This window comes from Acetivibrio cellulolyticus CD2 (assembly GCF_000179595.2).
Lineage (GTDB): Bacteria > Bacillota > Clostridia > Acetivibrionales > Acetivibrionaceae > Acetivibrio > Acetivibrio cellulolyticus.
Map to the genome: position 1 here is coordinate 58,650 of NZ_JH556659.1, position 40,706 is coordinate 99,355.

A 40,706-nucleotide genomic window follows, 5' to 3' on the forward strand; every position below is an offset into this window, starting at 1 on the left:
TAGTAATATATTCGTACTTTCAGGCCTTAATAGTCACGAATAGGCAGCTATCCCTAAACACATGACTATTCTGCAGCCGAAGTTTTGTTGTTATTCTTGGATTTTTTTGTATTACTCACAGAAGGGACATCTTCTGGTTGATTAACTGCCATCATTTTGCACTTGCCTTCGAACAAACTGCCTTCTTCAGTGACGAGGCTATAGACCGCAATATCTCCATACAGTTTACCGGAAGAATGTACTTTCAGAATTCCTTTGGATTCAATGTTTCCTTCTACTTTACCGGAAATAAATACATTATTTGCATAAATGTTTCCTAAGATTGCTGCATCTTTGCCCACATAAACATCTCCGTTAATCTTAAGATCTCCAAACACTTTGCCATCAACTCTTATCGTTCCTTCTGTTTCAATATTACCTTCAATCTTGGAATTGATACCTATAATTGTATCAAAAGAGTCAGAATTGCTGGAATTGCCTTTGCTGAACATACTTATCCTCCTTGTTACTATTAGAAAAATTTTGGATACTATTTCTTATCAAGGTAATCTATAGGATTTACCTGATTACCATTAACCCGGACTTCAAAATGAAGATGCGGACCTGTACTTCTGCCGGTGCTGCCAACTTTTGCAATTACATCACCCTTTTTTACATTCTGTCCTTCTTTGACAAGAAGTTTGGAAGCATGCCCATACAAGGTAGTAATACCATTGCTGTGGTTTATTATTACACATTTTCCGTAATTGCCGTTTACATCGGCAAATGTCACTTTTCCCTTTGCAGCAGCTTTTATACTATCACCATATGAGGCAGCTATGTCTATTCCTTCATGGTTTTTTTCGGAGAAATTAAATGGGTCTGATCTAGTTCCAAAGTAAGAACTAATCCTTCCACTTGCCGGCCAAAGAGTTGGGATAGAGTCTATGTAGGTTTGCAGCTTTGCTTCAGTATCGGATAATTCATTGACAATGCTGTTATCTGAGTTGTTGATTTCTTGAAGGTTTTCCAAAATGCTTTTTAGCTGGGTAGCATCTGTTATAAAAGAACGGCTGTCAGAGCCTCTGCTTGCTGTGATACTATCCATATTCCCATCAACATAACTTTCGGTCATCTGCTTATACTTATTACTGAATTCCGATATGTTTTTTGTGTACTGATCCTGTTTTTCAAGCATGGCCGAAATCTGTTCTGCTTTTTCAGAAAGCAGTTTGGCTTGCTGTTGGTTAGTATTATATGCTTGTGTAAGTTCAGTTTTTAATCTGTTATTACTGTTTACTAAAAAGCCAAAATATAATCCGAAGCAAATTACAGTAGTAAGTGTTAGCGTAGATAAAATATAGAACTTATAGCGTATTGAAGAAACTTTAATAGTTTTTACTTCATTTGTTGAATGAGGGACCAGTATAATTGATAAATACTTACTATGTTTTGTTTTTCTTGACATTCTCATATTTACCGCCTTTTCCATTTTTAACATTCGAAATAATTATATCATTGACTCAAAAAAAATGAAAGTGTACTTAAAATCTAGTTAAATTTTTGTTAATCTTAGCCGATTATTAATACGACTTATTATATATTATTGACAAATTTTGTACTCAAATATCCTTAGCATATTTGCATATATTAACATGTAAATTATTTTCTGAACCGTTATAAGAAGGATTTTACTGTGATTGAGAGAATATATTCATAGGCTGAATACTAATGTTAAGTGAGGATGAAACCAATGAAAAACTTAGGGAATAAGTTGTTGTTGGCACTTGGCAGTATAATTGTAGTTTCGGTTATTTCGTTCGGAATATCTTTCTGGGGCTATAACTTTGTTATTTCAAAAGTTAATAGTATAAATAACCACAATGATCTTGGTAATAACCTTAGTAAGATCAGAAATCTTCTTGTGGAAGAACAGCAGCTCATTTCAGACAGCATTATGAATCAGGATGCTTCTCAAAAGGATAAATTCACTAAAATTAATAGCGAAATAGATAAGAATATAGAGGGTTTGAAGGCGTTGAATTCTGATGGTAAAAGCAGATTAGGTGAAAAGGATTCAAAACAGCTCGGTGTTTTGCTCGGTGTAAATGAAGCATATAGAAAGCTCTATAATGATACTATTTTACCGCACATCGAAAAAGATAACAAAGGAGAGCTCAAAAGTCTTCTAAGCGGTGCGTCTCAGAAATTCAATGAAATTATTAATAATGAAACTACACTAAGAAATAATCTTATTAATGGTTTGGAGTCAGAGATAAGTATAATGAACGCTAACATTGATGAGGCTGCAAATTTATCTGATAGTGGGAAATTACAGGCAAATGAATTGATGAAGAAGATTGCTGATTATGAATCGAGTGTAAAGAATTTACAAAGGATAGATCTGGGGATAGTTAATCAGGAAAGTGTTGATTTGCTTAATAGAAGGATTGAGAGTTTGAAAGCTGACATTGGCAGTATAAGAAATAAATCTGCTTTAATGGGAAAGAGTTCACAGCAGATGATTAAGGAAATAGATGATCTTAAAACAGTTAAATTGCAATCTGACATTGAGTCGTTAACAGTTATTAATCGCCTCATTTCATACACTTTACAGAAACGTAGCATTTATAACGAATCAGCTGCTCTTTTACAAGAGGATGTAAGCCAATACGAAAGTTATTCAACAGAAGTTAATTCTATTATAAGTACAGTATCTGCCAAAGTAAATGGAGAAGATAAGAAGCTGGCCAGCAATATTAAAACTCTAAATCAGGAAGTAGATAGCAGTCTGGGAGCGCTTACAGCAGAAATTAAAAGGATAAACGGAAATGAACTTAAAACGGATTATAAAAAATCGCTGGAGCTAAAGGAAAGTTATAACAGTGTGATACAGGGATTGGAGGAGTCCTTTAAGAACTATCTTCAAGGAGATGTAAATGCTTCAAATAAAATAAAGAATTGGATTATAGTTGTTTTGTTTGCAATAACGTTAATATCTGTGGGGCTTGGAATGCTGTTTGTTTTCCTGTTTTCCAACAATGTTCTCAATCCTATTAGGAACATGATAAATTTGCTTGGAAAAGCTGAGAACGGTGAATTGTCAGTAAGAGCAGATGTAGGAAGAAGAGATGAAATAGGACAGCTTGGAGAAAAAATGAACAAGTTTTTGGACAGCCGTCAAAGGCTCTATAATGAGATGTCCAGTACCACAGAAGATTTAAACTCACTTAACTCTGTTTTTTCGGATGTATTTAATAAGAGCAAAGATAACGCAGGTAAGCTTTCTTCGGGATTTAAGAGTGTATTTGAACATATGAAGAATGGAATGTCCGGTACAAATGCAAAGTTACCTGAGATGAGTGGTATAGCTCAAGGGGCAATGGATATGTCGGAGGCTACTTCAAAAGTGGTTGATGAAGGTATAAAAGTGATAGAAGTTGCTTCCTCAAGTGAAAAGGCAGTTGAAGAGGCAGAAGCAGTTATTAAAAAGGTAACTGACACTGTTCAGAATATTGCAGGTTCCATTTCACTGCTTGAAGAGTCTTCGGGAAAGATTGGCGAAGTTACCAACACCATAACTGAGATAGCGTCAAGGACAAATCTACTTGCACTCAACGCTGCTATTGAGGCCGCAAGGTCGGGGCAGCAGGGAAAAGGGTTTGCAGTTTTGGCAGAAGAAATCAGGAAGCTGGCAGAACGAAGCAACAATGCTGCTGGAGAAATCAAGAAGCTTATTAAGGAAATACAAGGCAGAATTCAGGTATCTGTGGATTTTATGGGTAACGGCCTTCTGGGTGTTGAAGAAGGGGTAGAAAAAATCAACAACGTAAAAACAAATATTTCAGAAGTTATAGATTCTATAAGATATGTGGTAGATTCAATCAAAACAACGGCGGAAGATGCATGCAGGCAGAGCAATACAACTAATCAACTTGTAAAAGTTGTCGACGATATCACTAAATCTGCAAGTTACGCCTGTGCAACAGGAGGAAATCTTGATAAAAGCCTTGAAGATCAGCTAAAAGTTATTGCTGAGATGGAAGCTTTGTCTAAAAAGCTGGATACAGCATCATCCGGAATTAAAAATGTAATGAATCAATTTAAGGTTTAAATGCTTGTCACATAAAAGTTGTATACCGATAAAGGATCGAATTATTCCAGATTTGGAATTAAAGAGGTCCTTTGTGTTTGTTTACATTGAAATAATATTTAGTTATAGGTATAATAAAATATATTAATCTATAAATTACAGTTCGTTTTACCGAAACGATAATATGCATATATTGGAGTTTGGAAATAGTAATCGTTCATAATATTAAAAAAAGGAGTGTTGTTATATGGGAATAATGGATTTTATTAAGGGACAATTAATAGAGGTTATAGAATGGACTGATTCAAGCTCTGACACAATAGTATACAGGTTTCCTGTAGCTAATAAGGAAATAAAAATGGGAGCTATGTTGACAGTAAGGGAGTCGCAGGCTGCTTTGTTTGTAAACGAAGGAATTCTGGCAGATGTTTTTTATCCCGGTCTTTATGAGCTGGCTACTGAGAACTTGCCTGTTCTCACAAAATTGAAGTCATGGAAATATGGCTTTAATTCTCCTTTCAAAGCAGAGGTGTATTTTGTAAATACCAAGCAGTTTATAGATCAAAAATGGGGAACACAGAACCCGGTTCCAATTCCAGATCCTAAATTCGGACAGGTGGAAATCAGAGCAAGAGGTTTGTACTCATTTAGGGTAGCTGACCCTACTAAGTTTATGCGTGAATTATTTGGTACACGCGCAAGCTATAAAACAGAGGACATTACAAATACATTCAGAACATACCTTGTCCAGTATTTGAAGGACACAATAGCGGAAGCCAAGCTTTCGTTCTTTGATCTTCAAGCTCAGCTTGTTGAGTTCAGCAACAAGGTTAAGGAAAATGTGAAGGAGAAGTTTGAACAATTCGGACTAGAAATTGTGGACCTCACCATTGAAGACCTTTCATTGCCGGAAGAACTTAGAGAAGCATACATGCAGGGGTCGAAGATTGGTCTTATGGGCGGCATGGATACTTATACAAAAATACGTACACTTGATGCGATAAATTCAGCAGCTGAAAACCAGGGAAATGGTTCTTTTGCTGGAATGGGAGCAGGAATGGGGGCTGGTGCTGCAATTGGAAACATGATGGGCCAAATGTTCAACAGCAATCAGCAAAGCCAACAACCTGTTCAGAATCAGCAGACTTTTCCATGTCCAAAATGCAACTCTCCAGTTCAGCAAGGAGTTAAATTTTGCCCTAATTGCGGTCAGAATACAGCGCCTCAAAAAGCAGCTTGTGTAAAGTGCAATGCTGAAATTACTCCGGGTGCAAAGTTCTGCCCTGAATGCGGTGCATCACAGGATCTCTCGTGCAGCAAGTGTGGAACCAAGTTGTCATCAGGCAGCAAGTTCTGTCCTGATTGCGGTAACAAGGTTTAGATTGCGGGTAATTATTACTAGAGACAGTAGTTAAAAGCTATTGTCTCTTTTTGTGTAAAGATGTTGAAAAGTAAAAATGTTGGTAAAATAGAATGAAACTTTTCACGTTGTTTATAGATGGCATTTTTGAGGTATAATATAGAAGAAACTCATTATGTTTAATGGAGCGATATTATGAATTGTAAATGTGTTCCGGAAACAAGACAGAATAGGAAAAAATATATAGAAGCTTATTATAAGCCAAACATGGGAAAAGGGTTGCCTGATTTTAAAGTTCTTGGATGGGAAAGTAAGGAAGCTCAGGACATGAGGTTTGAGACCTTGAGGGCTAATGTTGACTTGAAAAACAAGAAGGTATTGGATGTCGGATGTGGATTGGGTAATCTGCTTGAATATTTAAATAGTAATGGAATTAACGTAGAATATACTGGTGTTGATATAATTGAAGATATGATTGAAAGTGTAAAGCAGAAGAACCTTATTGGTGAGTTTTATTGTATGGATATCTTTAAACAGCACCATTTTGAATCAAGGAGCTTTGATGTTATATATACTTCAGGGATATTTAATTTAAATATGGGCAACAATATGGAGTTCCTGATGAGGGCTTTAGGCTGTTTTATTAATCTGTCAAAAAGCATTATAGCTTTCAATCTGCTTGATAAGAACTCTCCGGGTAAAGAAGATATATATTATTATTATGATCCTGAAGAAGTTGCAGCGATGATGGAAAGACAATATCCTCAAATAAAGAACATTAAAATTGTCAGGGGATACCTTAATAATGATTTTACGATTATTTCCCGAAAGGTTGATTTTGCATAATAATGTAAATATAATTTAAAGACTGGAATTAATCAGAAGAAAAAATAATAAATTTTTGCCAAGCCTATTTAAAATATGTAAATGAATTAGTATAATAATAGTAACGATACAATTAGGTTTTTTGTAATATTATAAGAAAAAATAGAAAACAATACAAAATATAGAAAGATAACTGATTTTGATTCGTATTATATTAATTGAGGAATAGATACGGTAACAGTAAGCGTTTTATAAGGGGAAAAATGTATTGAAGTTAAGAGGAAAAGCTTATGAGTATTAGAAAGGTTACAATTGCAGGTACCAACAGCGGCTGTGGAAAAACCACTGTTACAATGGGTATTCTGGCCACTCTTTACGTAATGGGGCTTGACGTACAGCCTTTTAAAGTCGGTCCTGATTATGTTGATCCAATGATTCATACCTTTATTACAGGTAATGACTCAAGAAATCTTGACAGTTGGATGCTGGATATAGACACTGTAGTTCATCTTTTTGAAAAGAACGCCATAAATGCAGATATATCAATAGTTGAGGGTACAAATGGGCTTTATGACGGCTATGATGGAAATACAATCGTTGGAAGTACCGCTCACGTGGCTAAAATAATAAAGTCTCCGGTTATTCTTGTTGTAAATGCAGAAGGTGTATCTTTAAGTATTGTTCCTATGGTAAGAGGTTTTATTGATTATGACAGGAATCTTGAAATAATTGGCGTTATACTAAACAAAGTAAGTAGTGAAGAGCACTATGAAGCATTAAAAACTGCTATTGAAACAGGAACAGGTGTAAAGGTTTTTGGTTATCTGCCTAAAATGGATGAGGATGAATTGCCGTGCAAGCACGTTGGGCTTGTTCCAGAAGAAGATATGAATGATTTGAAAAAGAAAATCCGTGTGCTGGTAGAGCAGGTAATAAAGACTATAGATGTAGATCTGATTATAAAGATGTCAAACAGACCGAGAGTTTCTTATTTGAATGCTACAAAATTCTCGTTTGAACAGATAAAACCTCCACAGAAAATAAAAATTGCGGTGGCAAAGGATAAGGCTTTTAGCTTTTATTATAAAGACAATCTTGAGCTTTTAAAGATGATGGGAGCGGAGATACAATATTTCAGCCCATTAAAGGATATAACACTTCCTGAAGATATTGACGGTATATATTTGGGTGGAGGTTATCCTGATTTCTATGCAAAAGAGCTTCAAGGGAATAAATCGTTCATACAAAGTATCAAAAAGGGCATAATGGCAGGCATCCCAACATATGCTGAATTTGGAGGCCTTATGTATCTTTCGCAATACGTAGAGAAGCAAAATAATGAAAAGGCTAATATGGCAGGTATACTTCCTGGATACTGTCGGACAACACAAGAGCTTAGCAAATCCGGCTATGTTGATATAGAAGTTACAAAAAACAATGTGTTATCCAAAAAAGGTTATAGGATAAGGGGATATGAGTTTTGCCACTCTGAAATAAATATGTTATCGGATGATGTATCAAGATGTTTCAATGTTGTCAAGAGAAGGCCTGATATGGAGCCAATAATTTGGAAATGTGGATATAGTATTTATAATCTGATAGCTGTTTATCCGCATTTGCACCTATGGGGTAACACGGATTTTGCTAAAAAGTTTATTGAGAGTTGTAATAAATATAGAATGGCGAACTCCCTTGCAATTTGAAATTTTAAAAAGTATTTTGAGAAATAAATAAAATATGTTTAAATATTAGAAATTAATGTAATAATTAACAATAAGGCAAACTGATTCTTTTTCTTTGTCCCTAAGGGGACTATTTTTTTTGCTGAAATATGGTTTTTTCTTTGCCAGACTTATATAATATAAACAAAATAAGAGTTTCACATGAGAGGCGGTAATGTATTGGTACCGGTTAAGAAAAATGAAATACATAAAATAGAGATTGGCGGAATGACCCATGAAGGGCAAGGCGTAGGTAGAATCAGCAATTTTACAGTATTTGTTGATGGACCTATCAAGGGTGAAGAAGTTGAGATAAAGATTATAAAGGTAAATAAGAACTATGCTGTTGGCAAGCTATTAAAAGTTATTAAAGCTTCACCAGACAGAGTTGAGCCGGCATGTGAAGTGTATAACAGGTGCGGAGGGTGCAGTCTTCAACATATGAGTACACAAGCAGCTTTAAGGTTTAAAACTGAGTTGGTGACTGAGAACATAAGACGGATTGGGAAACTGCAGGATGTAATAGTTCATGATACCATAGGCATGCAGAAGCCTCTAAATTATAGGAATAAGGCGCAGTATCCTGTCGGAAAGCTAAATGACGAGCTTAAAGTGGGATTCTATGCAAAAAAGTCCCATGATATTATTGATTCTCCTATATGCATGATTCAACACAGTGTAAGTGATAGAGCGAAGCTTATAGTGAAGGAGTTTTTGAAAGAAAACAACATCAGTGTATATGATGAAACTACTGGAAAAGGACTTGTGAGGCATGTCATGACCAGGACTGGTTTTAATACCGGGGAGATAATGATAGTTCTTGTGCTAAATGGCAAAAGTTTGCCGGAACAGGACAAGCTGGTTAAGCTGCTTACGGGCGAATTACCTGAAATCAAAAGTATTATACTGAATATAAACACGATGAATACCAATATAATTCTAGGAACCAGGAATATAGTTATATTTGGGGAAGAGACAATCACCGACTATATAGGCAAGTTTAAGTTCAAAATATCTCCGTTATCTTTCTTCCAGGTGAATCCCGTGCAAACAGAGGTTCTCTACAACAAAGCCTTGGAGTATGCAGGCCTTACAGGTCAGGAAACTGTGTTTGATTTGTACTGCGGCATAGGAACTATATCTTTGTTTTTGTCTGAGAAGACCAAGAAGGTTTATGGCGTGGAAGTTGTGGAAGAGGCTGTAAGGGATGCAAAGGTAAATGCTGGAGTTAATGGTGTAGAGAATGTCGAGTTTTTTGTTGGTGAGGCCGAGAGGGTTATTCCCGAGATGTATAGTAAGGGGATAAAAGCTGATGTAGTGGTTGTTGATCCTCCACGTAAGGGTTGCGACCAGGTGCTGCTTGAGACTCTTGTCAGTATGGAGCCAAGGAGGATTGTGTATGTGTCATGTAATCCTGCTACTCTTGCACGGGATTTAGGTTTTTTGACGGAAAGAGGCTTTAAGGTGCTGGAGGTTCAGCCGGTTGATATGTTTCCATGGACGGCGCATGTGGAGACGGTGGTTCTTTTGTCCCAACAAAAACCGAGTGATAAGATAGCGGTTAATTTGGACTTGGATGCGTTGGATGTAACATCAACAGAAAGCAAAGCTACTTATGCTGAGATTAAGGATTATGTGCTGAAAGAGCATGGATTGAAAGTTTCAAATCTTTATATTTCACAGGTAAAAAGGAAATGTGGAATTGAGGTTGGGGAGAATTATAATCTGGCGAAGTCGGAAGATGCGAAGCAACCGAATTGTCCGGAAGAAAAGGAAAAGGCGATTGTGAAAGCGTTGAAGCATTTTGGGATGGTTGGATAATACAGAAAGTAGGATAGCTGTTTTATGCTCAAAGGGCAGATGGCACATAAGCATCCATCTGCTCTATAATTAGATAAACTCACTTTTGTATAAAAAAACACAGGATCATATCTTTGGAAAAAGTATTTTTATTTCAAATCCTTGCATCCATTCAGATTCGACGTCCAGTTCTAGTTTTAGATTTTTTGCAACTTCTTTTACCAAATATAATCCCATTCCGGTTGCTTTCTTTCGATTTTCTCCCGAATCACCAGTAAAGCCCTTTTCAAAAATGTATGGTAAATCACAGGATTTTACTCCAACACCGTTGTCTTTAATAGAAAGTACACTGTATTTTTCCAGCGTGTCAAATCTGATAGTTATTTCTGGTATTGTATCTTTTTTTGCATATTTAATTGAATTACTTATAGTCTGGCTTAACAAAAATCGTAAACTTCTTTTGTCAGAAAAAACATTCGTAGTCAGTAATTCCATATGGATTAAGAATCCCTTTTCTTCAAGTAAGGGCTGGTAATCCTCCAATATATCATTGATACATTCTGATAAGCAAATTTCTTCAAAGAAATAATCTTTTTTCTCGCATTTCAGCCTTGCGTAGAACAGCATCTGATCTATATATTCCTGGATACGATTACGAATATAATCCATTTTCATAGATATATTATTCGGGATCTTATCACTATGATTATCTAACAGAATTGTGAGTAGCGAAATGGGGGTCTTTGTTTCATGTGCCCAGGCTTCTACATACTCCTCATAATCCGAAATTCTTGTTAGTAATTGGTCATTTTCATATTCTTTTTCTCTCAACGTTTTTCCAAGCAATCGTATTACATTTTTATCGGAATCACTACATAATCCAATTAAGGTTTCTTCATTCAGTTCCGTTGGCGAACTGATATAATTCCTATATGCATCCTGATATTTAATTTCATGACGTGTCACTGTAAATAATAAGATTAGAAATAAGAGCACACTAGAAAGTATGATTATCATTGATAAGGCATATAGTGCTTGCACATCCGCAATCCATAGCAAAATGCAGAAAAAGGTATCTATAGCCAGAAGAAGCAGTAGCCATGATACATATTTCTTTATCATTATCCATCTATTTTTCATACAGTACCTCGCTGGTGATTTCATATCCCTTCCCTGAAATTGATACTATTTTCTGAGTCATATTTAAAGTAAGCATTGTTTTTCTTAGTCTTGTCAAATTAACCTGTAAGGCATTTTCATCAATAAATTCCGTAGTTCCCCACAGCGATATATTTAATTCATCCTTTGTTACAATTCCGTCTTCGTGCAATAGAAACACTTCAAGTAACTTTCCCTGGTTCTTCGGTAATACAGTAGATTGATTATTGATGTATAAAGTATAGGTCAGCCGATCCAGAAGAAAGCCTTCTCCCTCCAGCAAATTAGCACGTCCCTCATATCTTTTTAGTACATTTGAAATTCGTGCCAACAGTCGTTCTTTTCGACATGGTTTTGTCAAATATTCATCGGCACCAAGCTCCAGTGCATGAAGTTCATCTTTCATTTGATCTCTGGATGTTAATATCAACACAGGAATCGAACTTTTTCTTTTGATTTCTTGACAGATCTGAAATCCACTAATTCCAGGCAGATTCAAATCTAGCAAAACAAGGTCTGGGACTGATTGAAGAATATGTTCCGTAGTGTTATCAAATACATCTATTGCATCTACCTGATATGCAGATTTTTTTAATAATTCTGTCAATTCTTCTCTCATATACACTTCATCTTCTACGAGTACAATTTTCTTCAAATAACCCCTCCTTTTTTATTCTTCTCGTTCTAATGTCATCAAGGATAACAAATATTTATCGCTGGATTTCTTAACGACCATCATATACACAAATTCTACCACACAGAGAAGTAAAATCATAGCACAGGATATTCCCATCATACTTTTTAAATCTGCACTAGTGTAGGATGATGAGAGCAGTCCTGAGAATAATGCACGGATTCCAAACATACTACTGATAGCAGCAATCAAAACAGGAATTCCAAAGTACCAGTTAATCTGTTTCTTTGCAGAATAACAGATAGAATGATAGGATGATCCAATGCGAATCAGTGTTTGATAACGTCCTCTTGTACGCTGTTGCTGGGTTAGAAATTGAATTCCAATTACTGTATTGGCAATAATCAAAAAGACAATTGCTAGGTAAATTGTGATATAACTTGCAGCCACTACATAAAACAGTTGTCTGCCTATATTCTGTAGATAACTTTCATAATTGATTCCAGCCTCATTCAGTAGTACATTTGTATCTGATACAGCAGTTAAAAGGCTCTTTCCATCCGTTTGAGTCTTACTCAATACAGCATTCTGATAAATCGTGTAATCGCCCTGTGTCAGTTGTTCAAAAACATCATCAGAAACGATAAGGGCAAACGAAAGTGTAATGGAACGATCTACGACAAGATTTGTGCTTTGTATACTTCCTGTTAAATGAAAGTTTTCTTCGTTTATTTGAACCACTGGCTCCGTGTCTATTATTCTATTTAGAATAGCCATTCGTGATGTGGTTGTAAACCCCGAATCCATGTAAACAACGGCCTCATTTTCTTTGAGTTCCATTTCTGGTAATCCAGCTAACGATAATAGTTTATTATATCCTGATATAGAAATCAAATGTGGGTAATCTTCATAACCGAGATTATTCAATAATATGTCTTTGTCATCAGAATCGGGTAATTGATTTATGGAATTCATCACACTGTCCATGGAATATACATTTTGGTAATTATCATCCTCTGTTTTAATATGACCTACTTTCATTTCAAAAACAGTATCAAATAATCCATTCAAATCATTTTCATTCAATAGTGTCTGGATATCGGTTGAATTAACATCTGTATCAAATGTATAATCTATGGTATGCTGTTCTGTTCCACTATAATGTATTGCAATTGCCACACCGCATCCAAAACAACATAACGCTGCCAGAATCAAAAGTGAGCTGATTGCCATTGTATTTGATTTTTGTATCACTTCTTCCTGCAATTGACGGAATGTGAAGGTATGGAGCCTGTGATTGTTCTCGAATTTGGTTGCTATAATTTCCATAAAGGTTCGAAGCCCAAAGAAAATCAATAGCGTTCCAGCCAGACCACAGATAAATGTGATTGCCATAATTCCAATGCTGCTCCATGACATACCTCGAATCGCCAAAATATATGCTACACACAATAATACAATTCCAATCATTAAGGAGAATGCATAACAGACAGACGGAAGTTGTTTTTTATTTCCAGCGGGAACAGGTGTTAATAATGCTCCAATTTCCTGATGAGCTATTTTTCCGCTCAATATTAGAAAAGCAACTAATTTTATAAGTAAAAACCCAAACACTGTCCAAATAACTGCCTTGAACGACAGTGAAAATGTATGACCGACAATCCCCAGTCCAACGAGCTTTGCTGTTACCAAGCTGATTAATTCAGATGTTGCTATACCAATTGGAAGTCCAATCACCAGCGCTGTAATGCTGTTTCTGATATCCTCAGCAAAAAGCAAAAGAAACAATTTGTAACGTCTCATTCCCATCATTAGATACATTCCAAATTCATGTTTTCTGCTTTCCAGTTGATATTTACTTGCAAAATATACAAGGAAGAACAATATAAACAAGGTCACTCCATAGAATAATGGAATCATCGAAAGCAGTCTGTTTACAGCATCGCTTTCCATTGTTACAAGGAACCGCATAACATCCTGATTGGACAAAGAAAGGATTAAATAAAATGCTATAATTGCAATCAACAAGGATGAGAAAAACAAACTGTTTTCTTTTCGATTTCTTTTACTATTTCTAGATACTAAATCAAAGAACATTAGCGCTGCCACCTCCTAACTGTGCCATCAGCTGGAGAATTCGCTCATAAAATTCTTGTCTTGATTCAATTGGGGCATTCTTTCTCAGTTCATGAAAGATTGTTCCATCCTGAATAAAAAGGATTCTATTACAATAACTTGCAGCATTTGAATCATGCGTCACCATTAGAATAGTAGATTGTTCCTGTTCATTCAGTCCTGATAACTTATTCATCAGAAGTTTTGCATTTTTTGAATCTAATGCACCCGTTGGTTCATCTGCCAATATAATTTCAGGGTTTAAAATCAATGATCTTGCAGCAGCAACTCTTTGTTTTTGTCCACCGGACATTTGAGATGGGAATTTGTTTACTACATCGCGAATGTCAAGATAAGCCACTAATTGTTCCAGGCGTTTATTGCTTTCTTTTTCAGATATCTTATGCAAAGACAATGGAAGCATAATATTTTCTCGACCAGTTAGGTTGTCTAAAAGCTCAAAATTCTGAAATAAATATCCAATACGATTCCCTCTATAATCAGATAGTTCTTTTCCCTTTAAATTAGTAACATCAGTGCCTTGTAGCATTATTTTACCACTGGATGGTTTGGTTACAGTAGCAATACAATTAAGTAAGGTAGATTTTCCTGAGCCACTGCTTCCCATGATTCCAAGAAATTCACCATGCATAATTTGAAAAGAAATGCCATCTAATGCTTTTGTCTGATTGTCTGATTTACCATAATATTTTTTCAAGGAATCAATTTCCATAATATTCTGTTTCACTTTAAAAACCTCCGTCTTTTTGATACTTTAATATTAACATGGGAAATTAAATTTGAACACTTACAGTGAGTGTAAGGTTAATTATGAACAATATAATAGGATGAAGTGGCTATATAAATTATTTATAGGTATAATCACATTTTATTAAACATATCAGACTTGGCTACAAAAAGTGCAGCCAGAATTATGTGCTGGCTACAGAAAGTGATGCCAGATAGAAAAAATGGCTATAGAAAGTACAGCCATATAAAATCAGTAGTATTGAGTCATAATTTAAATTCCCAAACCTGGCTTCAAAAAGCACAGCCAGAATCGTTTATTGGCTTTAAATAGTATAGCCAAGATATATAATTGGCTACAAAAAGTGTAGCCATATGACATATATAAGGGGTTTCAGGGGATTTTAGCCCCTGACAAGTTGCGATAGGACGGAGACGTCGCTATTGCGTAACTTGCCGTACATTATCTTACATTCAAAATGTTCACCACGTTAAGAAAACTGTACTATCAGCAAAGCACAGATAAAACGGAAATCTTAATTTCGTAACTACATATTTGTTATTTATAGAAGCATGGTTACTGCCACTTATAATTACTTTAAGTGCAGATGAACTGTGCTTTTTGATTGCATAATGCGATGGAACAGATGCTTTTGACTATCTAGATTTTGCGAAATCAGAAGAAAAAAGCACCGAAATCTGGTTTGAAAAACAGAAAATACACCAGCCTGGTTTCTATCGGAAAACTTGAAATGCAGTTAATATATTGATAATAGAAAAAGTTCAATAGCTGGCTTTACTGATAAAGAATAAAAGAATAGAACGTATTTGGAAGTAATCCTTACACTTAAAACTTTATAAGAAAATTTGAATGATAATAAATACAGAAGGGAGAAGCCTATGAACAAAGAATTCGAGCGATGCTGCATACAAATAGCTAAGATGATGGAAAAGTATAGCTCCATGATTTTGCGGGATATTGAGAAAGAAATAAAATATCGACCAAACCTAATGGCGGTGAATGCAGATGGTAAAAAAGCAAGATTTACAACATATGTGAAATGTATTTCTGCTTATCAATGCAGGGCGGCATAGAAAAATTGTATCAAGTGAACTTCATAAGACGGAGCATTTCTTGGATTAACTGAAATGCTCAGCCTTATGAAGTTTAGAAAACATTATTGAATATAAGTTGGAACAATGATAATATAATGTTGGGACAATCGCAAAATAGTAAAAAATGAAATTCCCTTTGAGGAAATGTTAAAAGCCTTATGTGGGATTCACGAATAAGAAAGTGAGTGGAGGTATGCCGATGAAGAAACAGCTTAAATGTTACATTTACACCAGAGTATCTACTTCCATGCAAGTAGAAGGATACAGTTTGGATGCTCAGAAGGATAAATTAAAAAAATATGCAGATTATCAAGAGATGGTGATTGCTGGTGAATATTCCGATGAAGGCAAATCAGGTAAAAGCGTAGAAGGAAGACCAGAGTTTCAACAAATGCTTTGTAATATTGAAAATGGAAAAGATAACGTAGACTTTGTACTTGTATTCAAGCTATCTCGTTTTGGAAGAAATGCGGCGGATGTTTTAAGTTCTTTGCAGAGAATGCAGGATTTTGGTGTGAATTTGATCTGTGTGGAAGATGGAATTGACAGTCCTAAGGACGCCGGAAAATTGATGATTTCTGTATTGTCAGCGGTGGCTGAAATTGAACGTGAGAATATTCTTGTGCAGACAATGGAAGGACGTAGGCAGAAAGCAAGAGAAGGCAAGTGGAATGGTGGATTTGCTCCTTATGGGTATAAGCTAGTTGAAGGAGAGCTACAGATAGCAGAGGATGAAGCACCAATTATCCGTCTGATCTATGATAAATTTATTAATACCACAATGGGAATTGGAGCAATTGCTGTATTTCTTAATCAGAATGGGTATCGTAAAAAAATAAGACAGAACAACACCATGGAGACTTTTTCTTCTTCTTTTATCAAAGGAGTATTGGACAATCCAATCTATTGTGGAAAGCTTACTTTTGGCAGACGAAAGAATGAGAAAATAGCAGGAACACGGAATGAATATCATGTGGTAAAGCAGGATTCTTATTTGATCAGTGAAGGAATTCATGATGAAATTATTTCGGAAGAAGATTGGAATCTGGCACAGAAAAAACGTCAGGAAACTGGAGTGGGAAATAAAAAAGTGCATAGTCTTGAACATGAGCATATTTTATCTGGTATTGTAAAATGTCCTATTTGCGGAAGTGGGATGTATGGAAATGTCAATCGTAAGAAACGTAAAGATGGAACCTTATATAAGGACTACTTTTATTACGCATGCAAGCATAGAACCTTCATTGATGGTCATCACTGCACTTATAAAAAGCAGTGGAATGAAGACAAGGTAAACGATGCAGTAGCTGAGATTATTGGAAAACTTGTAAATAATCCAAAGTTTGAGAATGAGATTAGGACGAAAATTGGAAACAGTCTTGATACAAAAGATTTGGAGAAAGAACATACAAACTTAAAGGAGCAGCTGAAACAATTGCAAGGTGCCAAGAATAAACTGGCTTCGCAGATGGATCATTTATCCGTATCAGACAAACATTATGATAAAAAGTATCAGGATATGCAGGAACGTATGGATGGACTGTATGATGAAATGGATGCTATGGAGCTATCAATAGAGGAAGTTGAAAATCGCTTATTCAACATCAAGCAACAGAAAATTTCAGGCGATAACGTCTATCAATTCCTTCTGTATTTTGATAAACTTTATGATAAGATGACGGATGGGGAGAAAAAGGAGTTTGTAAAAAGCTTTGTAGAGGAAGTACATCTATATGAGAAAGAGCAGGAAGATGGCAGATTCTTAAAGCATATCAAGTTTAAATTCCCAGTATTTTTCAATGGAATGGAGACAGAGGAACTTGATTGGGACAATGAAAGTACCGTGGAGTGCGTGGTAGGACTGCAAAATTCGATTGTAGCCATTAAATAAAGTTTTGCTTTTAAAATAAAGTTCTAAAGGAATGTAATAGATTTTGATTGTGAGTTAGAGGTGGAAAATGACAAAACTAACCAATAATGAATATGGCAACTTCATAAAAGAAATAAAACAAAGGATATATAAAAGCCAGTACGAAGCGTTGAAAGCTGCAAACAAAGCTTTAATAACACTATATTGGGAAATTGGTGAAGAAATATATAATCAACAGCAGCAAAAGGGTTGGGGTAAATCTATTGTTGAAGTATTAGCAGAAGAATTACAAAAAGAGTTCCCTAATATTAAAGGCTTTTCTGCAAGAAACCTTTGGAGGATGAGGGAATTTTATGTGACTTATTGTGAGAATGAATTTCTGCCACCATTGGTGGCAGAAATAAGTTGGACTAAAAACACAGTAATACTGGAAAAATGTAAAGACGCTCTTGAGAGAGAATTCTATATAAAAATGACAAAACGATATGGTTGGACAAAAAACGTCCTCATTAACAATTTGGAAAATAAGGCATATGAAAAATATTTATTAAATCAAACTAATTTTGATGAAACAGTACCTGAAAAATACCGTTTGCAAGCAAAACTGGCTGTTAAAGACGAATATACATTTGATTTTTTGGAAATGGGATTCGAGCATTCCGAGCATGAGCTTGAAATGGGCCTTATCAATAATATCAGAGCATTCTTGTCTGAAATGGGAGGAAACTTCACATTTATTGGTAATCAGTATCATATTGACTTGGAGGGAGAAGACTTCTATATAGATTTGCTTCTGTTTCATAGAAAGCTTAAAAGTCTTATTGCAATAGAACTTAAAATAGGTGAGTTTAAACCTGAATATGCAGGAAAAATGCAATTCTATTTAACTGTTCTTGATGATAAAGTTAAGCTGCCCGATGAAAATCCTTCAATAGGGATAATTATTTGCAAAAGTAAAAAACGGACAATTGTTGAATATGCTTTGAAGAACTCAAACAAACCAATCGGAGTTTCAACTTATAGCTTAAGCAGTACACTTCCGGATGATATGAAAAATCTATTGCCTACACCAGAGGAGATTATAGATAGATTATCAGTTTTAGAGGATATGTAATTGAATTTTTGTTTTCTTATTAAGCAAACGACATATGTGGAGACTGAAAAAGTGCCTATTTTCACTTAACATATTCTTACTCCAATAAAGTTTAATAAGGGAATGTATTATTATGACCTGCTAAAATAGATTAAAAAGGCTATGAAGTATTTTCAAAAGGTATTGAATTAGACTCTTAAACGATTGTTATAATTTTAGCCACTTGAAGGGTAATAACTCAGCAGGTGTTTTTTAGTTTTTAAAAAGTAGGTGTTTTATGGAATTAATAAACCTTTTGTTGTAAAATGTAGTTGAGGTTTTGATGAAATACCAAAAGTATGAGTTAGGGGATAAGCATATGTTTGGTGCAATTGCTGGTGATATAATTGGTTCGGTTTTTGAATGGCATAATGTAAAGTCTATAGACTTTGAATTGCTCAGCAGACAGTCACCAAATCAAGAGGTCGCAGCAGCACGGGCAGTTGTAGGGGAGTATTTCCGCGCAGTTAAAGCAAAGGATTCGAAAGCAATCCTAAAAACATTAACTCAGCATTATAATACACCAAATGTGGTGTTGTTTGGGGATGAAACCCGCACGCTTTTGTCGGTTGATTATAACCCGGAAGATCCCATGAGACAAAGCTATGTGACCAATGGCAGAGGAAGCGTAAATGGTATCAAGAAAGAAAATGTCATAGTTTTTAAGGTAAATTTCAATGTTAAGTATCCAAAGGGCATAACTGGCCCATTCAATGAAGGGGAATATAAAAACTGGAGCTTCATTTTGATTCGGGATGGTAAAGATTCCACATGGCTCATTGATGATCAAGGATATTGATATAAAAGCCTTTAAAGGAATATTAATCATCTTACGGCGTTTTGCATCAGGTGATATTGTGATATTCTTATTATACGAGTGTTATAGATATGTTCCCACGAACAGTAAAACCGTTGATATATTTCCACATACCTCGAAAATGCTTGAAACCGGTTGACCTGTTCCCACGAACGTATAGTACAAAAATTTGACTTAAGACATCAATAATGGCAACTCGAGCCATGTAGAATGTGTGGTAGGACTGCAAAATTCGAAATTCGAAAAGGATTGATAGCAGAAGGTTTTGGTTTTGGAAGTAAATGTATATGTTCCTATGTACAGACGGAGAAAACACTGTATATGTGAAGAAATAAGTAGATCTAGAATTCATAACATAAAATTATGGGCTCAAATGCCTGACCCGCAGTCAAATTAAGACTCAAATTTTGATACAAGGTAAAGTCACTGATTTCAGTGGCTTTTGTTGTTGTTCGCCCAGCATGGGCGTAATCTAGTGGGTGAAAGTCCCTAGTGTAGCTTTGTAGTAGCAAACACATAGCTGAACACCAAGGGTGTCCATCGTGAGGTGGAATCTGAAGGAAGGTGTAGGCAAATCTCTGGTCTGACGAACAGAAATCACATATAAGGCATGATATGTTGGATAAGGCTGCAACACAAGCTAAAGTCCAATACTACTCGAAAACATATTATGTAGATGTGGCAGATGGATGGAGTGAAAGATTACGTTCTTAACTGGGGAGGTCTGTACGGTATGCTCTGCATAGCGAGCATTTTCGCTACTTAGTAAGCTTTGTTGAAATAAAGTTGAACGTACAGAAGTCAGTTCAAGCCGTAGTATCGTGGAAACTATTGAAAGATAGTGGAGAAAAGGGCTTGACGGTTATAGAAAGACAGACGTTACTTACTTGAATTATAAGGATAGCAGTTGCCCGCGAGGGGTTGCTCATTTGAAAATAGGTTGGAAACCGAAGATAAATAATGAGAACGCTTAGTAAGGATAGATAGGTAATGCAAGGCGTAGGCACATCTTATTTATAACCGAACCGCCGTGTACCGAACGGTACGCACGGTGGTGTGAGAGGACGGCGGTTAGTCACCGCCTCCTACTCGATTTTGGAGTATGCATAATTTTTTTGTGACGTACAGTGAAAATGAAATTCTGCAGCCATTGGTTGCAGAAAAAAGTTGGACTAAAAATGTGTTGATTAATAACTTTGGAATGAAAAACGAAATGACAGTTGCAAGATGTAAAAGATTATCCACTTTTTATATGAAATAAATGAATTTATGTTATTTACCACTCTTAACAGGGTATAATTTAAATAATGTGCTGCATTTTTTATGTTGATACCAGGTTTTAAATAATTTTTAGGTCTAAGTTGGGTGATATATACGATTTATGACGCATTGGACCGAAAGGAGATCTTATGGATAAAATTCTTAGGGAATTTGAAGGGTATTTTGATGAAGAGAATAAGGAAAAATCAGTGAGTTACGTATTAATGAAACTGCAGGCTCAAGAAATTGATGTTGTTGATCTATATACAAAAATTTTGACTCCACTTTTAAATAATATGAAATGTAAGCTGGAAGATAAAAGAATCTGTATATGGAAAGAACACGTGAAAACGGGAATAATACGGACAATTGTAGAGAACTGTTATCCATATGTTATTGCAAAGAGAAATGAATTAAATCTTCCTAAAAAAGGAATTGTGGCTGTCTTATGTCCTCCTGAAGAATATCATGACTTAGGCGCGCGGATGGTTGCTGATTTTTTCACAATTGCTGGCTATGAAGCTATATTTGTTGGAGGGAACACTCCTTATCAGGACTTTTATAATGCAATTCATACCATTAAACCAAAGCTTGTCGCTATCAGTGTAAGCAACTATTATCATGTAGTCTCAGCAAAAAAAATGATACAAGAAATAAAGTCAGCAATGAATCAACATGTAAAAATTGTTGTTGGAGGATCAGCGTTTCATGATGATGAAGCAAATAAAGTAAGGACAGTAGGAGCAGATTACTATGCAGTAGGCTACGGGGATATATTAAAGATTGCAGAAAGTGAGGAATATTCATGAGTCTTGGATTTAGAATTGCAACTAGATTTTTAAAATCAAATTTAGGCCAGACTATTTTAATTATATTGGGAATTGCAATTGGCGTATCTGTTCAAATTTTTATTGGGTCTCTCATTCAAGGCTTACAAAAGGGTCTTGTTGAAAAAACCATTGGAAGTTCCTCGCAGATAACTATTACATCAGACCAGAAAGATGTTCGAATTACTGAATATGGTGATTTGCTAGAACAATTATATTCGATGGATAACAGAATTCGTTCTATATCTGTTGCACAGGACAATCCTGCGTTTTTAGTAGTCGGAGATAATTCTCAATCCCTACTTGTACGAGGATTTGAAATAGATAAGGCAGATAAAATATACAAACTATATGATAGAATAGTAGAGGGAACCTATCCAAAGAATGAGAATGAAATTATCCTGGGTGTTGATTTGAAAGATGAATATTCAATAAAAGCAGGAGATGAAGTAGTAATTACTACTACAAATCAAAAATCTGTAAGTTGTAAAGTGGTTGGTTTTTTTGATCTAAAGGTAACTTCCTTGAATACTGGATGGGGAATAACTACGCTAAAAACCTCACAAGACCTATTTGAAACAGGTGACAGCATTTCTTCAATTGAAATGCAACTTCAAGATGATGCTGTATTTGCAGCAGATGAAATTGCTTCAGAAATAAATGGGGGTATACCAAAAGACAAATACAAGGTTGTTAATTGGAAGGAACAGAATGAATCCTTGTTAAGCGGTTTACAGGGACAGAGTATTTCCAGTTATATGATACAGGTATTCGTTATGATTTCGGTTCTTCTTGGAATAGCAAGTATTTTGGCAATTACAGTAATACAGAAATCTCGCCAGATTGGTATTTTAAAAGCGATGGGTATCCGTAATTCTTTAGCCAGTACCATATTTCTATTTGAAGGACTCATTCTTGGATTTTTTGGTGCTATTCTAGGAATTGTCTTAGGACTTGGGTTGTCCTTTGCATTTACTAAATTTGCTTTAAATCCTGATGGAACACCAGTCATAGATTTATATATTAGCTATTCTTTTATTGGGTTATCCGGATTGATTGCAATGCTGGCATCTGTTATTGCAGCTTTATTCCCTGCACTACGATCCTCTAGGCTGAATCCGATAGAAATTATTCGCAATAATTAGGAGGATATGATTATGAGTAATATATTGGAATTGAGGAATGTGAACAAGATATATGGTACAGATATCAAAACCCAAGTCCTTTATGATATTAACCTGACAATTAAAGAAGGCTCTTTTAATTCTATAATTGGACAGTCCGGGAGTGGTAAAAGTACGTTGTTGAATATTATAGGGACTCTGGATAAAGCAACATCTGGAGAGGTACTTATTAACGGAAAAAATATTGAAACGATGTCATCTAATCAACTAGCAGATTACCGTAACAAAACGATAGGCTTTGTATTTCAGTTTCATTATCTTTTGCCTGAATTCACTGCATTAGAAAATGTACTAATGCCATATCGTATCAGTAATAGCAAGATTACAAAGGAAATAGTAGAGAAAGCGAAAGAAAATTTACGTTTGGTTGGCTTGGAAAAAGTAATGAATAACATGTCAACCAAGATGTCTGGAGGACAGCAACAGAGAACCGCAATTGCAAGGGCCTTGATAAACAACCCCAAGATCATACTGGCAGATGAGCCGACAGGGAATTTGGATTCGGATTCTACCGAGAAAATCTATGATTTACTTCGTAGCATTAATGAGGAGTTTAAAACCACCTTTATCATAATTACCCATGATAGAAGGATTGCTGAAAAGGCTGACCGCATTGTGGAAATAAAGGACGGAAAAATAAATCTTGATATCCTAAAATAAATACATCATCCTGTTATTTGTAAATTTCTGGTCATCATAATTTTTATTTGTTGCATGCATTCAACCATGGAACGTGGGAAAACTGTAAAGCAGCTGATTTTGGATTATTTCTCGATAAAGCGAAAAAATCTGGAAAGATCAGATATGCAGGATTCTCTTTTCATGATGATCTTGATTTGTTTAAAGAGATCGTTGATACATATCCTTGGGATTTTTGCCAGATTCAATTGAATTATATGGATGAAAACTATCAGGCTGGCCTTGAGGGAATGAAGTATGCACATGAACGCGGACTCGGGGTCGTCATTATGGAACCCCTTAGAGGAGGAACGTTATCAAAGAGAGAAATTCCAAAAGAACTGGAAGACATATGGAATCAAGCTGAAATTAAAAGAACACCTGCTGAGTGGGCACTGAAGTATTTGTGGAACAAAAAAGAAATCTAGTAGGAAATTTGTTGATTTGCAACGTATCCGGGAGAGAAAATTATTATGAGAGGGTATGTCAGTAAAAAATTAGTAATTGAAATTTTATTCATACTTCCATTCGCAATTCTACCTGCTTTTTTAGAGTATTATGGAGGACTAGTGGCCTTAATTTTAATGCCTCTTAGCCTTTTATTAAGGGAAAATATTGAAGGTAATTATGAAATATACAATGATAAAAAGTTGCTGTTCAATTTTATCATTGTATATTCAATTTTACTTATGTACGTGTTTTTCACTGCATTTGGATTATACAAAAGTCTTGGATTTAATGATGAATATGTCAAGAATATCATCAAAATAATTTGTCTTACTTTATCCCTTATTTTATTGAAAATATCTAGGGTTAGTATCAAAAACTTTAAATGGAATGTTTGCCGGAGTCATATTTTAGGTACCTTGACTATAGCTCTCATGTATGCGTGCATTACAATATTTTTTGATGGATTTATATTCATAAATAGGTTTAACGGAGATATAGTTAATTATGGTTTTTTCATATTAAAAACGGTAATATTGGTAGCATTTTTCGAAGAATTTTTATGCAGAGGTATACTCATTTCTGCTCTAAAAGGATATCAAATAGCAGAATGGAAAGCAAATATAATGCAAGCTCTCCTTTTTGGAATCCTTCATTGTGTAAAAAATATCTAGACAAGGGAATTGGTGTTGCATTATTAATAACCTGTTATCAAACTGTAATAGGGTATTTCTTTGGGAAGTTATACCTGAAAACAAAGTCACTTACGCCAGGAATATTGATCCATCTTTTATGGGATATATTATAAGATTATCTAGAGCCCAGCCTGAATGTTATCCGCCGAAAAATGACAGTTTGTATACTTCAATCAAAGGAGAATTGAATGATTGGTAAAATGATTACTTGCAGAAGTGCGTTAATGTATAAAGGAATGTTAACGACTAAAAAACAATATTAATAAGCATTAAGCACTGTTTTCGGTAGGAAGTGTTTTATGGTTGAAAAAGATGATTGGCGATTACTGAATGATGTCTGGTATCTGAAGGGGCAATGTATCAATCCTACTAATGGTGAAGAGGTAATAAAGTACCTGCCACATCTTAAACATTGCATATTTTGCTATGATAAAGTAAACAAAAATAGAATCCGTTGGTTTGTTCCAGATGAAAAGAACATTTCCTGCTGTATTTGTGAAAAATGCTTTGCGGATTTTTGTGAAATGTTTAGTTGGCGATTGCTTGACGGGCTATGACATCGACTGGGATAAATAAATTTTAAAATTATGTAGTAGTAGAAAATGCAACCATGTTATACTGTATTTTTACTGGAGGGAATTGGACTTCTGAACTAAGATCGATAAGAATAATTAATGTTAACAAAAGAACAATATTACAAGATAGTCGAAGTTGGCAAAATAACTGGTTACGGATTAATGTTTGTTCGAAGAGCATTGGAATTAATGGACTGGGATATAGATAGAGCAATAGAATATTTAAAAGAGAACTGATTATACTTGGTTTAATAGTTGCAGGCTTGTTAAGACTCAGAAATATATCAAAGTCATGACTTAGAAACTTCTCAATTCATTTTCAACTTCGTTTTTTTTATACTTGCCATTAAGGAGATCTTCTATTTCTACTTTTTTAACATCAAGTAAATAAGCAACGAGTAAATGATATTTATCATAATAAAATGACTTGAATTCAGAACTTTCTTCTAGCATACCGCTTCTAAGCATATCTAACGTCATGTTATAATCAAATTCTTTTTGTGCTATATATTCAGAATATCCTTCATTTATCCACGAACGGACGGTTACAATAACATCAATCCTGTCCTCTCAAACCATGTTGAGAGTGTATGGTGGTGACGTCAAGGATTAAGAAGTAGAGTGGATGAAAAGAATTAAATATAGGTTTTCAAGTGTTGGAAATTTCTTGGCTAAATTTTATGATTAATTTTTATTCTTGACATATACAGTTGAACTATATAGTTGGACTATAGTAAGGAGGAGAAAAAAATGAATTTGGAAAAATATCTGCCGCTGACAGAGACAACATATTACATTCTACTTTCATTGCTTGAACCGGGACATGGCTATGCTGTGATGCAGAAGGCAGAGGAATTAAGTGCTGGACGTGTTCGAATCGCAGCAGGTACAATGTACGGTGCAATTGATAATCTTTTGAGGCAGAAGTTGATTACATCTGTTTCTTCCTCAGATCCACGACGGAAAATGTATCAGACTACCGTTGAAGGTGCTCATGTACTCGAGTTGGAGTCACAGAGATTAAAGCATATGATTGATATATATAATAGGATTCAAGGAGATGAACAATATGATTAAATTTAAGGTGTTTTACGATTTTGATGCAGAAGAAAAATATTTGGATAATATGGCTGTACAGGGACATATTTTGAAAAAGTACTCTATATTTGGTTTTTATCATTTTGAATCCGGCAAGCCGCAAAATCTAAAATATAAAATTGATTACCAAATATTTAAGAATAGTAAGGAATTTGATAACTATATCGCATTATTTGAAGATGCAGGCTGGAGACATATTTATGGTACAAAAAACAGTGGGAATCAATATTTTTTGCCAATGAGTGAGAAGGCTGGAACGGATATTTTTTCGGATAGAATTTCAGCTGCTGCACGATATAAAACTTTATACAACATTTGTATGGCGAATTTTGTATGTTTTATTTGTTTCTTATCTGTGGTATTAATTTCTGCCGGTGGAGATCTTTCTAAGCTGACGTTTTTGACCCCGGGCTTGTGGGAACGTACAGGAAAAGCCTTTTGGTCTGCATTCTTCTTTGAACTTCCTTTTGCTTTATTTCGTGTAGTACCACTTGTTCTATTTGCAGTAGTTGCTGTTTTTTATTGTTACTGGGGCCTAAAGGCGAAAAAGATTTATAAACTAAGTATAAATGAGGAGAACAAACAATGAATAAGAAACATCTTTCACTCATTTTTATAATAGGTGCGCTTTGTATGATATTTACAGGTTGTAGTAAACAAGTATTGCCTGCAAATACTGATTCTCTGGTATTTAACATCAGCAGTTTAGAGGTACCTGATAATATAAAAATTGTAGGACTTGGCGAAGCCAGTCATGGGGTTAGTGAGTATCAAAAAATGAAGATAGATGTATTTAAGTCGTTGGTTACAAATAATAGCTGTGATACTTTTATCATTGAAGGTGATTTTGGCGGTGCATTAAAAGTGGAACAATATATTCATGGTGGCAGTGGAACCGCAAAAGAAGCAGTAAACGAAATCGGTTTTGCTATTTACCGCACACAAGAGATGGTTGACTTGATAGACTGGATGCGTAAATATAATGAAACCGTTCCTGTCGGTGGAGACTTACATTTTTACGGAATGGATATGCAACGTTATGATAACAACAAAGAATATTTGTTTATGGTGTTAGATGACGGAGCACCAGAATTAAGCGAGCGATATAAGGCGGCATTTGCTTCGTTAACAGATGAAAATCGTTTAACACTTGACAGTTCTGCGTTGAAACAAAGTGAAAATAATGCGCTCGCTTTGTTAGAAGAAATGGATAAGCAAAAGGATCAGATTGTTACTCTAGTTGGGGAAGATGTTTATGATTTTGCGAGAGAATCTGCTAATTCCATATATCAATGTAGTAAGCTTGTGGGAAGCAATACAAACTACAACACATTGCGTGATAGCTTTATGGCTGAAAAAGTTAAATGGTTTGTGGAACATGGTGATGGCGATATGCTATTTATAAATGGGCATAATGGTCATATCGGAAAAGTTTCTGCATATGGGTATAAATGTCTTGGAGAACTTTTGACTGAAGAATATGGGGATGGTTATTTTTCTATAGGTACTGACGCTATAAATACTCGTTTTAATTCTCAGATGGATGATGGTTTCGCTGTAATGGAAGTGAAAAATTCCAATACCCTGACAAATATTACTGATGTTATAGAAAGTAATTATTTCTACCTTGATTTTGCAACAGTAAGCGAAGATGGGGAATGGCAGAGCTTTATTAACAATCAACAAAAAATGACTGCACTTAATGTAGGTATTTCAAAGTGGCAACAGAAAGTTTCCACATTTTTTACGCAGAAGATTATTCCTGCAAAAGCTTATAATGGGGTAATTATATTCCGTGACGTTACACCAAGTAACCTATTGCCTATATGAAGAAAGAAACCGTTTATGCAGTTATGAATATTCTATCAATCAATACTGGTATGGTTTAATGTGCTAATCTGGTGCAGTTTTTCAGAATAAAGCAACATTTAATAAATCGGCTTCACTCGCATATTTGAATGCAATTTATTATAATTAAAATAGAGTTTTGCTTTGATTTTTTGAATGAAAAAGTGGGGAAAATGGGGGAGTGAAGCAAGACTTTATTTGAAAGGAACAAGCACCTAAAGTCATGCAAATAAAGGGTTTTGGCTTGTTTGGCAAAGAAATTGGTCGTGTCATCCTTGTGGATATAAAAGATGACATTCAGAATTTGGAGGGGTCACAGTTCGATCCCTTTTGTTTTTGCTCTTTACAAAGCTAAAAATTTCAAATAAAATAGAAGCGAACAGATGTTTGAGAAAGAAGTAGACAACACCAAAACGGAGGAAATAACCTTATGGAGAAGAAAAAGAATAACAAAATCACCATTCGTTCAAGCGCAGCCGAGTACCTGACATATATTGCAGCAACAGGTGATGATCCACAAAGCATTGAAATGCGTTATGAAGACGAAAATATCTGGCTTACACAAAGGATGCTGGCAACGCTGTATGATGTGGAAATACCGACAATAAACTATCATATTAAGAAAACTTTTGATGATATGGAGCTGGTTCCGGAAGCAACTATTAGAAAATTTCTAATAGTTCAATCTGAAGGCAACAGGCAGGTTTCTCGTGAAGTGGAACATTATAATCTACAAATGATTATTGCCGTGGGTTTTAAAGTGAACAATGAACGTGCGGTACAATTCCGTAAATGGGCGAATCAGATTGTAAAGGATTACACAATTAAAGGATTTGCTATGGACGATGAACGCTTGAAAAATGGCGGATCTATTTTGACAGAGCAGTATTTTGAAGAGCAACTCCAGCGTATCCGTGAAATCCGTCTGAGTGAGCGGAAATTCTATCAAAAAATTACCGATATCTATGCGACCGCCATTGATTACGATATAAATGCAAGTGCCACAAAGCGCTTTTTCGCTACGGTACAAAACAAGCTACATTGGGCGATACATGGACAGACTGCCTCAGAAGTAATTTATAACCGTGCTGATGCCGAAAAGGAACATATGGGGTTGACCACATGGAAAGATGCACCACATGGAAAAATTCAGAAATTTGATGTATCGGTAGCTAAAAACTACCTGAGCGAATTTGAAATGGGGCAGTTGCAACGACTGGTTTCTGCCTATTTGGATATTGCAGAGGATATGGCTCTTCGACATATACCCATGACCATGCTGGATTGGGAAACTCGATTGAACCGTTTTATACAAGCAACTGACCGTAATGTTTTATTGGATGCAGGAAAGGTAACGGCGGAAATTGCTAAAGCTCATGCTGAGAGCGAGTTTGAGAAATACCGCATTATCCAGGACAGGCTGTTTCAATCTGACTTTGACAAATTAATTGATAGTAAAAGGAATGAAGAATAGCATTTGCACATGTTGAAAATACTCATTTTCTGAATACGCTTATTCGTGAATTTGATGACATTGGGACTGATTGGGAAGCTATACTGCATCAGATAATAGAAATTACAAAAAAACTTATAGAATTGGTCTCAAATGCAATTGACAAAGGTCAATACTTTTATTTGGATGGAATATAAGTATTGAACCTCTTGCACAAAACAAAAAATAGCACTACAAACTTAAGGGTATAAGAATTTAGTCTTTAAAACCAGTCTTCATATTTTTGCATTTCATCACAAGTTTCATAATCATTAATAAAATGTAAGATTGCAAACTTTTTGTCTGTAACATGGTTTAATCCTCTAATATAATTATAAATGTAACAAGGCTACAGCATTTTCTTCCTTCTAAAAACTTATTTGGTGATGTTATTAGAAATGCGATTACCTTTTACAATAGGCTAAGGGGTTTCTTCCTTCTATAATCATTGGCGAACATAGAAACCCCGCTACCCTTTAATATGGAGGAAATATATGAACAGAATTTATTTAAGAAGAAAAAATAAAATAATAATCAATACTGGACTGGCATTAACTCCAAACACAAGGGAAGTTGCCACTATTCTAAAAAATATTGAAAGTCTTGGATATACTTTTTCTCAAGATATAATAAATATACTTAATACATATACAGTTGAGCAATTGAAGAATTTCTATAAAGGAATAGTTAAGAACATTAAGAGGCTGGTTGGGGCGGATGTTGTGTACAATCCAATGTACCCAAATTTTCCAGCCCAGGTCATGAAGGCTTCCGAATGCGAGCTTTACATAAATGCAATAATCCATTACGTGTCATTTGGTAGCTTGGTACCATACTATGATATAGAAAAACGTAATCCTTTAAAGGATAAAGTAAATTTTAAAATCATAAATCTTGGAGATATGAATGAGTTTAATGAGATATTTGTAAATATTATAAACTCAAAAACATCGATTTCCGAAACTGATAGAGCTGATTTGGAGTGGTTTGTAAAAAATCATAAGAAAGATGTTTATGGTTATTTGCCAGAAGAAATACCTCTTAAGGAAAATGCAAGCTATTTGTGTAAGCTTCTTTATGTGAATTCTTTAGCAGATATGACCATTTATTCAAAATATATTAAGATAGCTACAGACGTTTTAAGATTTGCTGTTTCATTATCTGACGGTGATGTAAGCCTTGCGTCAAAAACAAGGTTTATAAGCTTCAAAAGAGCAGATAGACGTATGCTCTTATCTTTGTTGGAAAATTGCAATAATATTGAAGAAGATATGTTGAGATACAAAAACCAAAGGATAAGGCTTGGTGAAAGACTACACCCATCTGAGTACAAGATGTTTGAAAAATCGCAAAGGGCCTTTGGAAAATTGAGAAATAGCGAAAAAATAGATACTTTCAACAGCAAAGTAAATTTAGCTTTTTATTGTGGAGAAACAAAAGATATGGTAATGCTTTTAAAACAAAGACCTGGTGAATTCGCAAGAAAGCTTGATTATCTATTAAGGACATGTGAGGACACAAATATGGCATTGAGTGAATTTTATAAAATTGCAGGTGAAATATCCACTCTAGTATTATTGCAGGTACTTGAGCATTTTAAAACCAGAAATGAAAAAAATGAGCTTCGCGTATTTTTCCCAAAAGGAAGTATTGCAAAGGTTTATGGAATTTCAAATAATTTACCTGATTTAGATGCTGAGCTTTGCGAGAAGGTTGTAGATATTTGTAAAGCAAGGCTTAAAGAATTATATGGTTCCAGGGAAAAGCTTGGCAAGGTATATATTGATGAAAAGCTTAAGGATTATTTGGTTCCATTTTCCCAAAGATCAGCCAGTAAAGCATTAAAAACCATAGTAAGAGGCTCAAAGGTAGATATCTCTTCTCATGCCACTACAATAAGAACCTTTATTTACTGGAAGGAACCTAAAGGTAATAGAACAGATATTGACCTTTCAGCAGTAATGTATGATTCTAACTGGAATTACATGGAGCACATTTCATATACAAACTTAAGATCTCTCAAATACAGAGCTGCCCATAGCGGTGATATAACTTCTGCACCAAAAGGAGCTTCGGAGTTTATCGATTTGGATTTGGAGTCTGTTAGAAAATATGGAGGAAGATATGTTGTGTTCACTGTTATGTCCTTTACAGAACAGAATTTTGTGGATCTTCCAGAGTGTTTTATGGGATGGATGGCTAGAAAGAATGTCAATTCTGGGGAAATATATGAAGCGAAAACCGTTAAAAACAAAATAGACATAGCTTCACAAAGCTTAATATGCATTCCAATGGTTCTTGATCTATATGAAAACAAAGTGGTTTGGGCGGATATTTCACTAAAATCCCAGCCAAGATGGAACAATGTTGAAAACAATATGTCAGGCATGATTTTGATGGGTAAGGCTTTGACAACCATGAAAAAGCCAAATCTCTACGATTTGTTAATGCTTAATGCAGAGGCAAGAGGCGAATTGTGTGAATCAATAGAAGATGCAGATACGGTTTTCTCTATTAACAATGGGATAACTCCATATGATACGGACATTATCGTATCGCAATATTTATAAAATTACAGTAAATAGCTGCTATATGGAGTAGGTTGCATAAATAAAAAACAGCGTGTACAGATGTGATATTGCTGCCTGTCATATTGTGGTATAATGGATATAATAAATTCGGAACTAATAGGAGGGCTAAATGTTATATAGAGAGTTTGGAAAAACAGGAGAAAAAGTAAGCATTTTAGGTTTTGGACTTATGCGATTACCGGTAATAGATGAAGATTTCGGAAGAATTAATTATGACAAGGCAATTCCAATGGTTCGTTACGCAATTGATCAGGGAGTAAATTATTTGGACACAGCCTGGACCTACCATAACGGCAATAGCGAAGCATTTTGTGCTAAAGTTTTGGAGGACGGTTACAGGGAAAAAGTCAATGTTGCCACTAAACTGCCGGTATGGGAGATAAAAGTGCATGAAGATTTTTATGGACTTCTGGATCAACAACTGGAGCGATTGAAGCTGGAAACCATAGATTTTTATTTGTTGCATGCATTCAACCATGGAACGTGGGAAAACTGTAAAGCAGCTGATTTTGGATTATTTCTCGATAAAGCGAAAAAATCCGGAAAGATTAGATATGCAGGATTCTCTTTTCATGATGATCTTGATTTGTTTAAAGAGATCGTTGATACATATCCTTGGGATTTTTGCCAGATTCAATTGAATTATATGGATGAAAACTATCAGGCTGGCCTTGAGGGAATGAAGTATGCACATGAACGCGGACTCGGGGTCGTCATTATGGAACCCCTTAGAGGAGGAACGTTATCAAAGAGAGAAATTCCAAAAGAACTGGAAGACATATGGAATCAAGCTGAAATTAAGAGAACACCTGCTGAGTGGGCACTGAAGTATTTGTGGAACAAAAAAGAAATAGGTATCGTGTTAAGCGGAATGAGCGAAATGTGCCAGGCAGAAGAAAATATACGTATTGCATCCGAATCGGAAGCCGATTCATTGACAGCTGAGGAAAATAAGTTGATTGAACAGGCCAAACAATTCTTCCTGGAAAGAACGGTTGTCAATTGTACCAATTGCAGGTATTGCATGCCATGCCCTGTTGGAGTAAACATCCCCGAAAATTTCTGGGCCCTTAATCATGCTACCCAGTTTAATGATCACGGCAAGGCGGATTTTTGGATTAATGGGTGGCTCGGCCAGGAAGCTAGACCTTCTAATTGCGTAGAGTGTGGTTTATGCGAAAGTAAATGTCCGCAAAATATACAAATCCGAAAATATCTAAAAGTTGTTAAAGAAAAATATGAAAAGGTAAATCCATAGAAAACCTTAGATCTGCTTATGGAATACATTTCTTGAATATCTTGAGTATGTTGAGAAACAATACTGAATTACTTGCATAAAGAAGGAAAATGACAAGAATGGGGACGGTAATTTGAAATGCAACCCAAATGATAAACCACCAATACATATATGCCCAAAAGAATGTTGCTTCTTTTAGAGAGAAGCAACATTCTTTTGCACCAGGTCTTTACACTAACATTGATGAAGCGTTGCAACATGCTAAACCAGTTCTTGTGTCTCATTGCGGTTGTACTTTTGGGATTTGTATCAGGAATGATAAGGAGAAAGGTGAAAAGGACTGGTATGAACCTTGTGAGTCAGAACTTGAAAGCAAGGGTTTACCATGGTTCTATTTCTGTGACTCTCAAAGACTTATAAAGAAGAACAGACTGTTATGAAATGTTTGTCGGGTGATATCAAAGAGAGACATGATTCTTGTAAAATTTTGATTGATGATATTAAGCAGTTGTAATCATAACTAAAGTGTAATGAAAAAGGGATAGATGACTGCCAATTTATTAAACTGGGAAATTTAAGAGGTTGTTTTATGAAATGGGAAGAATATATATCTGAAATTGAGTTAATAGAAAAACAGAATAATACTGAGCATGACTTGTATAATATTATAGCCAATGTACTAAGAGAGCGTCTAGCGTTTAAAAAGGTTTCAATAAGAGATGTTGGAGATAGAAAAAGAACTGTGGAAGAAAAAGAAAAAGCTTTTTGGGGGTTACGAGGTTTTCCAGACTTTGTGATTTTAAGTAGGGATTATGTTCCGATTGCCAAAAGTATTGAGAGAAAATTAATTTATGGAGTAGTTGAAGCAAAATATGTTGATAAACCTTTATTGGAAGATTGGAGAGACAGATTACAATTTGTAGGACATCTTTTGTGGTTTGAGAAAGTAATTTATACAAATGGTATTGAATGGAGATTTTATAACAATCCATGGGGATGTGATCCAATAAAAATTCAAAATGAGTCTTACAAAGAGTTTAGTAAAAATAAAGAAAAAACAAATCAAGTTGATAAGTTTTTAGGGCAATATAGTACCACAGAACTTAAATACGATTCTTTTTTGCTAAGAGTAAAAAATGAAGATGGAACAATGTTGTGGAAGTATAAAGAGTGGAATAGGTTAATTAATTTTTTAAATAACTATGAGTTGATTTAGTACGATTAATTTTAATTTATATTATCAGGAATTAGGTAAGAAAGAGAATTATAGAGTGATAGTTTTTGAAAATTCATATGTAATAGCAAAACGGTTTGTTGAAAAGCGAATTTTATAATGAGCAAGTGAAAGTAGTTTACAGTATGAGTTAGGGGATAAACTTATGTTTGGTGCAATTGCTGGTGATATAATTGGTTCGGTTTTTGAATGGCATAATGTAAAGTCTATAGACTTTGAATTGTTCTGCAGACAGTCACGATTTACTGATGATACAGTTATGACTATTGCTATAGCCGATGCTATTCTAAACAAAGATACGAAAAACAATTTTATAATAGATAATATTGAATCAAAGATGACATACGCATCAAAGTTAAGGGAATACGGTAAAAAGTACCCTGATGCTGGTTATGGTCAAATGTTTAATCAATGGTTATCAAGCAAGGATTTAAAACCTTATAATAGCTATGGAAATGGCTCTGCCATGAGAGTAAGCCCAGTTGGATTTGCTTTTAATACCTTAGAAGAAGTGTTAAAAGAAGCTAAGAGAAGTGCAGTTATTACACATAATCATAGAGAAGGAATAAAAGGTGCTCAAGCTGTTGCTAGTACAGTTTTCTTAGCCAGAACAGGGAACAGTAAAAAAGAAATAAAAGAGTATGTTGAAAAAAAGTTTAAATATAATCTAAGCCAGAGATTAGATGATATAAGACCTAATTATAAATTTGATTCTTCCTGTCAGGGTTCAGTACCACAAGCGATAATTGCTTTTCTTGAAGCAGAGAGTTTTGAGGACGCTATAAGAAAAGCTATTTCAATAGGAGGAGACAGTGATACAATCGCATGTATTGCAGGAGGAATTGCACAGGCATATTATAAAGAAATACCGGGCTTTATTGTAGATAGAATAAGACTTATTCTTGATTCAGGATTAAAACGAGTATTGGATAACTTTAATGAACGTTTTGATGTTCCGATAAAGGTGAGTTAAAAGTAGTTATAAGTAGATGTATGCATTTTAGCGCATTGCTTAGTTCGCACAAGTTTTAAATGCGTATTACCAATTATTTGTATTTAGGTGTGTGATGATTTGAAAGCTATTCAGCATATGGATTACCCAAAGGAGTCAATTGGGAGCTACTACCATGAATTCCTAATCCGCGTCCTCCGTTCAAAATATGGGCGACTTCTGAAAGAATTGAGCCGTTTTTTATAGTTGAACACCACCCGATAACTTTAGCTCTAATTCTTAGAATTGAAACTGGTTTTAAGAAGAGAATGGCAAGTATGAACTTTTAGATGAAGCATTCAAAAGTTATAGTGAAGCTTTAACTTTATACCAAGATTTCAAATAGGGTTTATACAGAGTGGTTCTATTAAATACTACAAAAGGTGGACCTTGAATGAACCTGGATCCGGAGCTATCATGATGATAAGCTATAAAATAAGGAGGTCAGGGAATGGAACTAAATATCAAACAACTAAATCAAAAAATACAACCGCTTGGTATGGGATGCTGGGCGATTGGTGGTACGTGGGGACCGAAAGATCTTCCCCTTGGCTGGTCAAAAGTAGACGATCAGGAATCAATCAAAGCATTGAAACATGCTTATGAAAGGGGTATCACATTATTTGATACGGCTGCCACGTATGGTTATGGGCATAGCGAAGAAGTACTTGGGGAGGCGTTACATGATGTGAGAAATAAAATCCTGATCGCGACCAAATTTGGATGTCCTTGTGATGATGTTAAAAGAGAAGGCCGGGGAGAAAGCGTTGAAAGGGAATCTATTATAAAGGAATGCCATGATTCGCTAAGAAGACTTCGTACAGATTACATAGATATTTATCAACTCCATATACAATCAGTAGAAATAAACCAAATTGATGATGTAGTAGAGACACTTGAAATTCTTAGAGAAAGAGGCGATATCCGAAGTTATGGTTGGAGTACGGATTTTCCCAAAAAAGCAAAGGCTATTTTAAAGTATCCCGCATGCAGTACAATTCAGTTTGACTTAAATATATTTGCTAATAATGAGGAAATGATACAGCTCATTGATGATCATCAAGTTATGGGATTAAACAGGCAGCCATTGGCAATGGGCTTACTGTCCGGAAAGTATGACATAAACAGCAAATTGCCAAACGATGATATTCGTTCTGGAACATTAGATTGGATGATATATTTTAATAAAGGAGTTCCAAATAGCCGATTACTTAGTAAAATCGAAGCTATTCGAGAGATTATTACATCTGGCGGGCGTACCATGGTGCAGGGAGCGTTGGCGTGGAATTGGGCAAGAAGTGAGTATATGGTACCGATTCCGGGATTCAAGAATATAAAGCAGGTCGAAGATAATATTAGTGCACTTGACTTTGGTCCATTAACAAAGAAACAGGTTGAAGAAGTTAATAATATTATAAAAGAATAGATTGTTGAGGTTATATGTTTACTAAAATCGATAGAAATTCGAAAATTCCTTTAAATAAGCAGATTTATGATACGATAATTAATAATATTCTTACAGGAAGACTAAAAGCTGGTGATAAAATGCCCTCGACTAGAATATTATCCGATACCCTCGGTGTTGCAAGAAATATACTGGTAGAAGTATACGAGCAGCTAACTTCAGAGGGCTATCTGGAAGTAGTGAGGGGAAAGGGAACTTTTATTTCGTCCATTGAAATAAAACCGATTATGTATCGAGAAACAAAAAAAGAGACTGATCAACCAGTTAAGAAGAGTGATATTATTTCATTTGAATGCGGGATACCTGATTTGCGAAGTTTTCCGCGAAATGTGTGGGCCGGTTATCTTAAAGAAAGTATGTTTGATATGACATCTCAGGAATGTGGCTATAGCCACATTCTTGGTTATAAGCCCCTCAGGATAGAGATCGCAGGTTATTTGCAGAATTATAAAGGTATTTGCTGCAGCAGTTCCCAAGTTTTTATCACTGCAGGCACAACGGATGCTATCGAATTTCTGTCACTTTTATTTCGTAACCGATGTCCTAACTTTATATGCGAAGAAGCTACGGTACCATTCATTCCTGATATTTTTAGATTACAGGGATATCACATGAAAACAATTTCAGTTGATGAGGAAGGCATGTCATTGAAAGAACTTCAGGAGGTTCCCGGTTCATTACTTTGCGTTTCACCCTCACACCAGTTTCCATTGGGAGGAACTCTATCCTTTGAAAGAAGAAATAGCATCTGTGATTGGCTTCTTAGGAATCATAATTTTCTTATAGAAGATGACTATGACAGTGAATTCCGGTATAAAGGTGCTTCGGTGAATTCGTTGTATCAGCTTGCCCCGGATCATGTGTTACATCTTGGTACCTTTAGTAAGACTTTAATACCAGCCTTACGATTGGGATATATGGTAATACCGGAAACGTTGCTCGAAGAAGCTAAGCAATTGAAATTTCTATTGAGAAAAAGAATAGACCTAGTAAATCAGATTGCATTATATAAATTTATAGCGTCTTCAAAATATACAAAACATATCTTTAAAATGAAGAAGATATATAAAAGTAGAATGTTATATATTACGAGTAGACTTAGGGAACTTTTTGGAGACGAAATCTATATAAATGGAGAAAATTCAGGACTCCATATTGCAGTCACCTTTACAAATTATCGCTTTGACGAGCATTTTTCGGATATACTTTTACAAAATGATCTAGCCATTGATCTGCTGACTGATTACCAACAAAATCCGTCTCGAGAAACGAACACACTGATATTCGGTTTTGGTAATTTAGAGGTGAAGGAAATTGAAAATGGCTTGCAAAGGTTTAAGGAAGTGATTTGTAATATAAAACTTAATAATTCAATTTAATTTTACAAATTGAGCTATTTGATTTAAAATCTCTTTATGGGGTTTTCAAAGACATCATTACTGCCCTCTCGAGCCACTATGTAATGAGTTGGAAATAACAGTGAACGAGTTATTATCAGGCGAAAGATTACAAGAAGTGAATTACAAAGAGAAAGCGGAGGAAAATATGGTGAACTTAATTAGTAAGAACAAAAAGACAAAAGAAGAAAGAATTATTTCTGCCGTAATTACTATAGTTATTATGGTAGTTGCTCTGGCAGGTGGAATTGTAGGCAAATATTTCAATCATCCCGAAGCGCAGGCAACCACTATCATAATGGTATTGATTTCGGAGACTTGTTTTGTTGCAATATGGATAGCAACTACAATTGTTTTAAGAAAAAATGGATGATGAACTGATTACTAAATCTATTTTTTAGTGTTGAAATGTTCCCGCATACTGTGAAAATACTGAAAAATAGTTGACATGTTCCCAAGAACGCTTACGATAAGATGGCGTTCGAGTTTCACGGAGAGAACGCAAGGTTTAATTTCCCTAGATGATGTATATTTAAAAAAACAAATAGAGAATATAGCATTTCAGATTTCAAAAAGATCCATGTATAAAACAAGAATTTTATGAATATTATTGTTCAAGGAAAACTAAATTCCAGCAAAATGGAAACATTAAAGAGGTTTGAAAAGTGAGAGAAATTAATCAGACAAAGGTATTTGTGCAATATCGGGATGTAATGAAACCATATGAGCCTGTTATGGGGAGAAAATATACTATTACACATTCGGATAAAACTGCAGAATTATTTGTGTTTGTAGCTCAAAATTATGCTGAAGATCAAATCACAAGTATGCGTGACGAGGTAATAGTTGCCTGGGAGCCATATAAAATAGGAATTGCTTTAATAGGCTCCGTGATTGTGGATGGTAATGGTGTAATAGGAGATGCTTATATAAGAAATAAGATTTTTTATAACGAAATGCCTAAAGCACTTCAAGCTTTACGTCAAGCTGACAGATTTTTATTTGACAAAGAACCTAATCTTGATAAAACACCGGTATTGATTCATTTTATCTCAAGCAATCCTATATATGACAAGACATATAATTTTGGGGCTATCGGCATCTATAAGTAATATTTTTGAATATTTCCTAATTCTAGTACGAATAATATGTTATAACTCAGAAGGAGGAAATAGAAAATGAAAAAACTACTTTATATTGTTGCAAATTCAAAACCCGAAGAAATATCATCGAGTAAAACAGTAGGTCGAGCATTAGTTAACAGTATTATGGATAAATATAAGGATTTTAGCCTGGAGGAATTGGATTTATATAATGAGCATATTCCGCGTCCAAAGTACAGCTATTTTAGTAAGCGCAGTACTTTGGTAAGTGGAGATGCTCTTTTAAAATTGACAGCTCAAGAGCAGAATGATGTACAACAAATGTCAAAATTATGTGATCAGTTTGTATCTGCATCGGTTTATATTGTAGCTTCTCCTATGTGGAGTCTATCATTTCCAGCGGTGCTTAAAGATTATATAGATTGTATTATTCAGGCAGAAAAAACAATAACTTTTACAAACAATAAGCCGGAGGGACTATTAAATGATAGACCACGTACATTTATTTATGTTCAATCCTCTGGTGCCAATATTCCATGGATAATGAAGCCTATACTTGATAAAGGACTTAATTATGTGGAAGATATAATGAAGTTTATTGGTATAAGCAAATTTGATGAACTTTTAATAGATGGTACAGGTAGTACAGAAACGGAAAAATCTGAAGCTATTGAAAAAGCAAAAAGTAAAATTGGTACTATTATTGATGAATTACAATATTAACTTAACTAATAAAGTATGCGAAGACAGTTGCGTAGATTAAGGCAGGTAACTAACATTATAGTACCTGCTTTTTTGTGTACAACTTTGTATTGTGTTCTTTTCATTTCATGATGTGGATAAGGTTGTGTATAAGAATTGGGAATATGTAAGCGTACAATACAACCCATCTGTTAATCAATTTGTTAGCATGAGATAATACACCAAAAACCAGGAGGCGTCTTATGTTATATAAAGAATGGGAAAAGTTAATTAGAGAATTCGAAAAAAGCGGAAAAACCCAGGCTCAGTGGTGTAGGGAAAAGGGGTTGAAAATCAAAGCATTCAATTTCCAATATAGAAAATATAGAAGAGATAATCAAAACAAGGAAGAAATTAACAAAACAAACTGGATGCCAATTCAGTTTGAACCAATGATGACATCAAAACTCAACATAAGAATAGGGAAAGCTATAATTGAAATTGAGAACGGATATGACGAAAGACTTTTGCAAACT

At 35.0% G+C, this 40,706-nt stretch carries 37 protein-coding genes and 2 pseudogenes; 33 read left to right on the forward strand and 6 right to left on the reverse strand.

Translation table 11 applies throughout. The annotated features are described in order from the left end of the window. Positions 1-65: 65 nt before the first annotated feature. The gene (locus tag ACECE_RS0220375) at positions 66-491 is read right to left on the reverse strand and encodes a bactofilin family protein (protein WP_010250612.1); all 426 of its coding nucleotides are present in this window, start codon (positions 489-491) and stop codon (positions 66-68) included. Between the two features lie 38 nt (positions 492-529). Beyond that, a complete protein-coding gene (locus ACECE_RS0220380) occupies positions 530-1,447 on the reverse strand; it encodes a M23 family metallopeptidase (RefSeq protein WP_235715988.1) in 918 nt (305 codons plus the stop codon). Positions 1,448-1,732: 285 nt separating this feature from the next. On the opposite strand from ACECE_RS0220380, the gene ACECE_RS0220385 reads away from it, so the two are divergent. The 5 genes and pseudogenes from ACECE_RS0220385 to rlmD form a co-directional block, all read left to right on the forward strand. Next, entirely contained in the window at positions 1,733-4,093 is a 2,361-nt protein-coding gene (locus tag ACECE_RS0220385; protein WP_010250616.1) for a methyl-accepting chemotaxis protein, read from the forward strand. A 226-nt stretch (positions 4,094-4,319) separates the two neighbouring features. Next, positions 4,320-5,453 carry an SPFH domain-containing protein gene (locus ACECE_RS0220390; RefSeq protein ID WP_010250618.1) on the forward strand — a complete coding sequence of 378 codons (1,134 nt, stop codon included), beginning with the start codon at positions 4,320-4,322 and terminating at the stop codon, positions 5,451-5,453. Positions 5,454-5,627: 174 nt separating this feature from the next. Then, the gene (locus ACECE_RS0220395) at positions 5,628-6,278 is read left to right on the forward strand and encodes a class I SAM-dependent methyltransferase (RefSeq protein WP_010250620.1); all 651 of its coding nucleotides are present in this window, start codon (positions 5,628-5,630) and stop codon (positions 6,276-6,278) included. 269 nt (positions 6,279-6,547) lie between these two features. Next, the gene (locus ACECE_RS0220400; protein WP_010250622.1) at positions 6,548-7,960 is read left to right on the forward strand and encodes a cobyrinate a,c-diamide synthase; all 1,413 of its coding nucleotides are present in this window, start codon (positions 6,548-6,550) and stop codon (positions 7,958-7,960) included. Positions 7,961-8,140: 180 nt separating this feature from the next. Further along, positions 8,141-9,514: pseudogene (rlmD, locus tag ACECE_RS0220405) on the forward strand (23S rRNA (uracil(1939)-C(5))-methyltransferase RlmD); the annotation flags it as partial. A gap of 390 nt (positions 9,515-9,904) precedes the next feature. Here rlmD and ACECE_RS0220410 read toward each other — a convergent pair. Genes ACECE_RS0220410 through ACECE_RS0220425 form a run of 4 tightly spaced genes read right to left on the reverse strand, consistent with a single transcriptional unit; the run spans position 9,905 to position 14,433 of the window. Next, complete coding sequence (locus ACECE_RS0220410) at positions 9,905-10,918, reverse strand: sensor histidine kinase (RefSeq protein ID WP_010250625.1); 1,014 nt, start codon at positions 10,916-10,918, stop codon at positions 9,905-9,907. After that, positions 10,908-11,591 carry a response regulator transcription factor gene (locus ACECE_RS0220415; protein ID WP_010250627.1) on the reverse strand — a complete coding sequence of 228 codons (684 nt, stop codon included), beginning with the start codon at positions 11,589-11,591 and terminating at the stop codon, positions 10,908-10,910. Before ACECE_RS0220415 ends, ACECE_RS0220410 begins: the two co-directional genes overlap by 11 nt. A gap of 15 nt (positions 11,592-11,606) precedes the next feature. Next, on the reverse strand, positions 11,607-13,667 hold the full coding sequence (locus ACECE_RS0220420) for an FtsX-like permease family protein (RefSeq protein ID WP_010250630.1): 2,061 nt from the start codon (positions 13,665-13,667) through the stop codon (positions 11,607-11,609). Continuing rightward, a complete protein-coding gene (locus ACECE_RS0220425; RefSeq protein ID WP_010250631.1) occupies positions 13,657-14,433 on the reverse strand; it encodes an ATP-binding cassette domain-containing protein in 777 nt (258 codons plus the stop codon). Before ACECE_RS0220425 ends, ACECE_RS0220420 begins: the two co-directional genes overlap by 11 nt. A gap of 899 nt (positions 14,434-15,332) precedes the next feature. On the opposite strand from ACECE_RS0220425, the gene ACECE_RS0220430 reads away from it, so the two are divergent. The 28 genes and pseudogenes from ACECE_RS0220430 to tnpA all read left to right on the forward strand — a co-directional run. After that, on the forward strand, positions 15,333-15,527 hold the full coding sequence (locus ACECE_RS0220430; RefSeq protein ID WP_010250632.1) for a hypothetical protein: 195 nt from the start codon (positions 15,333-15,335) through the stop codon (positions 15,525-15,527). Between the two features lie 220 nt (positions 15,528-15,747). Then, a complete protein-coding gene (locus ACECE_RS0220435) occupies positions 15,748-17,439 on the forward strand; it encodes a recombinase family protein (protein ID WP_010250633.1) in 1,692 nt (563 codons plus the stop codon). A 67-nt stretch (positions 17,440-17,506) separates the two neighbouring features. Continuing rightward, on the forward strand, positions 17,507-18,532 hold the full coding sequence (locus ACECE_RS0220440) for a PDDEXK nuclease domain-containing protein (RefSeq protein ID WP_010250634.1): 1,026 nt from the start codon (positions 17,507-17,509) through the stop codon (positions 18,530-18,532). Positions 18,533-18,869: 337 nt separating this feature from the next. Next, positions 18,870-19,349, forward strand: coding sequence for a DUF4829 domain-containing protein (locus tag ACECE_RS30360; protein WP_083878957.1), 480 nt, complete (start codon positions 18,870-18,872; stop codon positions 19,347-19,349). Positions 19,350-20,469: 1,120 nt separating this feature from the next. Next, positions 20,470-20,628: a DUF1016 domain-containing protein gene (locus ACECE_RS32695; protein ID WP_162862604.1), complete on the forward strand. Its 159-nt coding sequence runs from the start codon at positions 20,470-20,472 to the stop codon at positions 20,626-20,628. A gap of 148 nt (positions 20,629-20,776) precedes the next feature. Continuing rightward, a complete protein-coding gene (locus ACECE_RS0220455; RefSeq protein ID WP_010250636.1) occupies positions 20,777-21,436 on the forward strand; it encodes a cobalamin B12-binding domain-containing protein in 660 nt (219 codons plus the stop codon). Then, a complete protein-coding gene (locus ACECE_RS0220460; protein WP_010250637.1) occupies positions 21,433-22,599 on the forward strand; it encodes an ABC transporter permease in 1,167 nt (388 codons plus the stop codon). The genes ACECE_RS0220455 and ACECE_RS0220460 overlap by 4 nt, the downstream gene beginning before the upstream one ends. Before the next feature lie 12 nt (positions 22,600-22,611). After that, positions 22,612-23,298 carry an ABC transporter ATP-binding protein gene (locus ACECE_RS0220465; RefSeq protein WP_010250638.1) on the forward strand — a complete coding sequence of 229 codons (687 nt, stop codon included), beginning with the start codon at positions 22,612-22,614 and terminating at the stop codon, positions 23,296-23,298. 32 nt (positions 23,299-23,330) lie between these two features. Then, positions 23,331-23,741: pseudogene (locus ACECE_RS0220470) on the forward strand (aldo/keto reductase); the annotation flags it as partial. 48 nt (positions 23,742-23,789) lie between these two features. Then, complete coding sequence (locus tag ACECE_RS31320; RefSeq protein WP_010250640.1) at positions 23,790-24,437, forward strand: CPBP family intramembrane glutamic endopeptidase; 648 nt, start codon at positions 23,790-23,792, stop codon at positions 24,435-24,437. Then, positions 24,374-24,571, forward strand: coding sequence for a CPBP family intramembrane glutamic endopeptidase (locus ACECE_RS32445; protein ID WP_407636677.1), 198 nt, complete (start codon positions 24,374-24,376; stop codon positions 24,569-24,571). The genes ACECE_RS31320 and ACECE_RS32445 overlap by 64 nt, the downstream gene beginning before the upstream one ends. A 186-nt stretch (positions 24,572-24,757) precedes the next feature. Continuing rightward, positions 24,758-25,015 (forward strand): hypothetical protein, encoded by a 258-nt coding sequence (locus tag ACECE_RS0220480; RefSeq protein ID WP_010250642.1) that lies wholly within the window; start codon positions 24,758-24,760, stop codon positions 25,013-25,015. A gap of 117 nt (positions 25,016-25,132) precedes the next feature. After that, positions 25,133-25,270 carry a hypothetical protein gene (locus ACECE_RS0220485; RefSeq protein WP_010250644.1) on the forward strand — a complete coding sequence of 46 codons (138 nt, stop codon included), beginning with the start codon at positions 25,133-25,135 and terminating at the stop codon, positions 25,268-25,270. A gap of 513 nt (positions 25,271-25,783) precedes the next feature. Continuing rightward, entirely contained in the window at positions 25,784-26,110 is a 327-nt protein-coding gene (locus ACECE_RS0220495) for a PadR family transcriptional regulator (RefSeq protein ID WP_010250646.1), read from the forward strand. Continuing rightward, positions 26,103-26,720, forward strand: a complete 618-nt coding sequence (locus tag ACECE_RS0220500) for a DUF2812 domain-containing protein (RefSeq protein ID WP_010250648.1) — start codon at positions 26,103-26,105, stop codon at positions 26,718-26,720. The genes ACECE_RS0220495 and ACECE_RS0220500 overlap by 8 nt, the downstream gene beginning before the upstream one ends. Continuing rightward, positions 26,717-27,961 (forward strand): erythromycin esterase family protein, encoded by a 1,245-nt coding sequence (locus ACECE_RS0220505; protein ID WP_010250650.1) that lies wholly within the window; start codon positions 26,717-26,719, stop codon positions 27,959-27,961. Before ACECE_RS0220500 ends, ACECE_RS0220505 begins: the two co-directional genes overlap by 4 nt. A 448-nt stretch (positions 27,962-28,409) precedes the next feature. Continuing rightward, positions 28,410-29,453, forward strand: coding sequence for a virulence RhuM family protein (locus ACECE_RS0220510; RefSeq protein WP_010250652.1), 1,044 nt, complete (start codon positions 28,410-28,412; stop codon positions 29,451-29,453). A gap of 512 nt (positions 29,454-29,965) precedes the next feature. Beyond that, a complete protein-coding gene (locus tag ACECE_RS0220520; protein ID WP_010250654.1) occupies positions 29,966-32,041 on the forward strand; it encodes a TerD family protein in 2,076 nt (691 codons plus the stop codon). A gap of 130 nt (positions 32,042-32,171) precedes the next feature. Further along, positions 32,172-33,320: an aldo/keto reductase gene (locus ACECE_RS0220525; RefSeq protein ID WP_010250656.1), complete on the forward strand. Its 1,149-nt coding sequence runs from the start codon at positions 32,172-32,174 to the stop codon at positions 33,318-33,320. A gap of 128 nt (positions 33,321-33,448) precedes the next feature. Beyond that, positions 33,449-33,739 (forward strand): hypothetical protein, encoded by a 291-nt coding sequence (locus ACECE_RS0220530; RefSeq protein ID WP_010250658.1) that lies wholly within the window; start codon positions 33,449-33,451, stop codon positions 33,737-33,739. A 149-nt stretch (positions 33,740-33,888) separates the two neighbouring features. Beyond that, complete coding sequence (locus ACECE_RS29705; protein WP_010250660.1) at positions 33,889-34,515, forward strand: hypothetical protein; 627 nt, start codon at positions 33,889-33,891, stop codon at positions 34,513-34,515. Between the two features lie 163 nt (positions 34,516-34,678). Further along, entirely contained in the window at positions 34,679-35,506 is an 828-nt protein-coding gene (locus ACECE_RS0220540; RefSeq protein WP_010250662.1) for an ADP-ribosylglycohydrolase family protein, read from the forward strand. 469 nt (positions 35,507-35,975) lie between these two features. After that, entirely contained in the window at positions 35,976-36,950 is a 975-nt protein-coding gene (locus ACECE_RS0220545) for an aldo/keto reductase (protein ID WP_010250665.1), read from the forward strand. A gap of 14 nt (positions 36,951-36,964) precedes the next feature. After that, a complete protein-coding gene (pdxR, locus tag ACECE_RS0220550) occupies positions 36,965-38,368 on the forward strand; it encodes a MocR-like pyridoxine biosynthesis transcription factor PdxR (RefSeq protein WP_010250667.1) in 1,404 nt (467 codons plus the stop codon). Positions 38,369-38,534: 166 nt separating this feature from the next. Continuing rightward, positions 38,535-38,759, forward strand: a complete 225-nt coding sequence (locus ACECE_RS0220555; RefSeq protein ID WP_026073938.1) for a hypothetical protein — start codon at positions 38,535-38,537, stop codon at positions 38,757-38,759. 292 nt (positions 38,760-39,051) lie between these two features. After that, positions 39,052-39,498 (forward strand): staygreen family protein, encoded by a 447-nt coding sequence (locus tag ACECE_RS0220560; protein WP_010250670.1) that lies wholly within the window; start codon positions 39,052-39,054, stop codon positions 39,496-39,498. A 66-nt stretch (positions 39,499-39,564) separates the two neighbouring features. Continuing rightward, on the forward strand, positions 39,565-40,212 hold the full coding sequence (locus ACECE_RS0220565) for an FMN-dependent NADH-azoreductase (protein ID WP_010250672.1): 648 nt from the start codon (positions 39,565-39,567) through the stop codon (positions 40,210-40,212). Positions 40,213-40,433: 221 nt separating this feature from the next. After that, a partial coding sequence (tnpA, locus tag ACECE_RS0220570; RefSeq protein ID WP_010250674.1) for an IS66 family insertion sequence element accessory protein TnpA occupies positions 40,434-40,706 on the forward strand: 273 nt, incomplete at its 3' end.

Coding starts and splice junctions, on each gene's coding strand:
- ACECE_RS0220555 (WP_026073938.1), top strand. CDS start 38,535: ATGGTGAACTTAATTAGTAAGAACAAAAAGACAAAAGAAGAAAGAATT.
- ACECE_RS0220510 (WP_010250652.1), top strand. CDS start 28,410: ATGGAGAAGAAAAAGAATAACAAAATCACCATTCGTTCAAGCGCAGCC.
- ACECE_RS0220540 (WP_010250662.1), top strand. CDS start 34,679: ATGTTTGGTGCAATTGCTGGTGATATAATTGGTTCGGTTTTTGAATGG.
- ACECE_RS0220380 (WP_235715988.1), bottom strand. CDS start 1,447: ATGTCAAGAAAAACAAAACATAGTAAGTATTTATCAATTATACTGGTC.
- pdxR (WP_010250667.1), top strand. CDS start 36,965: ATGTTTACTAAAATCGATAGAAATTCGAAAATTCCTTTAAATAAGCAG.
- ACECE_RS0220395 (WP_010250620.1), top strand. CDS start 5,628: ATGAATTGTAAATGTGTTCCGGAAACAAGACAGAATAGGAAAAAATAT.
- ACECE_RS0220375 (WP_010250612.1), bottom strand. CDS start 491: ATGTTCAGCAAAGGCAATTCCAGCAATTCTGACTCTTTTGATACAATT.
- ACECE_RS0220530 (WP_010250658.1), top strand. CDS start 33,449: ATGATAAACCACCAATACATATATGCCCAAAAGAATGTTGCTTCTTTT.
- ACECE_RS0220420 (WP_010250630.1), bottom strand. CDS start 13,667: ATGTTCTTTGATTTAGTATCTAGAAATAGTAAAAGAAATCGAAAAGAA.
- ACECE_RS0220495 (WP_010250646.1), top strand. CDS start 25,784: ATGAATTTGGAAAAATATCTGCCGCTGACAGAGACAACATATTACATT.
- ACECE_RS0220500 (WP_010250648.1), top strand. CDS start 26,103: ATGATTAAATTTAAGGTGTTTTACGATTTTGATGCAGAAGAAAAATAT.
- ACECE_RS30360 (WP_083878957.1), top strand. CDS start 18,870: ATGTTTGGTGCAATTGCTGGTGATATAATTGGTTCGGTTTTTGAATGG.
- ACECE_RS0220410 (WP_010250625.1), bottom strand. CDS start 10,918: ATGAAAAATAGATGGATAATGATAAAGAAATATGTATCATGGCTACTG.
- ACECE_RS0220480 (WP_010250642.1), top strand. CDS start 24,758: ATGGTTGAAAAAGATGATTGGCGATTACTGAATGATGTCTGGTATCTG.
- ACECE_RS0220400 (WP_010250622.1), top strand. CDS start 6,548: ATGAGTATTAGAAAGGTTACAATTGCAGGTACCAACAGCGGCTGTGGA.
- ACECE_RS31320 (WP_010250640.1), top strand. CDS start 23,790: ATGAGAGGGTATGTCAGTAAAAAATTAGTAATTGAAATTTTATTCATA.
- ACECE_RS0220385 (WP_010250616.1), top strand. CDS start 1,733: ATGAAAAACTTAGGGAATAAGTTGTTGTTGGCACTTGGCAGTATAATT.
- ACECE_RS0220505 (WP_010250650.1), top strand. CDS start 26,717: ATGAATAAGAAACATCTTTCACTCATTTTTATAATAGGTGCGCTTTGT.
- ACECE_RS32695 (WP_162862604.1), top strand. CDS start 20,470: ATGCATAATTTTTTTGTGACGTACAGTGAAAATGAAATTCTGCAGCCA.
- ACECE_RS29705 (WP_010250660.1), top strand. CDS start 33,889: ATGAAATGGGAAGAATATATATCTGAAATTGAGTTAATAGAAAAACAG.
- ACECE_RS0220525 (WP_010250656.1), top strand. CDS start 32,172: ATGTTATATAGAGAGTTTGGAAAAACAGGAGAAAAAGTAAGCATTTTA.
- ACECE_RS0220455 (WP_010250636.1), top strand. CDS start 20,777: ATGGATAAAATTCTTAGGGAATTTGAAGGGTATTTTGATGAAGAGAAT.
- ACECE_RS0220430 (WP_010250632.1), top strand. CDS start 15,333: ATGAACAAAGAATTCGAGCGATGCTGCATACAAATAGCTAAGATGATG.
- ACECE_RS0220435 (WP_010250633.1), top strand. CDS start 15,748: ATGAAGAAACAGCTTAAATGTTACATTTACACCAGAGTATCTACTTCC.
- ACECE_RS32445 (WP_407636677.1), top strand. CDS start 24,374: ATGGAAAGCAAATATAATGCAAGCTCTCCTTTTTGGAATCCTTCATTG.
- ACECE_RS0220440 (WP_010250634.1), top strand. CDS start 17,507: ATGACAAAACTAACCAATAATGAATATGGCAACTTCATAAAAGAAATA.
- ACECE_RS0220460 (WP_010250637.1), top strand. CDS start 21,433: ATGAGTCTTGGATTTAGAATTGCAACTAGATTTTTAAAATCAAATTTA.
- ACECE_RS0220520 (WP_010250654.1), top strand. CDS start 29,966: ATGAACAGAATTTATTTAAGAAGAAAAAATAAAATAATAATCAATACT.
- ACECE_RS0220465 (WP_010250638.1), top strand. CDS start 22,612: ATGAGTAATATATTGGAATTGAGGAATGTGAACAAGATATATGGTACA.
- ACECE_RS0220390 (WP_010250618.1), top strand. CDS start 4,320: ATGGGAATAATGGATTTTATTAAGGGACAATTAATAGAGGTTATAGAA.
- ACECE_RS0220565 (WP_010250672.1), top strand. CDS start 39,565: ATGAAAAAACTACTTTATATTGTTGCAAATTCAAAACCCGAAGAAATA.
- ACECE_RS0220485 (WP_010250644.1), top strand. CDS start 25,133: ATGTTAACAAAAGAACAATATTACAAGATAGTCGAAGTTGGCAAAATA.
- ACECE_RS0220545 (WP_010250665.1), top strand. CDS start 35,976: ATGGAACTAAATATCAAACAACTAAATCAAAAAATACAACCGCTTGGT.